Genomic DNA, 57,671 nt, shown 5'->3' on the forward strand with positions numbered 1-57,671 from the left:
CTCTCTTCGAATGCCAGGCCCGGGGCGTGGCAGTCCCCCGCGAATTCGGCATAGCAGGATTCAATGATGAGGATTTCATGGAGGCGGCTTCTCCCTCCCTGTCGAGTGTCCGGACCCATCGTTGGAAGGTCGGACATGACGCCGTTATCGCCTTGCGTCGGCAGTTGGACGGCGAGCCGGACGATGAACGGATTGTCGATGTCGGCTTCGACGTCATGAAGCGTGCGAGCACCGATCGCACGGGAAAGTCCGCGCAACCAAGGGATGCTGCGGCTGAATGAGGAAGTCGGCAAACTGAGGGAGGAAAGAATGGCTGAAGAACCCTGGTACAGGACAACGAAGCGTTGGGGGCAGACCAATCTGGTGGAGATCGACCCGGACCGCTACGATGCCGCCTGGTGGCGCGCGCATTGGCGCAAGACACGTATCCAGGGGGTCATCGTCAATTCCGGTGGGATCGTTGCCTACTATCCTTCCCGCTTTCCGTTGCATCACAGGGCTCATACACTGGGCGAGCGTGATCTCTATGGAGAAATCGTCAAGGAGGCCCGGGAGGAGGGGCTTAAGGTTATCGCCCGGATGGACTCCAATCGGGTTGCCGAGGATTTCTATCGTGCTCATCCGGATTGGATCTGCGTTGACGCGACCGGCAAACCCTATCGGCAGGCGGACAAGTACATTACCTGCGTCAACTCTCCCTATTATTCGGAATATCTGCCGGAGATCATGCGTGAGCTCATCGAGCGCAGTCATCCAGACGGGTTTGCCGACAACAGCTGGGCAGGTATTCCGCGCAAGAAGATCTGTTATTGCCGGCACTGTGCCGATCAATTCCGGGGATATTCCGGAGTCGATCTACCCTCCGGCCATGACTGGTCCGACGAGCGTTACCGACGCTGGATCCGCTGGAGCTACAAGCGCCGGACAGACCTCTGGGAATTCAACAATTCCGTTACCATGCAGGCAGGCGGCGAGCATTGCCGTTGGATGGGCATGATCAGCGGAGACGTGCTCAACAATGGTAACCGGTTCATCGACCTCAAATCCATACTGGAGCGCACCGAAATCGTCATGCTCGATCATCAGCGCCGCAATGCCGTCGACGGCTTTGCCGACAATACGGAAGCAGGCAAGCGGCTGCACGAAGTGGGGGGATGGCAGAAGCTCATTCCGGAAAGCATGCCGCAATACCAGCTTGGCAGCCCCGCCTTCCGGCTTGCGAGCATGCCTGCGGCCGAAGTGCGGTTATGGTCCTCCTCGGGGTTTGCCGGAGGCATCCAGCCGTGGTGGCACCATATCGGCTCGTCGCATGAGGATCGTCGCCAGTACAACAGCGCGGAGCCGATCTTTTCCTGGCATGAAGCCAATGAAGACATTCTGGTCGACCGCAAGCCATTGGCCGATGTCGGTGTCGTCTGGTCGCAGGACAACCACGATTTCCACGGCCAGGACAAGGCCAACGATCGCACGATGACCCCCTATAGGGGGGCGATCCGTGCTCTCGACCGCGCCGGGATCTCTTATCTGCCCGTTCATGCCGACGACATCAGCCGTGTCGTAGGCCGTTTCGGCGTTCTCATTCTGCCCAATCTCGGTGTCATGTCTGATGCGCAGGCCGAGGCGGTGAAAATATTCGCAAAGTCCGGCGGATCGGTCGTAGCGACATCCGAGACCAGTCTTTACGGGCCGTTCGGTGACCCGCGCGAGGATTTCGCGCTAAACGACCTTTTTGGTGTCCACTGCCAGGGCAAATCGCATGGCGGGCAGGAATTTGCCAACCCGGACATCGAGGTGAGCGATCGCCACACCTATATTCGGCTTGTTCCAGAACTGCGCGCCGGCCTCTACGGCCCAAGAGACGCGACCGCTCCCTTGGCCACTGGCCGGCGTCATGCGCTGCTTGCCGGTCTTGAAGGGACGGACACCGTTCCGTTCGGCGGGTTTCTGCCGGTCGTGGAGGTGGATGACGACGTTGCGGTCCTTGCAACATTTATCCACGAATTTCCGATCTACCCGCCGGAAACCGCATGGATGCGGCGGCCGCATTCGGACCTGCCGGTCATCACCGCCCGCGAAACCACATCGGGAGGAAAGCTCATCTGGCTTGTCGGCGATCTCGACCGGTGCTTTGCCCGCGACGAGCATCCGGAGCATGCGCTAATCATCGCCAATGCCGTTCGGTGGGCCCTTGGTGAAAAGCTCCTGGTGTCGCTCGAAGGCACGCATGGCCTCATCACTCCGACGCTCTATGAGCAGGACGGCCGATATATCCTGCATCTCAACAACCGGCTGGTTACCGCCAAAACGCCCGGACGACAGAGCGACCTCGTTCCGATCGGTCCGGTCACAATCCGGCTGCGCGTTCCCTCCAGGGAAGTTCCCTCCAGGGAAGTTTCCTGCCAAGTGCAATTGCGTGTCAGCTCGTGTGACGTTGCGGCCAAACTTGAGGGAACAGAACTCGTTTTCGAGGTCCCGCAAATCCTGGACCATGAAGTCGCCGTCATCGAATTCCGCTCTTGACGGAAGGTCCCCCTGCCAGGTTCAAAACGAGAGGTCGAGTACACGACCTTCGAACAGGCGGTCGCGCGAGCCTTCAAGGTGCTTGCGCATCAGGTCGCGCGCATCCTCGGCACGTCCGTCGGCGATGGCACGGAAGATTTCCTGGTGTTCCTCGTAGACCTGCTGCAGGCCGGGGCGTGGTCCCATCAGCGACAGGCCGTGGAGGTGCATGCCGACGGCGATGTGCGCTTTCAGCGCTTCCATGGAGGCCGTGTAGAAATGGTTGTTGGCCGCCTCGGTGACCGCTCTGTGGAAGTTGAAATCCGCCTCCACTCGATGAAGCTGGTGGCTCGTTGCTTCACGCAGTTCTTCGAGTGCCGCGGCGATCTTGTCGATCGCCGCCTTGTCGCGTCGCTGTGCGGCGAAGAAGGCGGCCGCCGGCTCGATCGTCAGGCGGAATTCGTAGCAGCGCTGGATATCGGCGATCGATTTGACCGGCGAATAGGCGAGATGCGCGGCTCCCGACGCCTGGGCGCTGACGAAGGTTCCGGCACCCTGGCGCGAGTAGATGAGCCCCTGATCGCGAAGGCGGCTCAAGGCATCGCGGACGACCGGCCGGGATACGCCGAGCATGGCTGCCAGTTCGTGCTCGCCGGGCAAACGTGAGTCCGGTGCATAATTGCCGGTGCGGATGCGTTCCAGAAGCTGGTCGAAGACGCGGTCAACGAGTTTCACGGAGCGGCCGCGTTCCGATTTCACGCTCGCCGTTACTCGCGTTTCTCTTTGTGCACTCTCAGTCAGTCGATCTGCCATTCTTGCCCATCATCCGGCCTGCCGCGTTTCGGGCGCCGTTTCAATCGCTTGTATCAGAGATTCCCGCGTACCGAAGCCCCCGGACTTTACCGCAACCCGGATGTGCCGGCCATTTTTCAGCAGGATTTCGCACCAGGGAATACCCGGCTCGATCTCACCCTTCGGAAACAGCACGCCGGCTTCCAGAGCCCGCAGCAGCGCGTAGGCCGTGTCGCCGCCGCCGGTGACCACCGTGTCGGGCATCAAGGCTTCGATCGCGGCTTGGATCGTTTCCGCAAATCGGCTTGCGACGGTCGCGCTGTCCTCGACGATTTCGCCGGAACAGCGAATAAGCACCGGCAATCCGGTTTCAAGTGGAGCTACAAGGGCACCCGCGGGTGCATCGATCACCGTGTGGAGCTGCCGGCATTCCTCCAGAGCCGTCATCTGCGCCGTGGTGATCGGATCGCGGGAGCCGATTGCAAACAAGGTTGCCGCGGAGGTGCGGAAAGGTGTGGAGTTCGTGTCCGGTTTACGAAGCCTCCGCGCGAGCGCCAGGCCAAGGCCCCGCGTTCCGACTGCCACCGTGTCGCTCCAGTCATGGCTTGCGAGAACGCGGTCAAGGTCACCGTCGGTCTCGGCATCGGCGATGACGAGGTCCGCGCCGGGGCCGGCAAAGAGGGGCAATATCGGGATAGGTTTGTCGACGCCGCGACCGACGACCGCTCCACCACGGGTGAAACGTTGCTGGTCGGGAATGGCGGGCGCGACGACAAGCTTGCGATAACCTGAGGCTTTTGCAACTGCTTCGCTTTCGACGGCGACATTTCCTTTCAGGCGTGAATCGATCTTCTTGAAGAGGAAGGCGGGTTCGGCAACTGCGATTGCCGCTGCCGCAAGCCCGATACGCGCTTCCGCTTCCTCCGGAGGCAAGGCACGGGAGGCGGTGTTGACCACCAGCACGTCCGGCTTGCTTCGCAAAGCGGTCGGAATGTCCTCTATGTCGGTTGCCACCGCGACGACGAGTCCCGCCGCCGCGAAGGGCGTGCCCGTATCGAGCGTGCCCGTCAGATCGTCGGCGATGATCGCGACTTGAATAGCCATCAGCTCAAGCCCGAATTGACCGCATGGCAGGCCACGAGATGACCGGGCCGTGCCGCCTTCCATTCCGGCACGACCTTGGAGCAGACCTCCATGGCGATCGGGCAGCGGGTGTGGAAACGGCAGCCGGAGGGCGGATTGAGCGGGCTCGGCACATCGCCCTGCAGGATCTGGCGCTTGCGATTTCGTTCGCGCTCCGGATCGGTTTCGGGCACGGCGGAGAGCAGCGCCCTGGTATAGGGATGTAGTGGCGTCTGAAACAGCGCATCGCGTGGTGCGAGTTCTGCCAATCGGCCAAGATACATGACCCCGACACGGGTCGAAATGTGCTGAACCACCGCAAGATCATGGGCGATGAAGAGATAGGTCAGGCGGTATTTCTCCTGCAGGTCGAGCAGCAGGTTGATGATCTGCGCCTGGATCGATACGTCGAGCGCCGAGATCGCCTCGTCGCAGACGATGAATTTCGGCTGACAGGCAAGCGCCCTCGCAATCACCACGCGCTGGCGCTGACCACCGGAAAGCTCGTGCGGATAACGGGATGCGAAACGGGCGGGCAGGCCGACATCGGAGAGCAATGTGGCGATGCGCTCCTTGAGCTCCGCCTTTGTCGCAAGTTTGTGGAAGAGGATCGGTTCTCCGACCGCTTCGCCGACCGTCATGCGCGGATTGAGCGTCGAATAGGGGTCCTGGAAAACGATCTGCAAATCGCGGCGGAAGGGCCGCATATGCTTCTCGTCGAGCCGTGTCAGGTCCTGGCCCTTGTAGATGACCTTGCCGCCGCTGGCGCGGTGCAGGTTGAGGATGGTGAATCCGGTCGTCGACTTGCCGCAACCGGATTCGCCGACGAGGCTCAGCGTCTCGCCTTCCTCGATGTCGAGGCTGACGTCGTCCAATGCGTAGACGGTCGCCGCCTTCTCGCCGAAGGCGCCGAGCCGCACGTGGAAGTGCTTCACCAGATTTTCGATCCTGAGCAGGGGTTCGGCACTCATCATGCAGCCTTCAATGCTTTGTTGACGGCAAAACAGGCGGCGCGATGGCTGCCGCCGGAGGAGATCGGTTCAAGCTTCGGCACGTCCCGCCGACAGATGTCCATGGCAAGCGGGCAGCGCGGCGCAAACGGGCAGCCGGCAGGGCGGCGGCCGGGTTCAGGCGGCGTGCCGCCGATCGAACTCAGCCGCGCGGCCGGAGCATCGGAAAGCGTCGGGATCGAGGCGAGCAGGCCGCGGGTATAGGGATGGCTCGGATTGGCGTAAAGCTCGTCGACCGGTGCGTCCTCAACCACCGTTCCGGCATAAAGCACCACGACGCGATCGGCCAAACCGGCGATCAGCGCAAGGTCATGGGTGATCCAGACGACCGACATGCCGAGTTTGTTGCGCAAATCTTTCACCAGATCGACGATCTGTGCCTGGATCGTCACGTCGAGCGCGGTGGTCGGCTCGTCGGCAATCAGCAGCTTCGGCTCGCAGGCAAGCCCGATCGCGATCATCACACGCTGGCGCATGCCGCCGGAAAGCTCGTGCGGATAGGCGTCCAGCCGTTCCTCCGGCCCCGGAATGCCGACAAGGCGCAAGAGCTCCACGGCCCGTTTGCGGGCATCCGTCTTCGCCATCTTGCGGTGATAGATCAGCGGCTCGCACAGCTGGTCGCCGATCCGCATCACGGGGTTGAGGGAAGTCATGGGGTCCTGGAAGACGAAACCGATATCGCCGCCGCGCACCTTGCGCAGTTCCCGGGTCGGCATCGTCTGCAGGTCGCGGCCGTCGAAACGCGCCGTTCCCTTGCTGACACGGATCTTGTTCGGCAGGAGCCGCATCAGGCTCAGCATGGTCAGGCTCTTGCCGCAGCCGGATTCGCCGACGATGCCGAGCGTCTCTCCTCTGCCGACATGCAAATCGATCCCGTCGACGACGACGGCGGGGCCACGACGGCCGTCGATTTCGACGGTCAGGCCTTTGACATCGAGAAGAGGGGGTTCTGAATTCCGAGCGGTCACTTCGTACCTCGCGGGTTGAGAGCGTCGTTCAGGCCATCGCCGAGGAAGGAGAAGGCGACGGAGGCGAGGCCGAGCACGGCGGCAGGGGCGGCAAGCAGGTGCGGATAGTGCTGCCAGACGCGCAGGCCGTCGGAGATCATGTTGCCCCAGCTCGGTGTCGGCGGGTTCACGCCGACACCCAGGAAGGAGAAGGCGCTTTCGAGCACCATGGCCGTGCCGAGGCCGGCGCTGACCGAGACGATCAGCGGACCGAGCGCGTTCGGCACCACGTAGCGCGTCATGATGATGCGGTTCGACAGGCCGAGCGCCATGGCGGCGGTAATATAGGGGCGGCTGCGGATCGACAGCACCTGGGCGCGGACAAGACGCGCATAGGGAGGCCACGAGATCAGCGCCATAGACCCGAAGACGAGGAGGAAATCGATCCAGATCGTCTCACGGTAGAAGGGATTGAGGGTCGCCATGTATCGCGCTTCCATCCAGCGGGCGATCGGCGTTTTCAGGGAGGCATTGATGACGACGACCAGAAGCAGGTTCGGCACGGACATGGTCATGTCGGTCAGCCACATGATGAGGCGGTCATAGGGATCGCCGAAGAAGCCGGCGATTGCGCCGAGGGTCGTACCGATGGCGAGAGCGATCACCGTGACCACGACCGCGACGAGGAAGGCAGTGCGGGTGCCGTAGACGACACGGCTGAAGACATCGCGGCCGAGGTCATCCGTACCGAAAAGATGGGCGAGCGACGGCGCCTGGTTGCGGGCCGCGAGGTCCTGGCTCAGGAAATCGTAAGGCGTCAGATACGGGCCGAAGATAGCGGCAAAGGCGAGCAGCAGGACGATGCCGAGGCCGAGGATCGCCAGCTTGTTGCGTTTCAGCCGGTGCCAGGCATCCCGCCACAGGCTGACCGGCGGCTCCTCGTCGGCCATCGCCGGATTGGTCTGAACGAGCGTCATCGTCAGCTCCTCCTCCTGGAAGCGTTGGCGCGTGGGTCGAGCAGCGGATAGAGGATGTCGACCAGAAGGTTGGAGATCATCACCAGGAAGGAGCCGATCAGGGTGATCGCCAGGATCACCGGATAATCCGAATTGATCAGCGCCTGCACGGTGAGGCGGCCGAGACCGGGCAGGCCGAAGACCAGTTCCACGAAGATCGCGCCGTTGACGATGGTGATCATGATCAGGCCGAGCTGGGTGACGACGGGGGTCAGTACCGGCCGCAGGATGTGGCGCAGCGCCACCATTATCTCCGGTACGCCCTTGGCGCGGGCAGTGCGGACGAAATCCTCCGACAGAACCTCGATGACGGCGGCCCGTGTCTGGCGCACGATCAGCGCAATCGGCTGGAAGGAGAGGACGATAAGCGGCAGGAGGATGCGCACGTCGAAGATACCGCCCCAGCCATAAGGCACCCTGACGCCGGGCAGGAGAACGATCAGCGCCACCATCAGGAGCGGACCGGCGACATAGGCCGGGATCGCCCAGAGGAAGAGGGCCGAACCCAGAATGGTGTAGTCGATACGGGTGTTCTGGTTCAGCGCTGCGATCATGCCGAGCGGAATGGCGACCAGCGCCGTGAGGATGACGGAACAGAGAGCGAGCTGGAAGGAGACCGGGGCAGCCGCTTTCACCAGCGCCCAGACCGAGCGGCCGGAACTCAGCGAATTGCCGAATTTGCCCTGGGCGAGATTCCAGACATAGTAGGCGAACTGTTCGATGAACGGCTTGTTGAGGCCGGCGCTTTCGCGGATCGCCTCGATGCGTTGCGGGTTATAGGCCACATCGCCCGGTGCACGCAGAAAAATCAGCTTGATCGGATCGCCCGCGCCGTAAAAAACCAGCGCATAGACCGCCAGCATGACGAGCAGGACCGACGGGATCCAGATCGCAAATCGTGTCGCAACATAACGCAGCATCGCCGAAAATCCTCCCGCATGGGGCCGGAAACCGGTGGCGATGGCGGTTTCCTGACGCTTTCATGCCGTTTCTTCCGCGAGCGCACAGCCGCTGCGAAACATTCGGAGCCTCCCGCACCGGCGGAAGGCAATGCGCGGAAACTGGCGCTCCGCGCATCGCACTCTTGCGGGCCTTGCAGTCGGCCCGCGTTCCGATCGATTGCCGCCTTAACCGATCGAAATCTCCCAAGGCCGCGCCACCTGCCAATCCAGGTTCTTGTCGATGCCCTTGACCTCGCTGGTCGCCCAGCGCGACATGGCCTGAGCATACCAGGGAATGAAGACCCAGTCCTCGCGGAAGGCCTTCTGGGCCTCCTGTGCAAGTTCCACGCGTTTCGGGTCGTCGGCCGCCTTGGTCGAGGCCTCGGCAAGCGCTGCATCGACCTTCTGGTTTTTGTAACCGCCGAGTTTGTTCTGTGCATTGGAAGAGGCCGAGGCGATCGAGCCCTGCAGGTAGGAGACTGCATCCGGCACGCGGGTGCCGACGTCGTCGCGGAAGATCTGCACCGCGTTCTGGTCGGGGCCGGCATAGGCATCCTGCTGCGGCTTCATATCCACCGCCGTAATGCCGAGGTTCTGACGCCACTGTTCGGCGATGAATTGCGCCGCGGCCTCGATCGCCGGGCCGGAAATACCGACAAAGAGGAGCTTCGGAAGCCGTTCCGGACCGCCGTATTTCGATTCGGCCAGCAGCTTCTTTGCTGCTGCCGGATCGTAGGGAAAGGGTTCGAAACCGGAATTTTCTGCGCCCGGCACGGAATTAAGGACCTGATCGGTCTTCTCGTGCGGTCCGTCCGGATAGGAGGCTTTCATCAGGCCGTCGCGGTCGACGGCCATGATCAGTGCCTGCCGAACCTTCGGGTCATCCATCGGCGCACGGGACGTGTTGAACCAGAAATGCTGACTGGTGGGGATGATCGGACCGGAGGAGAATTCGGGACCGAGATCCTGCACGATCGTGGAGGTGATGAGCTCCGTATGGGCATTGAACTCGCCCGACTTGATCAGCGAGGTCGCGGTGATATTGTCTTCGATTGAGGTGATTTCGATGCGAGCGAGCTTCGGCTTCGGTCCAAAGAAATTCTCGTTCGGTTCGAAGGTGAGCTTACCGGCATCAAGGTCGATCTCTGTCAGCTTGAACGGGCCGGAATAGACCGCGTCGTTGTCCGGCATGTACCAGTCCTGGATCTCCTCTCCATCATCGCCGCGCGACTGAGACGCCTTGGTGATCGGTGCAATGTGATTGGCAACGCGCATGAAGAAGATCGGATCAGCTTCCGAAAGCGTGACGACGATCGTGCCTTCATCTGGCGTCGCGATGCCGGCGAGTTCTGTGGCATTGCCGCCGCTCACATCCGCATAGCCGGCAACCTTCGACAGAACCTGGTCGGCGCGCTGGTTCTTGGTGTTCGGCATGGCCGAGACGTTCCAGGAGCCTTTGACGTCCGCCGAGGTGATCTTGCTGCCGTCCGAAAAGGTCGCCTTGGGATCGATCTTGAAGGTCCAGACCTTGCCGCCTTCCGACGGCGACCAGCTGGCGAAGACATAGGGGTGGATCTCGCCCTTCTCATCGAAATACATGGGCGAGGCCCACCAGATCGAGTTCCAGCGATAAGGAACGCCGCCGCCGCGAAGAGGCGACCAATCCTGGTTGAAAGCGGGATTGGCGACTTTGAGTATCTGGCCTTCCTGCGCGAGCACGATGTGCGCGTTGCCGCCGAAAACCGATGCGGCGATCGTCGCGCCAATGCCGAGTTTCAGCGCCTCACGCCGCGAAAACTGCGCGGCTGCTGCAGAATCGTCTTCCCTCTTGGTCATCCCTACCTCCCATGTGGAAAAATGCGTACCGTTCCTCCTGGCCGCAAGATGCGCTAGATTTGCGCGATATTGTAAATATGTCAATATTGTTTCTTGGGTTTTCTGTGCTTCGTGGAAGTCTTCAAAAAATATTTTGTGAATTCAATGTGTTACAATAATCGTCTCTGGCCTCGTGGCGTTTGTTTGTTGACAACTATCGATTTTTAACGTCAAAAAAGCGGCATCCATATGCTCTATGAGCGATGGTTCAATCGGCCAATTCCAGAGCGGGTTGGAATCGGGAGGCTACATGTCAAATAATCATGTCATCAAAGGCGTCTTCTGCGCGGCGGCAACGCCGATGAATGCGGATTATTCGCCCGATCTTGGCTTGTTTGTCGCTCATTGCAAGCGCTTGCTTTCCGATGGTTGTCACGGCATCGCGCTGCTTGGTACGACCGGGGAGGCGAATTCGTTCTCGATTGCCGAGCGGCGGACGATTCTCGAAGCGGCTCTTGCCGCTGGCATTGCGCCGGGGGAGTTGATGCCGGGCACGGGGCTGGTCTCGGTTCCGGATACCGTGGAACTGACCAGGCACGCCTTGTCTCTTGGCGTGACAAAGGTCGTCATGCTTCCGCCTTTTTATTACAAGGGTGTGAGCGATGATGGTCTGTTCGCCGCCTATTCGCAAATCATTGAAAAGATCGGCGATGCCCGTCTTCAGATCGTGCTCTATCATATCCCGCAGGTCTCCGGCGTGCCGCTGTCGCTGCCGCTGATCCAGCGCCTTGTTGCTGCTTTCCCGAAGACGGTTGTGGGTATCAAGGATTCGGCCGGCGAACTTGCCAATATGCAGGCGATCACGGCGGCCTTGCCGGATTTCTCGGTATTGGCGGGCGCCGATCCGCTGATGCTGCCGCTCCTGAAATCCGGCGGCGCAGGCTGCATTACGGCGACTTCCAACATTGTGGCAGATTCTCTGAGGGTCATCTTCGACAATGTCGCCAATCCGGCCATGGCCGCCGAAGTCGAAGCGGCGCAGGCGCGCATCAACGCCTACCGCGCGCTCTCCAATTCTTATGTGCAGATTCCGACGATCAAGGCGATGGTGGAACTGAAGACGGGCGAGGCTGGCTGGCGTCGCGTGCGTCCACCTTTGATGGCGCTTTCGGAGACGGAATTTGCCGATCTTTCCGCAAGCTATCTCAGCTTGCCATAAGCGATTGATCTTATGACGTTTACAGCTCTCAACCCCGCTGATGTGCCGGCCCTGATGACCGGCGAAATTCCCCCGAATGCCGGGAGCGCCGGTCGCTCCGATGCCTACCTTCCATCGCCTTGCATGCAAAATCATGCTGCAAACCTCGCCTTCCTGGCGGATGGAACACTCACGTGCGTCTGGTTCGGGGGCACGATGGAAGGCATGGGTGATATTTCGGTCTACATGTCCCGTCTTGCGCCGGGAGCAAAAACATGGTCGCAAGCGGAGAAGCTCAGCGACGATCCCGCCAAATCCGAGCAGAACCCGCTGATCTTCACTGCGCCTGATGGCAAGGTGTGGCTGCTCTATACCTCGCAAACATCCGGCAATCAGGACGGCGCAGTTGTCAAGAAGTGTGACTCTGCTGATGGTGGTCGTACGTTCGGGACGCCCGAGATTCTCTGCGACATTCCCGGCACGTTCATTCGCCAGCCGATCATCGTGAATAATCACGGCGTATGGCTTCTGCCGATCTTCCGCTGCCTGACGGAAATCGGTCGCCGCTGGACGGGCGATATGGATCGGGCCGCCGTGCTGGTCTCCCAGGATGCCGGCAAAAGCTGGCAGATGGTCGAGGTGCCGGACAGTATCGGCGCCGTGCATATGAACATCGTACCGCTTCAGGGCGGGGAGATGGTGGCCTTTTATCGCAACCGTTTTGCGACAAAGATTCTGCGCAGCCGCTCCGGCGATGGCGGTCTGACCTGGAGTGCGCCGGAGGCAACCGAGCTTCCCAACAACAATTCGTCCATTCAGGCAACGCGCCTGAAAGATGGTGGGATTGCAATGGTTTACAATCACTCCGATGCGATTATGTCGGATGCCCGCAGGCATTCGCTTTACGATGAAATCGAAGGTTCCGAGAGTAGTGGAGCGGCGGCAGGGGTTGAAGCTGTGTCCCGTCCGGGCGGTGCTGTCTGGGGCGTGCCACGTGCGCCGCTCAGCCTTGCGATCTCGCGTGATGGCGGCGCGACATTTCCGACACGCTTCGACCTCGACACGGGCGACGGTTACTGTCTCAGCAATAATTCGACCGACATGCTGAATCGGGAGTTTTCCTACCCGTCAATCGTCGAAGAGACGGATGGGACCCTGCATGTCGCCTACACCTACTTCCGACGGGCCATCAAATATGTGCGGCTGGACAGGTCTTTTTTGGAGACTTGACAATTCAGAGCATTGGCGCCGCAGGTCCTGGAGTGTGGCCTTCTCGCCCGGTTCAGGGCGGGGTGTTCGGTCTTTCAAGTTCATATTGCTTATTAAAAGTCTGCTGAGGACGCCGGCAAAGTGGGAAAAGCCTACTCGTCGCTTGCCAAGTTTGCTCAATGGATATAACAACTTTACATCTATAGGCGCGAGGCGCTCCGCCCGCATGGGAAGAGGTGAAGCGGATGAACACTCTGAGCATGCCGATCTCCATGATCCGGCCGCCGGTGATCGAATTCGGTGTGGGGACGGCGGAACGCCTTGGCGTCTGGGCCGCCCAGCGGAAATATCGCCGTATTCTGGTGATCTCGGATGCGTTCAACGCGTCGCGAACGAAAGTGCTCGGTCTTGCAGGTGAGGTTACGGTGTTCGGCGAGGTGCGTGCCGAGCCGGATATCGAGGACCTGACGCGCGTATTGGCAGCAGCCGATCAGGCAAATGCCGAACTCATCGTTGGCTTCGGCGGGGGAAGCGCCATGGACCTTGCCAAGCTTGCGGCTGTTCTCTCCGGCTCCAGTCAGGCGCTTGCCGATGTGGTTGGCGCCGGCAAGGTCGCCATGCCGCGCCGCGCCGCACTTGCGCAAGTGCCGACGACCTCGGGTACGGGGAGCGAAGCCGGTATCCGCGCACTGGTCACCGATCCGGCTACCCAAAGCAAGCTCGCAGTCGAAAGCATCCATATGCTTGCCGATATCGCGGTCATCGATCCGGCACTCACCTTCACCGTGCCGCCCAAGGTTACCGCCGCCACCGGCATCGATGCCATGGCCCATTGCGTCGAGGCCTTCACCAACCGGAAATCCCATCCGGCGATCGATCTTTATGCAATCGAGGGCGTACGGCTCGTCGGGCGTTATCTGGCTCGGGCCGTCGCCGAGGGTAATGACGCGGAAGCGCGCGCCGGGCTGTCGCTCGCCTCTCTTTATGGGGGCTTCTGCCTCGGCCCGGTCAACACGGCGGCGGGCCATGCACTTGCTTATCCGCTCGGTACGCGCTGGCATATGGCGCATGGTGCGGCGAATGCGCTGATCTTTCCGCATGTACTCGCATTCAATACGCCGGCCGTGCCGGAAAAGACGGCAATGATCCTCGAGGCGCTTGGCCTCAGGCACTCGAACACCATCGGTTCAGTCTTTGAGGCAGCGCATGCCTTCTGCGCCTCGCTTGATATCGAGATGAGGCTCTCCAAAATCGGCGTGCCGGATACGGATCTCGGTATCATGGCCGATGATGCCTTTTCTATCCGCCGTCTTCTCGACAACAATCCGCGCGACATGTCTCGCGCTGATATTCTGGCGATCTACGAAGCTGCATATTAAGACGGGCTTTAGGAGAAGGGCATCCGATCATGAGCAAGGACACGCGTATCGCGATCACGCTGGGCGATCCGGCGGGCGTGGGGCCTGAGGTCATCGTCAAGGCGCTGACGGCTTTGCCGGAGGTTGAACGTGCGAATTTCACGGTGGTTGGCAATATCGAAGCATTGGAGCGCGCCAACAAGTCCTGCGGCACCTCGCTTGCTTTTTCCACTACACCCAGGGCAGGAGCGATCGCGGTCGATGAGGTGGAGATCGATGGTGTGATGCCCGATATTGGCAAGGTAAGCCTTGTCGCAGGTGATGCCTCGGTGCGCTATATCCGTCGGGCAGTGGAGCTTGCGCTTGCGGGGGACGTGGATTGTATCGTCACCGCACCGATCAACAAGGAAGCGATGAACCTCGCCGGCCATCATTACGACGGCCATACAGGCCTGCTGGCACATCTGACCGGCTCGAAAAGCTCGTTCATGCTGCTCGCCTCCGAACGGCTCAACACGATCCATGTCTCCACTCATATCTCGCTGCGCGGCGCGATCGAGCGGGCGAAGACGGAGCGGGTGCTGGCGACGATCGAGGCGGGACATCAGCACTTCCTGCGGATCGGCAGAAAGGCGCGTATTGCGGTGGCCGGTCTCAATCCACACTGCGGCGAGAACGGCCTTTTCGGCACCGAGGATACGGAATTCCTGGCGCCCGCCGTCCAACAGGCCTGCGCAAAGGGCATTGATGTGGTCGGGCCGATTTCGGCGGATACGGTCTTCGCCCGGGCGTATAACGGCGCCTTCGATCTCGTCGTGGCGCAATATCACGACCAGGGTCACATCCCGATCAAGCTTGTGGCGTTCGACAGCGCCGTCAACGTCTCGCTCGGCCTGCCGATCGACCGTGTTTCGGTGGATCACGGCACGGCATTCGATATCGCCGGCACCGGAAAGGCGAACCACGTCAACATGCTGTCTGCCATTTCCTATGCGCGGCTGATCGCAACCAGCAGAACCAACGCTTTGTAACTGCCGTTCCGACGGAGCGAACCTTAGCGCCAGCCAAGAGCCGGGGCAACGTGGGTCAGGATGGCTTCCATGACATGCGCGTTGTAGTCGACGCCGAGCTGGTTGGGGACAGTCAAAAGCAGCGTGTCAGCCTCCGCGATCGCCTCATCCTTCGCCAGTTGCTCGATAAGGACATCCGGCTCGGCGGCGTAACTGCGGCCGAAGATCGCCCGGGTCTTTTCGTCGATGAAGCCGATCTTGTCGTCGTTATCGTTTCCATACCCGAAGTAGGCACGGTCGCGGTCATCGACCAGCGCAAAGATGCTGCGGCTGACCGATACCCGCGGCTCGCGCGCGTGACCAGCGGCCTTCCATGCCTCGCGGAAGGCTCGAATCTGGTCGGCCTGCTGAACGTGGAATGGAAGTCCGCTCTCGTCATCCTTGAGTGTGGAACTCTGCAGGTTCATGCCAAGCTTGGCCGCCCAGGCAGCGGTGGCATTCGAACTCGCTCCCCACCAGATGCGATCCCGCAGACCTTCCGAATGCGGCTCGATGCGCAGGAGGCCGGGAGGATTGGGAAACATCGGCCGCGGATTGGGTTGAGCAAAACCTTCGCCTTGCAGCACTTCGAGCAAAACCTCTGCATGGCGGCGGGCCATGTCGGCTTCGGTCTGGCCCTCGGGCGGGACGTAACCGAAATAGCGCCATCCGTCGATCACCTGCTCAGGCGATCCACGGCTGATGCCAAGCTGCAGGCGCCCACCGGCGATGATGTCGGCCGCGCCTGCGTCCTCGGCCATGTATAGCGGGTTCTCGTAACGCATATCGATGACTGCCGTGCCGATCTCGATGCGGCTGGTCTTCGCACCGATTGCCGCCAGCAACGGGAATGGCGAGCCGAGCTGGCGGGCGAAATGATGTACACGGAAATATGCCCCGTCAGCTCCCAGGTCCTCGGCCGCGACGGCGAGGTCTATGGACTGCAGAAGCGCGTCGGATGCCGACCGCGTCTGCGATTGGGGCGAGGGCGACCAATGCCCGAACGATAGGAAGCCGATCTTTTTCATGATCCCGTCGCGTAAAAGGTTTTGCCAGTGCAGCTTGCGCTTCTTGGCACAATTCCGGCTCGGGATATAGGTGCGACGCAGCTACAGAGCGTTCACACTTTACGGGCCAGCCTCCAATCCAATTCTTGAGCGCTCATTTCGGGCCTTTACTGCCGTCCAACTGCCTTTCGCAGGATAGCCTCCGGTGAAGGAGGTGTGTCGTTGGAAGACCACGTGACAAATTGGTCGGGCCGCACAAGAATGTAGCGAGCATCATATTTCTCTCGCCCATCAGCCCGGTTGTCGGAGATGATTTCGAGCGGCAGATACAGCATTTCCGCGGCTTTCGAGAAGGCCGCCATGCTCTTGGCGTCTCCATCGAAAGCAAGCAGCGTGAACCCCGACCCAAGAACTTCAAAGGCATTGCGCCCGTCCGACAGTATTTGTGGCGAAAGATGGTGGCCGGGACGGGCGGTGAATTCATGCCCGCCGATGGCGCCAGTCTTTCCACCAGGGGGACCGAAGATAACCGGCGAGCCGCAGTAGTTCGGCTCGAAGGCATTTACCTCCGCTCTCGCTCCTGACCCTCGTGCCGCCCATTCCGCTTCGAAGGCAGCCTTGTCGCGCGCCGGATCATATTTCTCCAGGAAGTCCCGGTCGCTGTGGATCGCCTTCTCGATAAAGTCGCCGGCAGTAGAGGCAAAGACCGGCCGACGCTCTTCGTCATAGCTTTCGAGGAGGTCCGGGCCGCCCCAGCCCTGAAGAACCGCTGCAAGCTTCCAGCCGAGATTGCGGGCATCTTCGAAGCCGGTGTTGATGCCGTAACCGCCATAGGGAGGATGGCTGTGAGCGGCATCGCCGGCGATATAAACCCGCCCGCGACCATAGCTGTCGGCATTGGCGAAACGCAGATCCCAGAAGCCTATGTAATCAAAGGCGATGTCGAATTCTGCGCCGGCCGCCCTGTGCAGATAGGAGGCGAAATCGAAATTGTCCTTCGTCGTGCCCGCCGGGACCGGCGCGTGGAAGAACCAGCTATTGCCGAGATCGACGCGGCCAAAGAACTGCCAATAGCCCTTCAATTCCGGATGAAGCACATTGTAGAAGGATTTGCCGGGGAATCGTTTTAACAGCTCATGAAGGCCGGTGGAGCGAAAGACCAGGAGAACCATCAGCCGATCATGGTCCGAGAGTGTCTGGGTAATGCCGGCTTTTTCCCGCACCATCGAGCGGCTGCCGTCGCAGCCGACGACGTAATCGGCATGGAGCACGCAGCGCTCGGCCCCATCGCGCCGAGCCATAGCAACCGAAGCACCTTCCGGATCTTCCGCTATATCCTCAGCGTTCCATCCGTAGAAACACTCAACGTCACGTAATGCTTTCACGCGCTCGCGCAGCACCTCCTCGGTCCGGTATTGCGGCAGCCGCTCATTGTCGGTGAAGTAATAGGGCCGCACGAGTTCGCGCTGCAGCCAGTCATAGTGATAGTCGCCGAGGAGCGTGCCATATGCAGTCAGCCCACCGATACCGTATTCCTTCGGCACCGTCCGGGCCGCTCTCAGCGGTTGTTCTGCGCCCCAGAAGTAGAAATGCTCCATTGTCCGCTGGGTGAGGTTTTGTCCCTTGGGCACTTGCTGCGGTGAGGGATAACGCTCGACGATGATTGTGTGAACTCCTCGCTGGCCCAATTCGATCGCAAGTCCCGTTCCAACCGGACCACCGCCGACAATAATTACCTGCGCTTGTCTTTCCTGCATCTCGCTTTGTCCTCCCGCTTCCGAAGATGCGAGGCTGAAGCAATCAAGTCAATGCAAAGTCTCTCTATATGAGATTATGATTTTCATTGCTGTGGCGATGCGATGCCAGCATCTGGCTTATGTCCTTTCCCACGGATCTGACGTTTCGGCCGATCTCATCGATGGTCGAGCCATCGACAAGGCTGCCGGAAATGGTGACGCAAACGCTGGCAATGGGGCTGCGACCGACATCGAAGACCGGTGCGGCGATGCCAACCACACCTGGCGTGACCTCGCCATAGGCGACAGCAAAGCCCGCCTTCTTCACGCGTTTCAGGCTCTCGTATACTTCTTCGATGGTGCTGCCGAGACCAATGGACTTCATATCGTCGAAATTGCGCTCGACGATCTGCAGAAGGCGCCGGCGAGGCAGGAACGAAATAATCGAGCGGGCAATCGCGCCCTTGGTCAGCGGCATCGGGCGGCCACGCGGGTAGCTGCTGATAGGGTTCTTGACGGAGCTGCGGGAGTCGACGCAGAGGATCTTATCGCCATACCAGCGCAAGAGAAGGGCGGTGCAGTTGTATCGTTGAGTGAGATTCTGGAGGTGTTGAGCGCCAGAGAGGATGAGGGTGTCCGACTTTCTCAGAAGATAGTCCAGCTCGACGATTTTCGGTCCCAGCGTAAAGCCAGTATTCGGCATGGAGGTCAAAAGCCCCGCCGCCTTCAGGATCTTCAGATAACGGTAGAGCGTGGGGCGGGCGTAACCCAGGACCTCCATCATTTCTTCCGGCGTCCATTCCAGTCTGTCTTCGGAGAAAAGCCCCAGCACAGCCTGCAGGCGTTCGAGACTGTTGACCGATTTTTCCGTCAAGATGCTGCCTGTTCCATGAGTTTTTTGCCACCGACGTAGGCATATGCCATGGCGGCGATCCCAGCGACAAGTCCCGCCGCATCGGTATAGACGGCGCCTGTAAAGGCGTCGGTGGGAATGAGTGCCAGAACTCCGGCAATAGCAAAGACGATGCGCATGATGATCGAGAGGCGGGCCGTGAAATAACCGGCGAGCGCGGAGGAAACCAGCCAGACGCCGAAGGCCGCAGTGACCAGGGCCCAGATAACCGAGGTTGTATCGCCGATCATGAGCAGGCTCGGCGAATACGCGAACATGAAAGGAATGACGAAAGCGATCCAGCCGAACTTGCAGGACGCGATGCCGGTCTTGATCGGATCGGCCTTTGCAATGCTTGCGGCCGCGAAGGCAGCAAGCGCGATCGGCGGCGTGATCATCGACATCATGCCGAAATAGAGCACGAAGAGATGAGCCGCCATTGGAGGCAGCCCGACTTCGACGAGGGCCGGCGCTACCAGGGAGGCGAGGAGCACATAAACGGCGAGCGTCGGCAGACCCATGCCAAGGATGATGCAGACAATCGCCGACATGACGAGCAGCACGATCGCGCTGCCGCCACCGAGTTGAACCAGAGCATAAGTGAGATTGAAGCTGAGGCCTGTCATATTCATCACGCCGATGACGATACCAGCCGCGGCTGAGATGACGATAATCTCGACGACCGCCTCGCCGGCCTCGATGATCGTCGCAGACAACGCTCGGACCGATGCTCGTACACGGTCGTAACCGAAGATCGCTCCCGTCACCACCACCGAGCCGCAGGCAAGAAAGGCAGCCTTTTCCGGTTGCCAGTTCATCCAAAAGAGAGCGTAGATCAGCAACGCGAAGGCAATCAGGAAATGCAGTCCGCCGAGGATCGCCCAGCCGTTTGGGATATCCTCCTCCGGTGCGCTCTTGATGCCGAGCTTGGCAGCGTCGAGGTCGGCCTGAATGAACAAGGCGCCATAGTAAAGCAAGGCGGGTATGAGTGCCGCCAGTGCTACGTCGGCATAAGATACCTGCAGGAACTCTGCCATCAGGAAGGCCGCGGCGCCCATTACGGGGGGCATTAACTGTCCGCCGGTCGAGGCGACGGCCTCGATCGCGCCGGCCTTGTGGGCGGGATATTTATCCCGCTTGATCATCGGGATGGTAACGACGCCGGTCGCGACCACGTTGGCGACCGCAGAGCCGGAAATCGATCCGAACAGGGCGGAGGCGGCAACCGCGATCTTCATCGAGCCGCCGCGATATCGACCCATGGAAAAAAGTGCGGCATCGGTGAAGAACCTTGCGCCCCCGGTTGCGCCGAGCAAAGCTCCAAAGAAAATGAATGCCACGACGATCGTGGCGCCGACCGATATCGACAGGCCGAAGATGCCGTTGACGTCATAGGCCATGTAGCCGGCGAGCTTTTGCCAGTCCTGTGGCCGGCCGGCGAGACGGCCGGGAACGAAATTGCCAAACATGGCGTAGAGCAGGAACGCGACGATGATGATCACAAGCATCCAGCCGGTCGAGCGGCGAAGGCCTTCCAGCAGAAGTAAGAGCAGGATGATCCCCGGCAGCCATGCCTCGATCGGACGCATGAATATCTGGTTTACAACGGCTGGATAATTCCAGGCGATATAGGCGGAAGCCGCGGCGCTGAGGACGGCACCGATCGCGTCATACCACGGCATCGCGCCGGAGCGCTTGTCGCGGCCAGGCGTATAGATCATGAAGGTAAGTGGCAGAGTGAGGGCAAGCACGACGGCCAGGAACTGCTGGGGATAATAGGATACCCCCAGCATTCGCGGCACGTCCAATGACCAGAGCATGGCACTCAACGTGATGGCCGCGGCAAGCACCGCAGCGACCGGCTTCCAGAGACCTGCGGGAACGCCAAAAGCGGGCTCCCTCATGCGTTCGACGGCCATCACGCATCAACCCTTCCAGAGATCAGCTTCCTTGTAGAACTTGATAGCGCCGGGGTGGTACTCACCCGGAGCCGTCTCACCGACCATCGCTTTCGGGTCAAATTCGGCAAATGGCGGGAAGGCCGCTTGCATGGAAGCTTTGCTATCGTAGAGGACTTTTGTCATCTTGTAGACAATGTCCTCGCTGACGGCTGCATTGGTGAACACGAGCTGCGGATAGGCAATGAAAGTGCCGGGTTCCAGGACGCCGGGGTTGGCAGGACCGGGTTCCATCTTGACGACATATCCGGACTTCCAGTGTTGTCGGATCGCGGCCTTTGCTTCCTCCGTATCCGGAATGGTCAGTGCCCGGATGCCGCCAACGGCCGCGTCCGCTTCGCGCACCTTTCCGGCACCATGCGCGAAGATAAAACCGACACTCTGGCCGGCGATGAAGGCATCTGCGCCCGCGACGACGCTGGGCACTTGCACCGGTTGCATATCCTTTCGCGACAGGCCGACAGTGGCATAGATGGCATCGAGCTGCGGCAGGATGGTTTGTTGCGCCGTATAGCCGTCCACCATCGGCTTACCCTTGAGATCGGCGGTCGTTTTTATGTCGCTGCTTGCCTTGACGAAGATCGCTTCCCTGATCGGCATGATCAGGCCGACGACCCGCAGGTTCTCGTTGACGCTGCCCTGGAACCAAGCTTCGCCCTTCAGGGCGTTGTTGAATTCCTCAAGGTTACCGACGCCGAATTCGACCTCGTTCTGATTGACGAGAGGCATATATTGGTTGGGGCTCGTTGCCGGTTGGATCGTCGTGTTGAGGCCGGCATCGTTGGCGGCTTTTGCGACAGCCGTGCCGATATTGTGGAAGATCGAACCGGGGTTCGACGTGGCAATGCCGACGGTTTGCGCCGAGGCATGGCCAGAAAGGATCAGCCCGGCCGTAAAGACGGCCGAGAGCATCAGCTTCTTCATTGATTGTTCCTCCTCCGCTTGTTCTCCTCCATCGGCCAAGCATACCGATGTAAAATCTCAATAAGAGAGATTACGGATCAATCTTGTCTCGCGACTGGTGTTTTTACAAGCCCTTTTCTCGGATGGCATAATATTCGACACTCGCCTTTGTCCGTCGATGGAGCGCCGGCCTGGATCTTCTCTCACCGCGCATAGAGGCGATCCAGGCGCACCACTCTGCCCACCAGCGTCAGGGCAATGACCGTGAAGAGGATCAGCACGGCGGAAATCGCGTGCGCGGTCGGTTCCAGGCTGAAGGTCGATTCCGCATAGATGCGGACCGGCAGCGTCGTCAGGCGGGCTGTGGTCAGGAAGCTCGTCACCGTGACTTCGCCGAAACTGAGGAGGAAGCCGACGATTCCGGCCGCGAACAAGCCCGGCGCAAGACCCGGCATGATGACCAGCACGAAACGCCGGATCGGGTTTGCTCCGAGGCTTGAGGCTGCTTCTTCCTGAGCGCGGTCGAGGCCCATGACTGAGGTGGTCAGCAGCGTGATGGCGAAGGGCAGGATGACAATGACATGAATGGCGACCAAGCCGAGGAAGGGCGGTATCATCAGATAAAGCTGGAGAAGCCGCAGCATGCCGACGCCGATCGCCACATGCGGTAGTGAGAGCGGCAGGAGCCAGAAGGCGAGCAGGACGGACCGGCCCTTGAAGGGAAACCGTGCCAGGGCGAATGAGGCCGGCAAGGCAAGGGCGATCGCCACCAGCATGGAGGTGACCGCAAGCTTCACCGAGACCCAGAACGCATCCGCATAGGTGCCGGCGAAAAAGACCTGTTCATACCATTTGAGCGTGAAGCCCCGGAAGCCTGCGGCCGTCGCCTGCGGCACGTCGTTGAAGCTCTGGATGCAGACGAGCACGAGCGGCAGCAGGAGAAGCAGAAGTGCCGCGACCAGCAGAAGCTTCGAGACGATCGGCCCGAGGATATCGACCACCGGCACGAGCCAGCGCGGGATGCTCAGAGGCCGGCTGGGCCTGGCCTTCAGCCAGGGCATCAGGCGGTTGAGCGCAACGGTGCACAGAGCCGCGAAAGCCAGGCTCGTGATGGTCATGATGACGGCCAGCGCCGAAGCAAGCGGGGCGTTGAGATTCTTTATCGCCTCCTGGAGCACGAGCATGCCCGTCGTCCAGACTTTCTTGCCGCCGAGCAGGGTGGCGGACACATAGGCCGTCGATGCCATCAGGAAGACGATGATCGCCCCTGAGCGCAGCCCCGGCAACGAAAGCGGCAGGTCGACAGTGAGGAACCGCACCGCGGGAGACGCGCCGAGGCTTTCGGCCGCCTCATGGACGCGGGGCGACGTGTTCTGCAGGTTGTCGTAAAGTGCCAGAACCATGAACGGCAGGAAGACCTGCGCCAGCGCGACGGCGACGGCGCCATGGGTGAACAGCATGTTCCTTGCCGGCGGAATGTCCAAGAGCCCGGTCACGGTGTTGATCAGGCCTTCGGGCGCAAGCAGCAGGATGATGCCGAGCGATCGCACGACGACGTTGGTTAACAACGGGATGAGGATGACCGAGAATGCGAGTGCGCGATATTTGACCGGCATGCGCGCCAGCCAGTGGGCGAGCGGATAACCGAGCAGCGCGGTCAACACGGTCACGCCGATGCCGAGAAGCACGGTTTCGGAGACGACGCCGTAATAGAAGCCGTCGGAAACGATATCGCTGTATTGCGCAAGCGACGGCGCCATGAAAATGGGGCCGAACGGGTCCGGATACTCGTGCAGGGACAGCACGAGTACCACGAACATCGGTGCTGCGAAGGAAAGCAGCAGCCACAGGGTGACCGGCGCAGCAAGCGCCGGTCCTATCCATCGGTTCATCCGGCGATCTCCCGGTCGTAGCGCGCCTGCCATTTCGCGCGGCTGGCGTTGATGACGTCCCAGTCGAAGTCGACAAGCTTGCTCACCTGCTCATCGCCGAGAATGAGCTTCGGTTTAAGATCGTCCGGCACGGTGACGTTGTTGACGGTCGGCGAATAGTAGATCTCGCGTGCATAGGCCAGCATGCAGGGCTCCGAAAGGTGGAGGTTGATCCACTCCTCGGCGAGTTTCTGGTTCTTGGTGCCCTCGGTAATGCAGGCGACGTTCATCGCGAGAGCCTGTCCCTCAATCGGAGATGCAATTTCAATATTCGGGTTGCGGCTTTCCACATAGGAGCGGGTGAAGCTGCCGAATTCCACCGACAGATCGCAAAGTCCCTGGTCGAACATTTCAAAGAGTTGCGCCTGGCTGGCCTGGATGGCGGCGAAGGGCTTGAGTTCCTTGACCTTGTCGACGACGAGATCAAAGTCCTTCTCGGTGCCGCCCCAAGCGCGGGCGGTCATCATCAGGGCCGAAATGCCTTCGGCACCGAGCCCGTCCGGCCAGGCGATGCGGCCCTTCCATTCAGGGTTCCACATGTCCTTCCAGGACGTGATCGGCTTCGAGGCCTTGCGCTTGTCGTAAACGATGGTGCAGGGATTGAAGGCGACGCCGTAGCCGCCCTTGCGCGCGCTCGGGTAAAGCGCCTCGAAGTTCTTGACGGCAGGAGTCGGGGCCTGGGTTACGCCGTCCTTCACGGCCTGGCGGCTTTCGTAGATATTGAGGTAGATGACATCGAAGCTCGGGCGGCCGCGCTCGGCATAGGCGCGGGCGCGGCGATCGCCGGTGCCTCCGAGAACGTAGCTCACCTTGCAGCCGTATTTCTCGACCAGCGGCTTTTCGACATGTTCCTTGACGATTTTCTCCTGGGCGCCGCCCCAGATGCCGACGACCAGTTCGTCGCCTTTCTTGGGTTCCTGCGCTGCTGCGGGTCGGATGATGTGGAACGGTGCGGCAAGACCGGCACCGAGAGCGAGCTTGTTGAATGCACGACGCGAGAGAGTCATCTGAAGTTCCCCTTGTTCGTTTAGATGAATGTGGCGCCACCTGGCTGGGTTTGGATGTTGCACGACGTGCCGATGGGCGGAGGCGGCATATCCGACGACACGATCAGCCGGATCGTGCCGCATGCGGATTGAATGTCGGCTTCGTAGGTGTCGCCTAAGAAAGCCGAATTGACGAGCGTGCCGGAGACATTGAGCGGTCCGGGCTCGCTGGAAATCCTGAGACGCGAGGCGCGCAGCACGAGCCTGGTGGCACCCTCCGGTGCACCGTCGCAGGCGAGCCCCGGCGCGTGGAACCGGCCGTTTTCCGTTCGTCCTTCGATCACCGTGCGGGCGCCGAGGAAAGAAGCGGTGAAAGCGGATTTCGGCCGGTCGCAGAGGCCGACCGGCGATCCGATTTCCATCAGCAGCCCCTTGCTCATCACCGCCACGCGGTCGGACATGGCGAGCGCCTCCTGCTGGTCGTGGGTGACGAAGACCGTGGTGATGCCGAGGCGCTGCTGAAGGGAGCGGATTTCGCTGCGCATATCGGCGCGCAGGTGGGCGTCGAGGTTGGAAAGCGGCTCGTCGAGAAGCAGAACGTCCGGCTCGATCACCAGGGCGCGGGCAAGCGCCACGCGCTGCTGCTGGCCGCCCGAAAGCTGGCCGGGATAGCGATCCTGATAGGCGCCGAGGCCGACCGTTTCGAGAGCGGCGGCGGCCTTCTCGCGGCATTCCGCCTTGCCGACATGGCGCATGCGCAATCCGAAGCCGACATTGTCGAGCGCCGTGAGGTGCGGAAAGAGCGCATAGGACTGGAAGACCACGCCGATATTGCGGGTATGCACGGGGCGGCGGCTGATATCCTCGCCGCCGAGGATGATGCGTCCGCCCGACGGCTGGATGAAGCCGGCGATCATCCTGAGCGTCGTCGTCTTGCCGCAGCCCGAGGGGCCGAGCAGCGAGAGCAGCTCTCCCCTGGCGACCTCGATCGTCAGGCCGTTGACCGCGACGGATTCGCCGTAGGTCGCAGTGACATTGTCGAGTGTGAGATAGTGCTTATGCGACGTCATCGGACACCCTGGGCATGATGAGGCGGGAGCCTGCAGCCCCGCCGTGGTGAATGGAAATCGGAATGGGCCTGCATGCGATGGCTGGCGCCGGGGCAAAGGCGCCGTTGCCGGGGTGGATTTCGAAGGCTGGCGCCGCCGCGCCCTGCAAGGACAGCCGCAGCCTGAACCCGACCGGAACCGACAGGCATATGGATCGCAGGGAAATGCGCGCGAGAGCACGATGGGCATCGTCGATCCGGGCATAGCCGGTGGAGATGACTTTCGCTGCGCCATCAGGGCCGACCAGCGACAGCGTCGCGCAGACATCGCAGCCCAGGGATCGGGAGGCTATCTCGATCTCGGCCGCAGCCTTGCCGATGAAGGTCGTCGCGGCGTCGAACGGAAGGGTCGTGTAGACCGCCACATCGGCGCGGTTGTCGAAGGCGCTGCGGTCGGCAAAGCCGGCCGGTGTGCCGAGATGGCCTCCGACAAGCGGCGTCGGGCGGAAGGGATCGTGGACGAAGGTGTCGCCGGCCGGCGACGACGGCCCGGTATCGAGGCGACCGTCGCTGATCATCGCGGCGGCAAGCCCTGACGACGCCAGGAAAAAGGCCGTATCCGCCGTGGGCGGAAGCGAGGGAAGCGTCCGCCAGCGTCGAAGCCCCATATCGAACAGCCGAGCCGTCGCCGGCCGATCTCCTTTACCCTTCAGGTAGAAGTCGAAGAATGCAATCTGGGCGCGGTCGACCGGGAACTCCGCCTCCGGCCCCATGTCGGTGCCGCCGCTCATCCTGTTCCAGGGCGCATGCGTCCATGGCCCGATGACGAGATGAGAGGTTTGAGGGTTCTTCCGGCGGAAAGCGGCATCCGCCGCCCAGGTGCCTTCCAGAAAGAAATCGGCCCAGCCGCCCGTATGGAAAGCGGGGATGTCGAGCGGGTTATCCCTGAGGAGGACGCCCGGAGAAATCTTGCTCCAGTATGTTTCGTCGTCCTCGATCCATTTCCCGAGATGCGAAAGGTCAGGCCGGGCGATCAGCAGATCGCGGAGCGCAAGGTCGTCTGCCGCGCCGTCGATCGTGGAATAGGTCTCGCCATCGTCGTTGCGGGCTGCCTTGAGCTTGGCCATCTGCGCCGCCCAACTCACATTCAATCCGAGCCGGAACGCACTACCCTCGTAGGCCCAGTCGTCGCGCGGCATCCAGGATGCCATTGCCGGGGCGATCGCATCGGGCCGGCGGCCCTTGCCGGCAAGCGCAAGATATTGCGTCATGGCCTGGTAGCTGAAGCCGTAAAGGCCGAGCTTGCCGCTGCAGCCCGGAAGAGATGCCGCCCAATCGAGGGACTGCGCGCCATCTTCCATTTCGTTGACGAAGGCTTCGAAATCCCCGCCGGAATCGCCGCAACCGCGGACATCCTGAATGACGACGATATAACCATGCGACGCATACCAGCACGGATGCGCCAGCACGACCGTCGAGGCGATGGCGCGCCCATAGGGCTGGCGCATCAGGAGCACGGGATAGAGGCCTTCATTCGCGGGCCGGTAGATATCTGCAACAAGCACGATACCGTCGCGCAGCACGAGTTCGGCCCTTTCAGGCCCGATCACGTCATGAGGCGTCCGGTGGTGCATCACGTCGTCAGCCCCTGTACGTCGTCTTGTCGGTGATGCGGTCGAGTGGGAATTCGAGAACTTCCCTGACCAGCTTCAGGAGATTGCGGGCGCTGCGCTCCACATGCTCGCGGCCGCGTTCGGCATCGGCGGCTGCTGCGTTGCCGCAGGCGCCGGACGGCTGGATGTCCTGGGTCTGCCATCCATAACCGATCCGCCCCTCCGGCATCAGCAGACCGCCCGCCTTTTCCAGTTCGACGGATACGGGCACAAAATCATCGGCGAACTGCATGTCGATCAGTTCGGGATGGAGATGCAGCATGACGCTGGTTTCCGCCTCGCCGCCGTGAATACCGTGTTTCAGCTCGTGTTCGCTGTAGAGGTCGGAGAAATCGGCACCGGCGCTTGCCCAGGCGCTGACGGCGAACATGCGGAGCTTCACCCGCAATTCTCGGCAGACGATCTCCATGACCTGTGGCTGGCCGCCATGCGAATTGACGAAGATGATCTTGCGGCAGCCGGCCCGGTTGACGCTCTCGCCGAGCTCGAACCACATTTTGGCGAGCGTATCGTAGTTGAAGGTCAGCGTGCCCGGATAGGCCGTATGCTCGACCGACTTGCCGACCGGCATCATCGGCAGCACCAGCGCCGGCAGGTCGTCTTCCATCAGTTCCACGGTCCTTGCGATCGTGCCGGCATTGATCGCCGCATCCACGCGCACCGGCAGGTGCGGACCATGCTGCTCGACGGCGGCGACGGGCAGGATGGCGACGAATTTCTCCATGTCGAATTCGAAAAAATCCCTGGTCGTATGATCCCACCACCAATGCGACTTCAGCTTCATGGATATGTCCTCGATTTCGTTTCAAACCGCCGCGGCGCGCGCGGCGAGTTCGGCCTTGGCGATCTTGCCGGTGGGGGTCATGGGAAGCTCGGCAAGCGAGACCACGGTCATGACGGAGAGGTCGTAGGGCAGAGCGTCGGCGATCTTCGCTTTGATCTCCTCGCCATCCAGCGGCAGGGTGGCCTGCACGAAGGCGACCGGACGGGTTGCGATCGCCGCATCGGGCACGCCGACGACGGCGGCCTGTTCGACACCGGGCACCGTCGAAAGCGCCTCCTCCACGTCGCGCGGATACCAGGTCTTGCCGTCGACATGCAGGAGTTCGGAGCGGCGCCCCAGCATGGTCACGAAACCCTGGCGGTCCATCGAGCCGATATCACCGGTCCAGAGCCAGCCGTCTCTCAGCGTCTCCGCCGTCTTTTCCGGCTTGCCCCAGTAGCCCCACATGAAGCCGCCGCGCAGTGCGATCTCGCCCACCGCCCCGTTCGGCACTTCGGTGCCGTCGGCATTGAGAATGCGGACTTCCTTGTCGGGAAGGGGCATGCCGGCGCGGCGCGTCTCGATGTCTTTCCTGTCGAGCTTCGGAAAACCGAGGGCGACGAAGCCGCCGAGTTCGGACTGTCCGTAACTTTCAACCAGCGGCAGCTTGAGCTTTTCGTGCCAGCCGGCCTTGAGGAGGGGTGGAACAGGCCCGCCGCCCGACATGCTCATGCGCAGCTTCGACGGTGCATGGCCGCGGGCGGCGGCCTCGTTGAAGACATCGGTGAGGATCGGCGGATTGGCGATCAGCATGGTCGCGCCGCGCGCTTCCAGTGCATCGAAGCCCGTCGACGGCGTCCACTTGCCCATGACGTTGATGGCGGCGCCGTGGGAGAGCTGCGGCAACAGGTTGCCGACGAGCTGATAGGAGCTCGACAGCGCGCTCGGACCGAAGGAGACGTCGTCGGCGGTGATCTGCAGGCGTTCTGCGATGCAGCGCGTCGCCCTGACCGTCGGTTCGTGCTTGAGGCAGGCGCCCTTCGGTCTGCCGGTCGTGCCGGAGGTATAGGAGAGATGGGCAATCGCATCCTCATTGCCGGGGTCGGCGGGCACGGGAAGCGCTGCGGCCATCAGGGCGGGCAGGGAATGGGCGCCTTCCTGCGGGCCGTCCATGCAAACCAGCGCCCGGATGCTCGCAATGCCGGCGGCGGCGGTCCGGACCGGCTCCTGCATGTCATGGGTGTAGACGACAACGGTCGGCTCATGATCGGCGAAATAATAGGCAAGTTCACCAGCGAACTTGACGTTTACGAGGGCGCAGATCGCTCCAAGACGCCAGCAGCCGAGCATGGTGACGAGATAGTCCATGCCGTTATGGGCAAAGATCGTCACCCGGTCTCCCGGCCGGACGCCGAGGTCGTGGAGGGCGCCCGCGGCGCGCTCCATGGCGCCGACGGCCTCCGCATAGGTCAGGCTCCTATTCCTGTCCACCCAATGGAAACAGGCGTGGTCCGGATCACGGTTCGCACCGTCCAAAAGCAGAGTGTGCATCAACATTCGCATTTCCCGGTCGTTATGCTCAATTATTCAGCATGCATTATGCGTGCCTCAAGCATGGGCAAAATTGCTCGCGGGGTGAATGTCTCGCTCGTCAATACTAGGTATAGACGGAGGCTTATATATCTGGGGTTCAAGAGGCTGCTAGGAGTTCGGATGTCGTTGGTACGGCATGGAGGGTCTGGTCGAAGCGGCGGGCCACGGAGCGCACCACGCTGCGGAGCCATTGATTGGCGCCGCTGGCATGGGCCCGTTCATGCCAGAGCAGATAAAGGTTCATCTGATCGAATTCGCGGGGTGCCTCGACGAGCTGAAGCTGATTGGCCGGAGCATGCTCGACAATATACTCCGCATAGGGCCGGGCGGTGGTGAAAACGAGGTCGGTTTCGGCGAGAATGGCCGGGATGAGGGCGTATTCCGGAACGGACATGGCGATCCTGCGCTTCAGGCCAAGCTGGGACAGCCGCCCGTCGATCGGACTGTAGAAGGCGCTCGATCCCGGCGTCGGCGACACGTGATCGGCATCGAGATAGGTTTCGAGGGAAAGCCTGCCGCGCCGGGCGAGCGGATTGGATTTCTGTACCACGCAGGCGATGTCGCAATGCAGAAGCGTGGTCGACTTCAAGCTTTGTTGGGGCGCCGGCCAGTTGCCGATCACGAGATCCACTCGCCCCGATCCGAGCTCATCGATCAGATCCACCTTTTCGGAGGGAGCGAAGAAATCGACGGATATGCCGGGCGCCTTCTGCCGGATGCTGCTCGCGAGCGGCGGAATGAGGAAGGCGCCGAAACAATTCACGGCAGCAACGCGCATGCGGCTCTGGACTGCGCCCGGATCGAATTGGTTGGTCCGGTTGATGGTGTTCTTGAGGCTTTCCAGCATCGCGCCGAGCGAAGCGACGATTTCCTCGCCGCGCTCGGTGAGAACAAGTTTCTGGCCGCTGCGCACCAGCAGCGGATCGGAGAAGATCTCGCGTGCCTTCTTCAGTGATGCGCTCACGCTCGGCTGGCTGAGGCCGAGCAGGACTGCCACTTTCGAGACGTTCCTCTCGGTGAGCAGGAGATAGGTGGTGTGCAGCAATCGGATGTCGATCGAAGGGTTGATATTCGCATACACGGCCGTATCCTCTCGCAAGCTGGCATCTAACCGATGCAAGCGACGTGCCACGCGCGTTCAGAGGCTGCCGGTGTTCGACGCCGATGATGGCTCTTTCTTCCAGACCGTCATATATTGTTGCGGCGGATCAGCCTGGGCACGTACCAGACCAAGAGTGCGGCCACGACAATCAGCAGGAGAGAGACGATCATCTGATAGATGGGGTAGCCGATGTCATTTTCCGAGACGAAGAAGGCAACGATGACACCCGCTGCCGACAGTATTGCCTGAGCGACGATCCTGACCATCCGCGCATCCTTTCCGGTTCCGTATTGGAATTCGTACAACCGTGGCGGTGAGCCGTTTGAAGGTCTCCGCTCTGAAATTCCCTTAAGACCTCCAGAGTTGATCAAGAGGTGGATGCCAATATGCCTGTTGGAATCGCGGGCGAGTTGACATGAGTCAAAATCCATCGCCCTCTCGTTGGACCTTATGATTTCGAGGCGTCAGTTCAGCTCAATAGAAGGTTGAGTGGAATGGCGTGATCGCGGCCCCCATGGCCGAGGCGTCGGTTCCTATCTCCGAAATAATGAGTTTTGGGCTAGGGCGATGTACACCGTAACGCGGTCGATCATAAATGCGCGTTCGCTCAATCAACATCTGCGCAAGATCGGGCGGGACCTGGCCGCCGAACACGATTGCCTGTGGATCGACAACGGCCCGGATGGCGTTGATGAGACGATTGTATGCGGGTGTGATCTCTTCCACCCATTCGGCAACGCCGGGCCAGTCCGGGTCGAAATGTTTGCGCATATAGCTGATCGAGGGCACGTCGACGCCGTTGCGGTTCAGCCGTTCGATCAGATATTGCAGGGCCGGCCGGCGTTTCGATTCCTCTATGTCGAATATCCCGGAGAATTCCCCGGCGTTGCCGTTGCCGCCGAGCAGCAGTTCGCCATCGCTGATCAGCCCGCCGCCGAATCCGTAGTTGAAGCTCAGATAGGCAAAGTGCTTGATGTAGCGCCCGACGCCAAACATCGATTCGGCGATTGCTCCGGTATTGGCGCCGTTGTGGACCCAGACCGGCCTGCTGAAAAAGTCGGAAAGGAGAGGTCCGAGCTCGATCAGCGACCATTCATGCAGGGGCAGCGGCGCGTTGTAGCGCGTACCGCCGACATGGTAGCCGGAAATGGCAAAGCCGATGCCGAAAAAGCTTTCCGATGTCAGACTGTTCTGCCGCTGCAATTCAACCATCTGTTCGCGAACGAGATCGAGCGACCGGGCCATGGTGTGTTCGCGCAGCGTCACGCTGCTTTCGCCGAGGATGTTGCCTGCCAGGTCCATCAGGCAGATGCCGATGATGTCGGTGTTGACCGAGATACCGCAGGAATAGGCATGGCGGCCGTCAAGCCTCAGTGTCGGGCTCGGCTGGCCGCGGCCAAGGCCGGGCTTCGGCGAACCAAGGGCAACGACGCCGCGCTCCGCCAGCTGGTCGATGATCCGGTAGACCGATTGCTGCGTGAGGTCGGTATGGCTGGTGATTTCGGATCGGGAAAGGCCCGGGTGGCGCCAGATCAGCTTCAAGAGGTTGCGCTCGTTCGGCGATACGACGCCGCCTTCGCTGGCGCGCAGAAATTGGGGGGCGATCGACGCTTCCGGAGAATAGCTCATTGTCATACCCCCTAGACCGACAAGCATTACCATAAAGGTGTAATAATTGCCGCTTCGCGTATTGCTTGCTCACTTCCCGATTCCTGCATAGCTGCGCCCTTCTTCGAGGGCAAGGGTTTCCGGCCGTCATCCTATTGTTACACTTTAAGTGTAGTAAGGCTACGTTCAGGGCCGGCAAGGCCAATCCCAAAACAGGCGAGGGCAATTATGAAGATTTCCGTTCTGGTGGCAGCGACCGCCCTGGCGACGTGCGCGGGTGCAGCACATGCCGCCGATATCGAATTCTGGTATGGCAATACGGGCAATGTCGAGACCGCGATCAAGGCCCAGTGCGATGCCTTCAACGCCGCGCAATCCGAACATCGCGTCACCTGCGTCGGCCAGGGCAGTTACGAAGTCGGCATGCAAAAGGCGATCGCCGCCTATCGCGCCAAGAACCACCCGGTGCTGATCCAGTTCTTCGATGCCGGCACGCTCGATCTGCTGCTGTCCGGCGCCGTGGTGCCGGTGCAGGACGTGCTTCCCGATGTCAACTGGAACAACTACATCGCCGGCGCCCGCTCCTATTACGAAACGTCGAACGGCAAGCTTTATTCACAGCCCTACAATTCCTCGACGCTGCTCTTCTACACCAACAAGACCGAATTGGAAAAAGCCGGCATCAGCAAGACCCCGGTGACCTGGGAAGAGATCATTGAAGCGGCCCGCAAGCTGAAGGCCGCCGGCCATGCCTGCCCGTTCGTTACGGACGGCGATACCTGGCGCGTGCTGGAGCAGTTTTCGGCGCGCCACGGCCTGCCGATCGCCTCGAAACATAATGGATACGACGGCCTTGATGCCGAATATGTTTTCAACACCACCTTCGCAGCCAAGCATCTCGCCAATCTTGTCGAATGGCGCAAGGAAGGGTTGGTGAAGCTCAATGCCGACACCAAGGCCGGCAACTACACCGCCGCTTTCAACGCCGGCGAATGTGCCATGATGGAGGGCTCCTCCGGCTCCTATGCTGCTTCCGCGAAGGCTTTCGAAGGCAAATACGAGATCACCGTCGGCATGGCGCCGATGTACCAGGGTTATGAGCGCCACAACACGTTCGTCGGCGGCGCGTCGATCTATATCATGAAGGGTCATGACAAGGCGGAAATCGAAGGCGCCAAGGCTTTCCTCGATTTCCTGCGCCGCCCCCAACAGCAGATGTTCTTCACCGCCGCGACGGGCTACGTCCCCGTCACCAACGACGTGCTGGACGTCATCGCCGAAAGCGGTGAAGCGGACTCTCCCAAATATGCGACGGCTGCGATCGGCATCGAATCGATGAACCAGCCGCGCACGCCGGACACCCGCGGCATCCGCCTCGGCTTCTACGTGCAGTTCCGCGAAGTCTTCATGGAGGAAACCCAGAAGGCGTTCGCCGGACAGCAGACCATGCAAGTGGCGCTCGACAGCGCCAAGAAGCGTGGCGACGAACTGCTGCGCCGTTTCGAGCAGACCTACAAGGGTGCGAAGCTCCCCTGATCCTGGCGCGGCCGGTACGGGTAACAGCCCCGTGCCGGCCTCATTTGTAGGTTTCATGCATGTCTTCGGATTCCACTCTCTTCAGCAATCGCTGGCTGCCGGTCCTGCTGGTGGCGCCGATGATGCTGCTGATCGTCCTCTTCTTCTACGTGCCGATCTTCCAGGCCTTCTACTGGTCCTTCTTTCTGGAACGACCTTTCGGCGGCGGCTCGGAATTCGTCGGGCTCGACAATTTCGCCCGGGTGCTTGCCGATCCAGAATTCTGGAAGGCGGGCTGGCGCACCATCATCTTCATGGTGACCGCGTCCTCGCTCGCGGTTCTGGTGCCGCTGATCCTTGCAGTGGCCGCCGATCGGAAGATCCGCCTGTCGCTGCCGGCCCGCAACGTGCTGGTCTGGCCGAAAGGCGTGGCGGGGGCTTCGATCGGCGTCGTCTTCGCCTTCATCTTCAATCCGTTCGTCGGCATCCTGGCGCCGCTCAACAGCATCTTTCCGGGCATATGGGCGCCTGGCATCAATGGTACCGACGCTTTCATCACGCTGATCGCTGCACATGTCTGGGGTGGCATCCCGTTCAATTTCGTGATCCTGCTTGCAGGCCTGCAGTCGATCCCGCGAACCATGCACCAAGCGGCCGCGATGGACGGGGCAGGACCATGGCGGCGCATCTTCGACGTGCAACTGCCGCTGATCATGCCGCAGCTTTTCCTGACGCTGGTGCTGGAATTCACCGAGAGCGTCACCTCGGCCTTCGCCTTGATCGACACCATTACCAACGGCGGTCCGGGCGGCGCGACGACGTTACTCGTCTACAAGATCTATATGGACGGGTTCAGCGGGTATGACCTCTCCGGCGCCTCGACCCAGACCGCAATCCTGATGGTCTTCGTCATCATCCTTACCGCCGCCCAGTTCATCTTCCTTGGCCGGCGCGTCGACTACGAGCGGTGAGCCATGGTCGAAAACGCACGTTCCCTCAACATTATCGCGAGCCTCATCCTGGTCGTCGGGATGATCTACATCCTTGGGCCGCTCTACCTGACGCTCTCAACGGCTTCGCAATCCTACGAATTCATGCTGCGCAACGGGCTCGCCTGGTATCCGGGCGACCAGCTTCTCGCCAACATGGCGAGCATCTTCACGGAGACGCGCATCCCGATCCAGATGCTGAACAGCATGGTGGTCGCGTTCAGCAATGCGGCTGCGACCTGCGTCCTGTCGTTCCTGTCGGCCTATGCGATCGTCTATTTCCGCATCCGCTGGGCGGGCGTCGTCTTCGCCCTCATTCTCGCGACGATCATGCTGCCGCTCGATATCCGCGTCATCACCACGTATCAGGTCGCTTCGAACATTTTTTCTCCGCTCAACGCCGTGCTCGACGCAACCGGTCTCAACGGCCTGATCGCACGGATATTCGGCACTCCCGTCCAACTGGAACTAAGCGTGCTCAACACACATTTCGGCCTGGTCGCGCCGCTTGTGGCGCATGGCACCGGCACGTTCCTGTTCCGGCAGTTCTTCCTGACACTGCCAAAGGACCTGTTCAAGGCCGCCCGCATGGACGGAGCCGGCCCCACCCGGTTTCTGTTCGATATCCTTCTGCCACTGTCGCGCACCAGCTTTGCCGCTCTTTTCGTGCTGACCTTCCTCAGCGGCTGGACGCAATATCTCTGGCCGCTGGTCGGCGCCTCGACGCCCGATATGCAGACCGCCGTCGTGGGGCTGGCACGGCTGGTTCCGGATTCGGAGGGGCAGGTGCCCGATTTTCCGATGATCATGGCCGGGGCCGTGATCGTTTCCATCATCCCCCTTGCGATGATCGCACTCCTGCAGCGCTACCTCGTGCAGGGCCTCGTTCTTTCGGAGAAATGACGTGAACGCTATCGACACGGCCATTCGCGCGGCTGCGGCCGATATCAAGCTTATCGGCGTCACAAAGGCCTACGATGCCCAGACGGTCGTCATCCCGCCGATGGATGTCGAGCTCAGGGCCGGAGAGTTCACGGTCGTGCTCGGTCCTTCCGGCTGCGGCAAGTCCACGCTTCTGCAGATGATCGCCGGGCTCGAACGGGTGAGCGACGGCAAAATCATGGTCGGGGGCCGGGAAGTGCAGGACCTCGAACCGAAGCGCCGCGGCTGCGCCATGGTGTTCCAGAACTATGCGCTCTATCCGCATATGACCGTGTTCGAGAACATGGCCTACAGCCTCAAGGTCGCCGGTGTGCGGAAGGCCGAGCGTGCCGCGCGGGTCGCGGCGGTTGCGAGAATGCTGGCCCTTTCCGACTATCTCACCCGCAAGCCGGGGCAGCTTTCCGGCGGCCAGCGCCAGCGCGTCGCGATCGGCCGTGCCATCGTGCGTGAACCGAACGTTCTTCTGTTCGACGAGCCGCTTTCCAATCTCGATGCGCAGCTTCGGCACGACATGCGTGTGGAGCTTTCGGAACTCCACCGGCGCATCGGCGCGACCTCCATCTTCGTCACTCACGACCAGGTGGAGGCGATGACGCTTGCCGACCGTATTCTCATCCTCAACAAGGGTCGGATCGAGCAGTTCGATACGCCCAAGGCGATCTATCACCATCCGGCTTCTGTCTTCGTCGCCAAATTCATCGGCGCGCCGCCGATGAACATCCTGCCGGTGACTGGCGATGGTTCCGTGCTGCGGCTTGCCGATGGGCAAATCGTCGCCGAAGCTCGGTTGACCGGAAGCTATCAGCTCGGCATCCGCCCCGAGGACATCGTTGTGGGGATCAAGGCAGACGGCCATGCCGTTCGCGCAGTCCTCCGATTCCGCGAGGACCTTGGTTCCCACTCGGTCCTGGCGGCCGATCTGGCCGGATCGGTGATCCGAATCGCCACGCCTTTCGGCGCCGATCTGATTAACCAGTCCGAACTTTTCCTGAACCTGCCTGCTGCCCGGCTGCATCTCTTCGATGCCGAAACAGGCCGAGCAATATGCGGCGCATTTGCTGCTCAATGAAAGAAAGCCTCATGACCTATAAAGACTTTATCGCCTCGCCGGCGCGCGCCTGTGCTGTTGTCGCTCATCGTGGTGCCTGGCACGGCGCTCCCGAAAACAGCCTGGCCGCCATCGAAAACGCCATCGCTCTTGGCTGCGAAATCGTTGAGCTCGATATCCGCAAGAGTGCCGATGGCGAGCTTTTTTTGATGCACGATGACACGCTTCAGCGCATGGCAGGCATCGGCCGCGAAGCGGAGAGCCTTACGATGGCGGAACTCAAGGCGCTGACCCTGCGGGAAGACGACGGCGGGGAAGGCCGCGTGATGACCGATCAACGCATTCCGACGTTGAGGCAGGCGTTGGAAGTGATTCGAGGACGTATCTTTGCCGATCTCGATCTCAAGGATCGCGGACTTTTTCCGGAAGTTGCCGCTTGCGCGCGGGCGATGGATGCCCATGCGAGCGTCGACCTCAAGACCAAGGTTCACAGCCGCGCGGAGGTCGCCTGGGTGCGCGCCCAGAAGATCGACGGCGTGCCCTTCATGGGCATGGCACGTTTCACGGCGGAAGGGTTCAGAGAAGAACTCGGCATTCTCGCCGAGCTCTCGCCCTTCATGTGCGAAATCCGTTTCGACAGTCTCGAAACGATCAGTCTTAACCGCGAAGCCTTTATGAGGGCTGGCATGGCGCTCTGGGTGAACACACTCGATCAGCCCGGCAGCGGCGAATGGACCGACAGCGCGGCCCTTGCCGATCCGGACGCGATCTGGGGCAGGCTGATCGACGCCGGCATCAGCGTTATCCAGACCGATCAGCCAGAGGCGCTGAAATCCTACCTCGGCTCACGTCATCTGCGACAAAATGCCTGATTCGCGTCTGCGCGATTCGGATCCGGTACAGGTCATTGTTGGTGTTGCACCATTCCAGGCATTGGAAGAGCGGGGATCCCGATGCCTGCTTCTTTTCAAAATTTGATCAGGATCATGTCTATGTTGATGGGGGCGCGATAAAACAAATCGTGGAAGCACATTTTTTTGCATTGCCATAGGGAACCTAGAGGTGTCCTATGAAGTCTAGAGACATATAGATTCAAAATGAATTGCCGCATCGCATGTAATCTTTGCGGCAGTTGAGCTGTGGCAACACCTTGAATGGAAGGGCCCCATGCTGAGTGAATCCTTGTTCGATACTTTCACGCGGAACTATGAAGCGCGGCGCGAGACCGACATGTCCGTCGCTGACTATCTGGAGCTGTGCAAGAAAGACCCGATGGCCTACGCCAACGCGGCGGAGCGCCTGCTTGAGGCGATCGGCGAGCCGAAGATAGTCGATACGTCGAAAGATGGGCGGCTTGGTCGGATTTTCATGAATCGGACCATCCGGACCTATCCGGCATTTGCCGGCTTTTACGGCATGGAAGAAACGATCGAGCGTATCGTTTCCTTCTTCCGTCATGCCGCACAAGGTCTCGAAGAGCGGAAACAGATTCTCTATCTGCTCGGTCCTGTCGGGGGCGGCAAATCATCTCTCGCGGAGCGGCTGAAGCAGTTGATGGAGGTCAACCCGATCTACGTCCTGAAGGCCGGCGACGAAATCAGCCCTGTCTTCGAAAGCCCGCTCGACCTCTTTGATCCGATCACCATGGGACCGTTGCTCCTCGATGAGTACGGCATCCCGACGCGTCGCCTCAGCGGACTGATGAGTCCGTGGTGCCTCAAGCGGCTTGATGAATTCGGCGGCGACATATCCCGTTTTCGGGTGGTGAGGATGCAGCCCTCGCGGTTGCGGCAGATAGCAATTGCCAAGACGGAACCTGGTGATGAGAATAACCAGGACGTCTCCTCGCTGGTCGGCAAAGTCGATATCCGCAAGCTCGAGAACTATTCGCAGAACGATCCGGACGCCTACAGCTATTCAGGCGGGCTCAATCGCGCCAATCAGGGCGTGCTGGAATTCGTCGAGATGTTCAAGGCACCGATCAAGATGCTGCATCCGCTGCTGACGGCGACGCAGGAAGGAAACTACATGGGAACCGAGAATATCGGTGCCATTCCGTTTTCCGGCATCGTCCTTGCGCATTCGAACGAAGCCGAATGGCAAACTTTCAAGGCCAACAAGAACAACGAAGCCTTCATTGACCGCATCTGCGTGATCAAGGTGCCCTATTGCCTGAGGGTGACGGAAGAGCAGAAGATTTACGAGAAGCTGATCGAAGGGTCTGAGCTGGCTGATGCCTCCTGCGCCCCGGCAACGCTCGAGATGCTTGCGCGCTTTTCGGTGCTCTCACGCCTTCGCAAACATGAGAACTCGACATTCTTTTCGAAGATGAGGGCCTATGACGGAGAGAGTCTGAAAGAAACCGACCCGAGGGCCCGAAGCGTTCAGGAATATCGGGATGCAGCGGGTGTCGATGAAGGCATGGACGGAATATCGACACGTTTTGCCTTCAAGGTGCTTGCATCGACGTTCAACTACGACACCACCGATATCGGTGCGGATCCGGTGCACCTGATGTATGTTCTTGAACAGGCAATCCGGCGCGAGCAGTTTCCGGAGGAAACCGAGAAGCGCTACCTGGAGTTCATCAAAGCCGATCTTGCTACACGCTATGCGGAGTTCATCGGCAATGAAATCCAGAAAGCCTATCTGGAGTCCTATGCGGATTACGGGCAGAACCTGTTCGACCGGTATGTTGCCTATGCCGATGCCTGGATCGAAGACGTCGATTTCAAGGATCCGGACACCGGACAGCTTCTCGACCGGGACTTGCTCAATCAGGAATTGACGAAGATCGAAAAGCCGGCCGGGATCGCCAATCCCAAGGATTTTAGAAACGAGATCGTCAAGTTCAGCCTGCGTGCGCGGGCCAACAATAGTGGCAAGAACCCATCGTGGACGAGCTATGAGAAAATCAGGGAAGTGATCGAAAAAAGGATGTTCTCTCAGGTTGAGGACCTTTTGCCGGTGATCTCCTTTGGTTCGAAGAAGGATAGTGAAACCGAAAAGAAGCACAGCGAGTTTGTCTCGCGTATGGTCGCGCGCGGCTACACCGAAAGACAGGTTCGACGTCTTGTGGAATGGTACATGCGCGTAAAGCAGGCGAGTTAAATGCTCACTTAGGAGCCCACATGCACATCATTGACCGGCGGCTTAATCCGCGCGGTAAAAGTTTGGAAAATCGGCAACGGTTTCTTCGGCGCGCGAAGGACGCCGTGCAGCAAGCGGTCAGACGATCTTTGCAAAGCGGTAACATTCGCGATGTGCTCAACGGCGGTGAAGTCAGCATTCCGATAGGAGGAGTGGCCGAACCAAGCTTTCGCAGAGGTGAAGGCGGGGTGAGAGACCGGGTTTTGCCAGGTAACAAAGATTTCGCCGAAGGGGATATCGTTCCACGCCCCGAGGGAGGGAGCGGGGGCAGACCAACGGAGGCAGGCGAAGGCGATGCCGAGGACGATTTCCGCTTTGTCCTGACCCGGGAAGAGTTCTTGGATATTTTCCTCGATGATCTTGAACTGCCCGATCTTGCGAAGCGGCGATTGAGCGAAACCGAGGAAGTAACCCCGACCCGCGCGGGTTATACCGTTTCAGGTTCTCCTTCCAACATTGCGGTTGGCCGGACCACGCGTCTGGCCATGATGCGGCGTATCGCGCTTCGCCGTCCGAAGCCGGAGGAGATCGAAGCGCTGCGGCGCGAGATCGAGGAATGCGAGAGCGAGGAGAAGCGTCTGGCGCTCGAGGCGGAGTTGAAGTCGCTGACGGACAAGAGCCGTCGCATTCCCTATATCGATCCCCTGGACGTGCGTTATCGCCGCTTCGAAAACACGCCGAAGCCGGTTGCTAAGGCCGTGATGTTCTGTCTGATGGATGTCTCGGGCTCCATGACGGAACACATGAAGGATCTGGCAAAGCGCTTTTACATACTGCTGTATCTCTTCCTGTCGCGGCGTTACGAGAAAGTGGAGATCGTCTTCATCCGGCATACGGAAAAGGCGGAGGAGGTAGACGAGGAGACCTTCTTCTATGGCCCTGCGACCGGAGGCACCCTGGTTTCGAGCGCGCTTTTGGCTATGCGTACCATTATTGCCGCTCGTTTCGATCCGACCGACTGGAACATCTATGCGGCGCAGGCTTCGGATGGGGACAACTCCTATTCGGACGGAAGCCTGGTCGGCCAGTTGCTGCAGTACGAAATTCTGCCGCTCTGCCAATATTTCGCTTATATCGAGGTCGGAGAGGAAGGAGAGGATTCCTCGACATCCGACTCTCCGATCTGGAACCTTTATGAAGGTATACGCTCCGATATTCTGCCTCTTGCGATGCGCAAGGTCTGCCGGCGAAACCAGATATTTCCCGTCTTCCATGACCTTTTCCAGAAGCAGCAGGCACATTCGAAGACAGAGCCATGATCAAGACCGTAAAACAGCGAGGGGGTCTGCTTTTTGAAGGCTCAGATTGGGATTTCCCAACGCTTCAGCGCATTCATGATGCCTGCGAGGAAATTGCGCTTGGCGAACTTGGGCTCGACGTCTACCCGAACCAGATCGAAGTGATCACGTCGGAACAGATGCTGGACGCCTATTCCTCCATCGGCATGCCACTCTTCTATCGCCACTGGTCCTTCGGCAAGCACTTCGCTCACCACGAAGCCTTCTATCGTCGTGGAATGCGCGATCTGGCCTATGAGATTGTCATCAACAGTTCCCCCTGCATTTCCTATCTCATGGAGGAGAACAACGCCACGATGCAGGCGCTGGTCATCGCGCATGCTGCATTTGGCCACAACCATTTTTTCAAGAACAATTACCTCTTCAAGCTCTGGACGGATGCCGAAGGCATTCTTGGCTATCTTGAATTTGCAAAGGGCTACATCGCCCGCTGCGAAGAGCGTTATGGCGAGACTGCGGTAGAGCGAACGCTGGATGCCGCCCATGCGCTGATGTCGCATGGCGTGCATCGTTATGCCGGGAAGACGAAGCTCGACTTGCGGCAGGAGGAAAAGCGGGAACAGGAGCGGCGGGCACACGAGGAGCAGGTATTCAACGATCTCTGGCGCACGGTCCCTGCCGGCCACAAGCGCAGCAGGGCTGATATCAGCCTTGACAAGCGGCGCGCGGCACTTGGCTTGCCACAGGACAACATCCTTTACTTCCTTGAAAAGTCGGCTCCGCGGCTGCAGCCGTGGCAGCGGGAGATCCTGCGCATCGTCCGGCATGTCGCCCAATACTTCCATCCGCAGCGCCAAACCAAAGTGATGAACGAGGGCACCGCCACCTATGTTCATTACAAGATCATGACGAGACTGCACGAACGCGGACAGATCGGTGACGGGCACTATCTCGAATTCTTGAAGTCGCACACCAATGTGGTGTTCCAGCCGTCCTATGATGACCGACGCTTTTCCGACTTCAATCCCTATGCGCTCGGCTTTGCGATGATGCAGGATATCGAGCGCATCGTGACGAACCCGACCGACGAAGATCGCGAATGGTTTCCGGACATCGCCGGGCGCAACGATCCGGTCTCTGTGCTGCGAGATATCTGGGCCAGCTATCGGGACGAGAGTTTCGTCGGGCAGTTCCTCAGTCCGCACCTGATCCGCCAATGGCGCCTTTTCCAGCTCCACGACGATCCGGATATGCTGGACGGCATTCTTGTGTCGGCCATCCATGACGAGCGTGGCTATAGGCGCATTCGTCGGCAGCTTGCTCGCGAATACGACATCGGCTGGACGGATCCGGGAATAGAAGTTGTCGATGTGGATCTTGCTGGCGACCGCCGCCTGCTGTTGCAGCATAAGGTGCTCAACGATTGGCCTCTTGACGAGAGCGAGACCAAACTTGTCCTGCAGCACCTTGCCGATCTCTGGAGTTATGATGTCCTGCTGCAGGAAATCGACAGCTCAGAGAAGGTGGTGAAGGAACATGTAGCACATCCGCGTTCCTTGTTTGCGGATTCTCGATTTTCCTGAGAAGTTTCGCGGCATATGCTGCAGCATCCTCGGACCCTGTCTTGGGCAATCAATTATAGTTGAAGGATGAACGTAAATAGTGCCTGAATGTCCAATCGTGATTGGACATTCAGGCGGGTTGGTATCACGGTAGAAGTTGGGACGGGCGCGCTATTTTTGTTAAAATAGGAGGCCATAATGGAACAGCATGCCGTCGATCAGCTCAAGGCTATTGCCAAGATCAACCGCACCTATCCTCGTCCTGAAATGTCGCGTAGCGAACGGCTCGAACGGTGGGCCGATCTCCTCGATCGTGATCCGGATTTATTGCTTCTGACCCTTCGCGAAACCGAGTACCGGCCGGAAGAGGAACGTCTCGCCATGCGCGCGGACGGGACGGCCATCTCGGTTGCTTTCGCCGATCCGGTCTTTCGGGCTGCAGGCCTGGAGAACGATACCTACGGTGAAGCCAAGCGATTTTTCGAACTGAGCGATCGGCAATTGCATCGACTGGTCTGCTTTTGCCATTTCGGCGCACGCGTGAGCGCCCGGACGGTAGCCCATAGTGTGCGGTCGCTGGCTGCTCGCAATTCCAATGGCATCATTGCTCGCCTGGTTGCTTTCTTCGAAAGATAGGGCAACTTGTATATTCCGGAGACGACGTTTGCCGGGGCGCCCCGGAGGCGACGCCTTATTTCGACCATTGGATGATTGGCTGACACGCATGCGAGCGTAGGGACGGCAACGTCCCGCGACGCAAATGTCTGTGCCAAAACCGTCATGGAGATCACGACCTTGTTCGGGGTCTGTCGAAGCCGGCGAGGAGGATCTTCCCTGGAGATGTCCGGCAGTTCGTCTGAAGTCGCCGTTACGGCATCCGGGACTTCAGTTGAATTATCTCGCCGTCCACTGTGAATGAGCCGTACCCGCGATGATGAATGGTTCTCGGCGCCTCCCGCGCCGGATCGTGCCATGCCGCGACGACCTCCAGAACGAAGAGGTTGTATTGCTCGACGAGACGGGTCTCTACGACCCGGCATTCCAGATTGGCGAAACATTCTTCGATCAACGGTGCTGCGATCCGGCTCGCTGGCCGCGGCGTCAGTCCGAACCGCGCGAACTTATCCGTGTCGCGGCCGGAGCAATTGCCGATTGCCACGACCTTTTCGGCAATCTCCACGGCAGGGATGCCGATCACGCATTCGCCCGTAGCCGCAAGCGCCGAAAAGCTGTAGTCGCCGCTCGATACCACGCAGGCCAGGAGCGGCGGCGTGAATTCGACCATCATGTGCCATGACATGGTCATGACATTGGGAACCCCCTCCCTGCTGGTTGTCAGCAGCACAACGGGGCCGGGTTCAATCAATTGATAAACCTTGTCGAGTGCCAGAGCCTTCATATCATTCGTCGCCATCGTTCTTGCCTCAATCCAGGGGCGCAACTGGCTGCGCGAGCGGTCTGATCCGGTGTCTTCACCATGGCCTGAATCTCGGGCGACGGCGGGCATTCGCCAACGGCTCGTCCTCGCCTCCCGCGATATGAGGCGTTCTCCGGCGATCAATCCGGTGCCCTGACGGCGGCAGTTGTGAAGACGGTGCCTTTCTCGCCCGCCACGATTGCCGAAGCGTCTTCAAGGCGGCCGATTGCGGCGCGACGTCCGATTTTTTTCGAAAAACGGGCCGCCGCCATGACTTTTGGTCGCATCGATCCTGCGGGAAATTGATCTTCCCTCACACCTGTCGGGTCCAATCTTGCAAGCGGACGCGCGTTCGGCGTGCCGAAATCGGCGTAGACGGCATCGACGTCAGTCAGGAGAAGCAGCATATCGGCGTCAAGCTGTTCGGCGAGAAGGGCGCTTGCCGCATCCTTGTCGATGACGGCCTCAATGCCTTGAAGGCTGCCATCATCTCGTTCGACAACGGGAATGCCGCCGCCGCCGGTGCAGATGACGGTGACCCCTTGCTTCACCAGGAGCGAGATCACCTCGGCTTCCATGATCGCCTGCGGTGCCGGCGAGGCGACGACGCGCCGCCATTTGTCACCATCCGGCGCAACCTGCCACCCGCGTTTCGCCGCCAGGGTGCGGGCTGTTTCCTCGGTATAGACGGGGCCGATGAATTTCGTGGGTTTCCGGAAGGCCGGATCGTCGGCGTTCACCTTGACGAGCGTCAGCAGCGTACCAAAGCGGCTGCCTTGCAGGATGCCGGCAAGCTCCTGCTCGATCATGTAGCCGATCATGCCCTCGGTCTCGGCTCCAAGAACATTAAGCGGCAGGTCGGCACCATCCACGCCGGCGGTTTCAAGCGCCAGAAGGCCGACCTGCGGACCATTCCCATGGGTAATGACCAGGGAATGGCCGGCCGTGATCAGGCCTGCGAGAGGCGCTGCCGCCCGTTTGACGTTGGCGCGCTGGTTTTCCGCGGTTAGCGGTTCACCCCGGCGCAGGAGAGCATTGCCTCCGAGAGCGGCGACGATCAGCATCCCTAGCCCCCGATCGTCGCGACGAGCAGTGCCTTGATCGAATGCATGCGGTTCTCGGCCTGATCGAAGACGACGGAGGCCTCGGATTCGAAGACCGCGTTGGTGACCTCCATGCAGTCTATGCCGTATTTTTCGGCGATCTGCCTGCCGACTTCGGTGCGGGTGTCGTGGAATGCGGGCAGGCAGTGCATGAACTTGCTGTAGGGGTTGCCGGTCGCCGCCATCACCTGTTCCGTGACGCGATAGGGCGCCAGCAGTTTGATGCGCTCGCTCCAGGCGGATTCATCCTCCCCCATGGAGAGCCAGACATCCGTATAGATGAAATCCGCGCCCTTGACGCCCGTGGCGACATCGGACGTGAGTTCGAACCGGCCGCCGGCCTTCGCCGCCTCGGCATTGACATGGTCGATGAATGTCTGTTCCGGCCAAAGCTGCCGTGGGGAGACAAGCCGGAAATCGATCCCCACCTTGGCCGCGCCGAGCGCCAGCGAGATGGCCACGTTATCCCGGCCGTCCCCGACAAAAGCAAGGGCGGTATCCGACAGGTGCTTGTGGGTGAACTCCCGCATGGTCATGAAGTCAGCGAGTACCTGGGTCGGATGCCAAATATCGGTCAAGCCGTTGTAGACGGGAACGCCGGAATACCGTGCAAGCTCCTCGACGGCCGCCTGCTCGAAGCCGCGGAACTCGATCGCATCATACATGCGGCCGAGCACACGGGCCGTGTCCTTCACGGATTCCTTGTGGCCGATATGGCTGCCCGAAGGGCCGATATAGGTCACGTGAGCGCCCTGATCATAGGCGGCGACCTCGAACCCGCTTCTGGTGCGGGTCGAATCCTTTTCGAAGATCAGGGCGATGTTTTTTCGCGTCAGGCGCGGCTTCTCGTAGCCGCCCAGCTTGGCAGCCTTGAGCTCCGCGGCCATGCGCAGCAGGAAGCGGATCTCGTCTGAGGAGAGATCGTCGAGAGACAGGACGCTCCTGCCATGAAGATTGATCGGCATGTCGGTGGCCCTTCTAAATGGCGTCGCGAACGAGGGGGCAAGTCATGCAATGCCCGCCGCCGCGACCGCGGCTGAGTTCGGCGCCTTCGATGGTGATGACTTCGACGCCCTGGCGGCGCAGAAGCGTGTTGGTATAGACGTTGCGGTCATAGGCGACGACCACGCCGGGCTCGACGGCGACGACGTTGTTGCCGTCGTCCCACTGCTCGCGCTCAGCCTCGTAACGGTCGCCTCCAGTCTGGACGATGCGCAGGCTCCTGAGGCCCATCGCTTCGGCCACGACCTCGGTGAACGATCTATTCTCCTCGTGGATGTCGATCGTCCCTTCGACGTCTCCGGGGCGCAGGGAAAAGCTGCGCAGCCGCTCGACGACCGGGGGATACAGGGTCACAAGATCGCGATCGCAAAAGGTGAAGACGGTGTCGAGGTGCATGAAGCTGCGGTCGCGCGGCATAAGGGCGGCAATGACCCTCGTCGCAAGCCCCGCGATGAACAGCCGCTTGGCAAGGGCGCTCACCGCCTGGGGCGTTGTCCTTTCGCCCATGCCGATCAGCACGACGCCGTTACCGACCGGCATCACGTCGCCACCCTCCAGGCTCGGCGCGTCTTCGCCATCCGCCGAGAAGATCGGGAAGTCGCTCTGCTGGAAGCGCGGGTGAAAGCGATAGATGGCTTCCACATTGGCCGCTTCCGGCCGCCGTGCCTGCCAATACATCGAATTGACCGACACGCTGCCATAGATCCAGCAGGAACTGTCGCGTGTGAAGAGCTGGTTGGGCAGCGGCGGCAGGACGAAATCTTCCGGTGCGAGCGTCTTTCCGCTCAAGCCTATAGGCTCGAACGGGAGTTCGGCGCGGGCGACGCCGCCGACGAGATAGGCAGAAAGCTGCTCGGATGGCATCTCGTTGAGCCAGGCCTGCATTTCGACGACCATGTCCTCGCCGACGATCGGGGGCCTGATCCTCCGGCCGAGCAGCCATTGCCTGGCGTCGGCAGTGTCGAGCGTTTCGGCAAGAAGATCGCCGAGCGAATGAACCACCACGCCCCGCTCTCTCAGCGTGTCGACGAACACGTCGTGTTCCTGCCTCGCCCGCTTGACCCAGAGCACATCGTCGAAGAGCAGGGCCTTGCAATTGTCCGGCGTAAGCCGCCGGAGGCTGAGATCCGGCCGGTGCACCATCACTTCGCGAAGCCGCCCGACCTCGGAATGAACGCCTAAAGTCATCATTGTTCCATCTCCTCAGAACGGGCTGACCGCACCGGTCCACATCTGGTAGGCCGCAAGCAGTCCGACCGCGACAAGAGCGACGGCGAGAAGAGCTTCGACCGGTTTGAATATCTGCTGGCCGGTCTGGCGGCGGGCTGCGGCATAGAAGATGATGCCGGGTGCATAGAGGACGGCGCACATGAAGAGGTAGGCGGGGCCGGCGGCATAGACGAGCCACAGCCCGTAGATGGTGGCGATTAGCCCGCCGATCATCGGACCGGTGCGGCTTTCACCCGCCTGGTAGGCTTCGCCTGTCATCGCCAGCTTTGCCGCATAGGCGCCGGAAAAGATGTAGGGGACGAGGATGGCGGCCGACGCGATCGAAAACAGGGCCTGATAGGTGCTCTGCGCAAACAGGGTGACCAGAAGGAAGGCCTGTACCAGGAGGTTGGTGATCAGCAGCGATGTCGAAGGAACGCCGCGGGTGCTCTCCCTGGCGAAAAAGGCCGGCATCGTGCCGTCCTTGGCCGCGGCAAGCGGGATTTCCGCAGCCAGAAGCGTCCAGCTCAGGAACGCGCCGGCGACCGAGACGACCAGCGCGATGTTGATCAGGATCGCACCCCAGGGGCCGACGACCGCTTCGAGAACGCCTGCCATCGACGGGTTCTTGAGCGCGGCGAGTTCCGGCTGGTTGAGGATGCCGAGCGAGAGCAGCGATACGAGAGCATAGAGGGCCAGGCAGACCAGGAAGCCGCTGATCGTCGCGGTCGCGATATCCTTGCGGCGCTCAGCCCGGGCCGAATAGACGCTTGCGCCCTCGATGCCGATGAAAACCCACAGGGTGACCAGCATGGTGCTCTTCACTTGATCGGTGATCGAGCCGAGGCTTGCATTGCCGAGACCGGAAAAATCGGCGGAGAAGACATCGACCTTGAAGGCGACGACCACAACGCCGATGAACAGGATGATGGGCGCGATCTTGGCCACCGTCACGATCAGATTGACGACCGCGGCCTCGCGGATGCCCGCCATGATCAGGGCATGGACGAGCCATAGAAGCACCGAGGCGCCGATGATTGCCTGCCAGGTGTTCCCGTCGCCGAAGGAGGGGAAGAAATAGGAGAGGGCGCTGAAGACCACGACCGCATAGGAAACGTTGCCGATCCAGGCACTCAGCCAGTAACCCCAGGCACTGTTGAAGCCGACGAAGGGGCCGAATCCGGCTTTGGCATAGGCATAAGGGCCGGCATTCAGGTCGGGCTTGCGGGTCGCCAGCGATTGGTAGACGAAAACGAGAGCCAGCATGCCGATCGCGGTGATCGCCCAGCCGATGATAATCGCCAGCGGACCGGCGCCGGCGGCCATGTTCTGCGGAAGGCTGAAGACGCCCGACCCGATCATCGAGCCGACGACCAGGGCCGTCAGCGATCCGAGGTGAAGCTTTTGATGGGGTGCTTCCGCCTTTCCATTGATATCGGGGACAGCCGTCCCCCCAACCTTCATGTCAGTCGAAGCCATGGCGTTATCTCCCGGTGTTGGAAACTGCGGGGATCAGACCATGCTGCCGGGGCGGGAACATTGATCGCAGTCAAACCGGGTGCAGGGAGGAGATTTTCGATATCCGATTGGAAACAATGGGAAATTTCTCTAAAATAGTGTTCGCTCGGCCGTCGACCCAAGCTGCCCCGACATCGGGAAGGCCGCGATATTCTTCGCGGCCTTGAAAAGCAATGCCGTCACGCGGACGGCTGCGCGACCCTCATGCCTTTCTGTCCCGCTCGGCTTCGGCCACCTTCCGCTTCACCGCCATGAAGCTGTCGGGGCTGACGGAAATGCTGTCGATGCCGCATTCGACCAGGAAGCCGGCGAAGTCCGGGTAATCGCTCGGTGCCTGTCCGCAGATGCCGATCTTGGCGCCAGCCTTGCCCGCTTCCGAAATGACACTGCGGATCATCCATTTGACCGCCGGATCCTGCTCATCGAAGAGGTCGGCGAGATCGCCCGCGTCACGGTCGACGCCAAGCGTAAGCTGCGTCAGGTCGTTGGAGCCGATCGAGAAGCCGTCGAAATGGCGCGCGAACTCCTTGGCGAGGATGACGTTCGACGGGATCTCGCACATCACATAGATCTGCAGATCGTCAACCCCGCGCGACAGGCCGTTTTCCGCCATGACACTCAAAACCTTTTCCGCCTCGCCGACGGAGCGGCAGAAGGGGATCATCACGATGACATTCCTGAAGCCGAGTTCGTTGCGCAGTTTGCGGATGGCACGGCATTCGAGCGCAAAACCCTCGCGGTAGCGCGGTGAATAATAGCGGGAGGCGCCGCGGAAGCCGAGCATGGGGTTCTCCTCCTTCGGCTCGAACTCCGCGCCGCCCAGCAGGCCGGCATATTCGTTCGTCTTGAAGTCGCTCATCCGGACGATCACCGGCTTGGGATGAACCGCGGCGGCAATCCGGGCGAGGCCGCGGGCAAGGTTGTCGACGAAATATTCGGGCTTGTCGTCATACCCCTTCGTCAGTGCGGCGATCTCGTTCTTCGCCGCTTCGTCCTTCAGGTGGTCATAATGGACAAGCGCCATCGGATGGATGCGGATCGCATTGCTGATGACGAATTCCATGCGGGCCAACCCCACGCCGTCGGCGGGCAGCCGCCACCAGCGGAAAGCGGCCCCCGGATTTGCCAGGTTCAGCATGACCTTGGTTTTCGTGGCTGGCAGGCCGGCGACATCAAGCGTCTTCTCTTCATATTCCGCGATGCCTTCGTAGATGAAGCCGTCCTCGCCTTCGGCGCAGGAAACCGTCACTTCCTGGCCGGTATGGAAGATGCTGGTGGCATTGCCTGTGCCGACGACCGCCGGCAGGCCGAGCTCACGACTGACGATCGCCGCATGCGACGTGCGCCCACCATGGTCGGTGACGATCGCCGCCGCCCGTTTCATGATCGGCACCCAGTCGGGATCGGTGGTCGCAGTGACCAGAACCGATCCGTCCACGAACTGGTCGATGTCCTTGGCCGTCTCGATCAGGCAGACACGCCCGGAGACGACCGCGTCGCCGATCGACAGCCCCGCGGCCAGCTTTCGCCCCTTCTTGCGGATCGTGTAGCTCTTGAAGACGCCCGTCTGGCGGTTCGACTGTACGGTCTCGGGCCTTGCCTGGACGATAAACAGTTCGCCGGTCTCGCCGTCGCGGGCCCATTCCATGTCCATCGGGCAGCCGTAATGCTCTTCGATGATCGCCGCCCACCGCGAGAGCTTCAGGATAGCCTGGTCGTCAAGGACGAATGCCGCCCGTTCCACCTTGGACGTGGGTACGTTTCGCGTCGGCTCACTTCCGGAGCCGTAGATCATCTTCTTTTCCTTTGCGCCGCATGTCTTCGCAATGATAGGGCTCAGCGAACTGTCCTGCAGGAGGGGCTTGAAGACCTGGTATTCATCCGGATCGACAGTGCCCTGCACGACGTTCTCGCCAAGCCCCCAGGCCGCATTGATCAGGACCACCTTGTCGAAGCCGGTCTCGGTGTCGATCGAGAACATGACGCCGGAGCCGCCGAGGTCGGAACGCACCATCTGCTGAACGCCGATCGACAACGCGACCTTCATGTGGTCGAAACCCTTCGTCTGGCGATACGAGATCGCCCTGTCGGTGAAGAGCGAGGCGTAGCAGCGGCGGCAGGCATCCAGTAGCGCTTTCTCGCCGCTGATATTGAGGAAGGTTTCCTGCTGCCCCGCAAAGCTTGCATCCGGCAGGTCTTCGGCGGTGGCGCTCGAACGGACCGCGACGGCGACGTCACTGCGTCCCGCGCGCAGGGAAAGGGTGCGATAGTCCGCGATGATGGCTTCGGCGGTTGCTTTCGGCCAATCGCCGCGCAGGAAGAGCTTTCGGATGGCTGCTCCGGTTTCGGCGAGGCCCACCTTGCCGTCCTGCCAATCTGCGACAAGTGCAGCGATGGCCTGCCTCAGACCGTTGGTATCCACATAGTTCCAATAGGCGTCGGCGGTCGTCGCGAATCCTGCGGGAACGCTGATCCCCTTCGCCGACAGGGTCTGGATCATCTCGCCGAGAGAGGAGTTCTTGCCTCCGACCTTGGCGACGTCGCTGCGACGCAGCTCCTCGAACCAGATGGCAGGCTGCGCCATTCTGCTCATCGTGAACTCCTTTCAGGCCCCTGCGGACATTTTGTGATGTCAGTCAGCTTATTGGGGTCGACGCCGCTCACCTTGATCCTCATCAAGGTGAGCCTGTTTGCCATCCGGCAGTTTATCGTTGGGTTTTCACACCATAGCGAGGCACGAACATGTTGATGTCGTCGGACCGGCACGCGATCGTCGGAGAGATTGGGTCCCACCATCTGCGCTTTGCCATTGCGGATATCGATGAACTGACGATCGACCATCTGGTGAATTTCAAGGCGGGGGATTTCTCCTCGGTCCAGCAGGCGCTTTTCGCCTATCTGAAGTCACTGGCGAAATATCCGAAGATCGCAAGCCTCGCCATTGCGGGCTCTATCGAAAAAGATCGCGCTCATATTGCCAATCTCTCGCGAACCTTTACGGGCAAAGAGCTCGAAGGCGCCCTCGATCTCGACAGCGTCACGTTGATCGCCGATATCGATGCGATCGCGAGGGCCACGGAGCTCCTGGGCCGCCACGACGTTCGCAAGATCGCGGGGACTTCCACGCTTGCAGATAAGCCGAGAGCGGTTATCTCCCTGGGGGAAAAGCTTGAAGCCGCAATCGCTGTTCCAGGTGGAGGGAAGTGGTCGGTATTGCCCAGTAAGGCAGGCGGCATGTTTTTGGGTGCCGCCGACGAGGAGGATCTCTGGCTGCTGGAGCAGGTGCGGCAGGAGGTTGGCGGTACCAGCGCCGGGAGCATCCTGACCTCTGCAGGAATGGTTGCGCTCAGCGGTGCGATCTCGCGACAGGCCGGAGCAACAGGACGATATTCGACCGTCGCGGCGATCGTTGCTGCCGCCTGCAAAGATAAGGAGCCTTCGGCAGTCGATACGCTGAAGCGCTTCGGTCTTTGGCTTGGCCGCTTCTCAAATGATTTTGTCCTGGCGACTGGCGCTGAAGGCGGTCTCTATCTTGCCGGAGAGATGCCGACACGGATGCTCGAAGTTTTGAGCAAGGATACCTTTGAGGCCGCGAGCGGCAGGGCTGCATATTCCTCGACGGCGCCTGTCTATATCATCACGGCGCTGAATGCCGCCCTGCGGGGCGCCGCGATGGCGATTGCCTGAAGCAGGGTGGAGCGGGGCGGAAAGCAGCCCCGCTCCACTTCGTTCCCGTCTACATTCCGATGGGCGCGGGAGCCGGCGGTATGGTCGGTTCCGGAATTTCCGTCATGGTTGCCTCCGTCAGAAGAAGCACGCTGGCAACCGATACCGCATTCTCCAATGCGACGCGCACGACCTTCGTCGGGTCGATAATGCCTTCCTGAAGCAGGTCCACATAGCGGTTGCGCGAGGCGTCGAAGCCGATGTTTCCTTTGCTTTCGAGCATCCTCGCAATGACGACGCCGCCGTCGACCGCGGAATTTTCGGCGATCTGGCGGGCAGGAGCTTCAAGGGCCCGCTTCAGGATCTGCACGCCCGTCCGCTCGTCGCCTTCACACAATTCTTCTTCCTCTTCGACCGCCTTTATGCAGCGCAGCAGCGCAAGTCCACCGCCCGGCACCACGCCTTCTTCGACGGCCGCTTTGGTGGCATTGATTGCGTCGTCCAAAGCCTCCTTCTTGGCCTTGACCTCCGCCTCGGAAGGGGCGCCGACCCGAATCACGGCGACCCCGCCGGAAAGTTTTGCCAACCGCTCCTGAAGCTTTTCTCTATCGTAATCGCTGGTCGTCTTTTCGATTTCCTTGCGAATCTGGTCCGTGCGCCCTTTGATCGCTGCCTGATTGCCGCCGCCACCGATGATGGTCGTCGTATCCTTGTCGACGATTACGCGTGCGGCAGTCCCGAGCTGGTCCTGCGTTACGTTTTCAAGCTTGAAACCGAGGTCTTCGGAGATAACCTGGGCGCCCGTCAGAACCGCCATGTCGCGAAGCATTTCCTTTCGGCGGTCACCGAACCCGGGAGCCTTGACCGCACAATTGTGCAACGTTCCGCGAATGTGGTTGACGATCAGTGTGGCGAGCGCCTCACCGTCAACGTCCTCGGCGATGACAAGAATCGGTCTGCCGGATTTCGCGATCTCTTCAAGCAGGCCCACCATGTCGCCGAGCGCCGAAATCTTCCGGTCGGATATCAGGATCCGGACGTCTTCAAGGATGGTCTCCATCTTTTCCGGATCGGTCGCGAAATAGGGCGAAATATACCCGCGGTCAAACTGCATGCCTTCGACCACGTCGAGGCGCGTCTCCACCGTCTTGGATTCCTCCACGGTGATAACGCCCTCCTTGCCGACCTTCGCCATGGCGTCGGCAACAAGCTTGCCGATGGCCTCGTCATTATGGGCCGAGATCGCCGCCACCTGCTGCCTTTCTTTATCGGTGGTGATCGGATGCGAAATGCCCCGCAGGGCTTTTATCGCCCGTGCTACACCCCGGTCGAGGCCGCGTTTTAGGTCGATTGCATTTGCTCCCGCGACGACATTGCGGTGGCCGTCGGCAAGCATCGCATGCGCCAGCACGGTCGAGGTGCTTGTTCCGTCGCCCACAATCTCGCCCGTCTTCTCGGCAGCCGCGCGCAGCATTCTCGCTCCGAGATTTTCCTCCGGGTCCTTGAGGTCGAACTCCTTTGCGATTGTCACGCCGTCATTACAGATGATCGGCGTGCCCCACTTCTTTTCGATGAGAACGGATTTCGACTTCGGGCCCAGGGTGAGGCGAACCGCGTCGGCCAGTTGTGTGGCGCCCTGGAGTACCTTGCCCCGGGCTTCGGTTCTGAAAAGCACTTGCTTATGCGGCATGATCGGCTCCTATGGCTGCCTGGGCTGCCGAGACATCCTCTGCTGACGCGTCCGCGCGTCACTCCCAGCCTGACGCCGAACAATGAACCAGCTCGGGGTGCGAGCGTTTGACCGGCGTCAAAAATGCTGCACGGCTTTTTCACCCGCTGTAGTCGGCATTGAAGATTGACGCCGATCAAACTGCGCTCCATCTGAACCACTATGTTGATCCCATTCATGAGAAGGATGAAGCGATGAACACGAAAATCATTCCCTATAACGCGCGGGTCCTCGTTTCGGATGCAAAGAAGGCGCTTCTGCTGCGCAATACCGGCACAGCTTTCAACCTGACGCTGGAAGTCGAGCAGGTGATCGAGGCTCCCAAGAACGCCCCGACCCACGAACAGGGCACGGACAGGCCCGGCCGCACGGCGACCGGCAGCCATCGCAGCAGCGTCGGCCAGACCGATTTTCACGAGTTGGAAGAGGATCGCTTCTCCGCCATGATCGCCGAAAAGCTGGAGGCGATCTGCGAGGAGAACGACATCGACAAGCTCTTCATTGTCGCTCCGCCGAAGGCGCTCGCCGACTTGCGGCAGGCGATGCCCGAGGCAGTCAAGCGCCGGATCGTCGCGGAATACGCCAAGGACCTCGTCAATCTGCCGGTGCAGGAGATCGAGAAACACTTGTCTTTCTGACTGCATTCGCCCGCTTGGGAGGATTTTGGTGGAGGCGGCGGCGGGTAGCAGATCGCCCTTCATTCAAAACCCGAGACATGCAACGCTTCCATCAGCCGCAGATTCAACTCGCCGTTTCACAAGCTCACCTTGGGAAACGGCGTTTTCGCTTGCCGGGCAGCTGGGGATATCCGGCAAAATATACAACCGGCAAAATATACAAAAAGGCGCGCACCATGCTGGAGCGCGCCTTCCCTTTGAGGCGATGGATCAAGCTGTCTTGATTTCCACCTTGCGTTCGTTCTTCTTCGCATCGGCGCTCTTGGGAAGCTTGACTTTCAGGATACCCTTTTCGAAGGCCGCTTCCACCTTGTCGGCATCGACACCTTCGGGAAGCTGGAATGTCCGCTGGAAGGAGCCGTACCGCCGCTCGGAATGGCGATACTCCTTCCGCTTCTCTTCCTTTTCTTCATTCTTTTCGCCGCGGATCGTCAGGTAGCCGTTCGAAAGCTTGACCTCGAGGTTCTTCTCATCGATGCCGGGGACTTCAGCGGTGATTTCGAATGCGTCGTCCTTTTCGACCACATCGACGGCTGGCGCAATGGACCATCCGCTCGGAGATGGCGCCCGAGTGAACAGGGAGCGTTCCAGCGGGCGCCAGGACGCCGGGACGAAGTCATCGAACAGCCGGTCGATTTCAGTGCGAAGGGTTTCAAATGGAGACCAGAAGCTACCTGTCGGCTGTATCGGCTTTTCATCTTTCTGGACTGGAAGTCTGGTTGCTGGCTCAGGCATGATTTTTCTCCTATTTTCCGAAGAAGGGATGCTGCATGGAAGCATCGCGAAGGTGCCTGTGCAGTCCCGTTATCAGCTCTTGATCGAGCGCCGTCATGAAAAACCTCATGGACCGAGGCCACATTGACGCGCGTCAAACAGTTGAGGTGTTCACTGCCGCCTTGAGGCGCTCAGGATGTCGGCCTGCGCTGTTTTTGTTAAACAGGTGAAAATGTGAGGTGTGCCTGTTTTCATGTTCCAACAGGAAGGCAAATCGTGAGCTGTTTTCAGTGGACGCGCGTCGGCGAAGTCCGCCATTTGCGGATATCACCGACGGTGACACAGACATGGCCGGTTGAATCGAACAGGCCACCATCGAACTTTTCACTTGCGATACGGCTGAAGGTCTCGATGTATTCCTGCAGCCTGAATTCATCGACACGCGGCGGGTCGGCAATCGCTGCAAGTGCATCATGGGTGACCACAACAACCTGATCGCCGGCCCCAGAACTCATTATAAGGCGTCCTTCGTATCCGGACGACGTGAGAAATCCCGATTTCAGCGTCAATGGCATGGTATCCTCCTTATCTGAAGCAAGAAGAATAGCCGCGGTTTGGCTGCTGTCCGTGACCAAGATCAAAGCTGGCGCGCAATCTGAAGAGCGCATGATTGCAATATGATCACTGCCGGTTGGTGCTTTTTGCAGACCTTCAAGCTACTTGTCATGCCGCCGTAAGGAAGCCAGCGTTTGGCCAGTTTCGAAATCGATTGATCCGTGTTGACCCCGATCAATGTCGGTGACCGCAGCAGAGATAGGCTTTGAACCTTTGGATGCTGGCACTCGTGAGAGACTACTCGCGGGTCTTCTGGCGGGGTTGCGAAATGGACGCGGGTTACGAAACAGGAGTCCTGAAAGCGGCAGATGTCCACCGTGCCTTTGCGGTGATACAATTGATCATGCCTGGAATGGGGCTCGAAACATGGCGAATCATAACGGCGACGGAGGTGTCGCGCCACGATTGGCTGACTGTCACCGACACCAAAGGTTATCTTCGGGGACTATGTTACGTCTTCGTTCGTGATCATCCGCCTTCCGCGCGTCAATTGGAGGTACCGGTCTGTGCATCGATCAGCCTTTTCAATGAGCAGGACATTGCAAAGCGGCTCTTCGAAGTCATCAAACAACGGGCGGCGGAAACAGGTTGCGAGAAGATCCATTTCTGGAGGGTGGTGGCGAGGGACTGGAAGAGCCTTGAAGATCTCAAGGAGACGGAGCCCCGGAATAACGGCCTGGTCTATGACCTGAACACTGACCTCAACGATGCACTTCAGTCGATCTTGCCGGTGAAGATGTAGCCGACGCCGCGGATGGCCTTGATCAATTGCGGATTGCTGGCATCCGCCTCGATTTTTCTGCGCAGGCGCACGATCTGAGCGTCGATCGTCCGGTCGAAGGCCTCAAGCTGGCGTCCCCTCGTCGAATCCATCAGGAAGTCACGCGTCAGGACGCGTCCGGCATTCTCGAGAAAGGCCGTGAGCATGTCGAACTCGCCGGTCGTGAGTTCTACCTCGGAGCCGTCCGGAGCCAGCAACTGCCGCCTCGAAAGATTGAGTGTCCATCCTTCGAAATGGATGATCTTGTCCTCGTTGGCCTCCGTCCTGGCGATGCTCGGCTGGCGCCGCCTGAGGATCGATTTCAGCCGTGCGTGCACCTCGCGGAGATGGAAAGGTTTGGCGATATAGTCGTCTGCCCCAATCTCGATGCCGATGATCCGGTCGACGACATCGTCACGCCCTGTCAGCATCATGATCGGTACGTCCGACTGGCTTCGAATTTCGCGCGCAAGGTCGAGGCCATCCTGTCCGCCGGGCAGGGAAAGATCGAGCAGGATGATGTCTATCTCCTTATGCCTGAACTGGCTTTTCATTTCCGTGCCGTCGGCGGCGGTGCTCACCGAGTATCCCTCGTCCTCGAAATAACGCGTCAGCATCTGCCGAATGCGAGGATCATCATCGACGACGAGAATACGGACGG

The 57,671-nt window shown here is 60.4% G+C and carries 49 protein-coding genes (1 of these 49 running past the window's edge); 18 read left to right on the plus strand and 31 right to left on the minus strand.

What is annotated here, in order from left to right; translation table 11 throughout:
- Both ABK249_RS23765 and ABK249_RS23770 read left to right on the plus strand, forming a co-directional pair.
- Positions 1 to 281, plus strand: a 281-nt coding sequence (locus tag ABK249_RS23765; protein ID WP_348864224.1) for a substrate-binding domain-containing protein, incomplete at its 5' end; no start/stop codon positions are given.
- Between the two features lie 28 nt (positions 282 to 309).
- Positions 310 to 2,520, plus strand: a complete 2,211-nt coding sequence (locus tag ABK249_RS23770; RefSeq protein WP_227704028.1) for an alpha-amylase family protein — start codon at positions 310 to 312, stop codon at positions 2,518 to 2,520.
- Between the two features lie 21 nt (positions 2,521 to 2,541).
- On the opposite strand, the gene ABK249_RS23775 is transcribed toward ABK249_RS23770, so the two are convergent.
- The 7 genes from ABK249_RS23775 to ABK249_RS23805 form a co-directional block, all read right to left on the minus strand.
- The gene (locus tag ABK249_RS23775) at positions 2,542 to 3,312 is read right to left on the minus strand and encodes a FadR/GntR family transcriptional regulator (protein WP_037152964.1); all 771 of its coding nucleotides are present in this window, start codon (positions 3,310 to 3,312) and stop codon (positions 2,542 to 2,544) included.
- Positions 3,313 to 3,321: 9 nt separating this feature from the next.
- Positions 3,322 to 4,395, minus strand: coding sequence for a four-carbon acid sugar kinase family protein (locus tag ABK249_RS23780; protein ID WP_227704027.1), 1,074 nt, complete (start codon positions 4,393 to 4,395; stop codon positions 3,322 to 3,324).
- Positions 4,395 to 5,384, minus strand: a complete 990-nt coding sequence (locus ABK249_RS23785) for an ABC transporter ATP-binding protein (protein WP_227704026.1) — start codon at positions 5,382 to 5,384, stop codon at positions 4,395 to 4,397. Before ABK249_RS23785 ends, ABK249_RS23780 begins: the two co-directional genes overlap by 1 nt.
- Positions 5,384 to 6,391 carry an ABC transporter ATP-binding protein gene (locus tag ABK249_RS23790; protein WP_227704025.1) on the minus strand — a complete coding sequence of 336 codons (1,008 nt, stop codon included), beginning with the start codon at positions 6,389 to 6,391 and terminating at the stop codon, positions 5,384 to 5,386. Before ABK249_RS23790 ends, ABK249_RS23785 begins: the two co-directional genes overlap by 1 nt.
- A complete protein-coding gene (locus ABK249_RS23795) occupies positions 6,388 to 7,347 on the minus strand; it encodes an ABC transporter permease (protein ID WP_037152957.1) in 960 nt (319 codons plus the stop codon). The genes ABK249_RS23790 and ABK249_RS23795 overlap by 4 nt, the downstream gene beginning before the upstream one ends.
- A gap of 2 nt (positions 7,348 to 7,349) precedes the next feature.
- Positions 7,350 to 8,306: an ABC transporter permease gene (locus ABK249_RS23800; protein ID WP_227704024.1), complete on the minus strand. Its 957-nt coding sequence runs from the start codon at positions 8,304 to 8,306 to the stop codon at positions 7,350 to 7,352.
- Between the two features lie 207 nt (positions 8,307 to 8,513).
- Positions 8,514 to 10,163 (minus strand): ABC transporter substrate-binding protein, encoded by a 1,650-nt coding sequence (locus tag ABK249_RS23805; RefSeq protein WP_227704023.1) that lies wholly within the window; start codon positions 10,161 to 10,163, stop codon positions 8,514 to 8,516.
- Positions 10,164 to 10,452: 289 nt separating this feature from the next.
- On the opposite strand from ABK249_RS23805, the gene ABK249_RS23810 reads away from it, so the two are divergent.
- The 4 genes from ABK249_RS23810 to pdxA all read left to right on the plus strand — a co-directional run bounded on the left by ABK249_RS23810 (position 10,453) and on the right by pdxA (position 14,938).
- Entirely contained in the window at positions 10,453 to 11,361 is a 909-nt protein-coding gene (locus ABK249_RS23810; protein ID WP_227704022.1) for a dihydrodipicolinate synthase family protein, read from the plus strand.
- Between the two features lie 12 nt (positions 11,362 to 11,373).
- The gene (locus ABK249_RS23815) at positions 11,374 to 12,570 is read left to right on the plus strand and encodes a sialidase family protein (RefSeq protein ID WP_227704021.1); all 1,197 of its coding nucleotides are present in this window, start codon (positions 11,374 to 11,376) and stop codon (positions 12,568 to 12,570) included.
- A 224-nt stretch (positions 12,571 to 12,794) separates the two neighbouring features.
- The gene (locus ABK249_RS23820) at positions 12,795 to 13,928 is read left to right on the plus strand and encodes an iron-containing alcohol dehydrogenase (RefSeq protein WP_227704020.1); all 1,134 of its coding nucleotides are present in this window, start codon (positions 12,795 to 12,797) and stop codon (positions 13,926 to 13,928) included.
- A gap of 29 nt (positions 13,929 to 13,957) precedes the next feature.
- The gene (gene pdxA, locus ABK249_RS23825) at positions 13,958 to 14,938 is read left to right on the plus strand and encodes a 4-hydroxythreonine-4-phosphate dehydrogenase PdxA (RefSeq protein WP_227704019.1); all 981 of its coding nucleotides are present in this window, start codon (positions 13,958 to 13,960) and stop codon (positions 14,936 to 14,938) included.
- A gap of 23 nt (positions 14,939 to 14,961) precedes the next feature.
- Here pdxA and ABK249_RS23830 read toward each other — a convergent pair whose 3' ends face one another.
- From ABK249_RS23830 to ABK249_RS23895, 14 genes are all read right to left on the minus strand, one after another.
- Positions 14,962 to 15,984 (minus strand): LLM class flavin-dependent oxidoreductase, encoded by a 1,023-nt coding sequence (locus ABK249_RS23830; protein WP_227704018.1) that lies wholly within the window; start codon positions 15,982 to 15,984, stop codon positions 14,962 to 14,964.
- 146 nt (positions 15,985 to 16,130) lie between these two features.
- On the minus strand, positions 16,131 to 17,720 hold the full coding sequence (locus ABK249_RS23835) for an FAD-dependent monooxygenase (protein WP_227704017.1): 1,590 nt from the start codon (positions 17,718 to 17,720) through the stop codon (positions 16,131 to 16,133).
- Positions 17,721 to 17,784: 64 nt separating this feature from the next.
- Positions 17,785 to 18,573, minus strand: coding sequence for an IclR family transcriptional regulator (locus ABK249_RS23840; RefSeq protein ID WP_037152931.1), 789 nt, complete (start codon positions 18,571 to 18,573; stop codon positions 17,785 to 17,787).
- Positions 18,570 to 20,510: a TRAP transporter permease gene (locus ABK249_RS23845; protein WP_227704016.1), complete on the minus strand. Its 1,941-nt coding sequence runs from the start codon at positions 20,508 to 20,510 to the stop codon at positions 18,570 to 18,572. Before ABK249_RS23845 ends, ABK249_RS23840 begins: the two co-directional genes overlap by 4 nt.
- 6 nt (positions 20,511 to 20,516) lie before the next feature.
- Complete coding sequence (locus tag ABK249_RS23850; RefSeq protein WP_227704015.1) at positions 20,517 to 21,473, minus strand: TAXI family TRAP transporter solute-binding subunit; 957 nt, start codon at positions 21,471 to 21,473, stop codon at positions 20,517 to 20,519.
- Between the two features lie 182 nt (positions 21,474 to 21,655).
- A complete protein-coding gene (locus tag ABK249_RS23855; RefSeq protein WP_227704014.1) occupies positions 21,656 to 23,344 on the minus strand; it encodes an ABC transporter permease subunit in 1,689 nt (562 codons plus the stop codon).
- Positions 23,341 to 24,390: an ABC transporter substrate-binding protein gene (locus ABK249_RS23860; RefSeq protein ID WP_037152922.1), complete on the minus strand. Its 1,050-nt coding sequence runs from the start codon at positions 24,388 to 24,390 to the stop codon at positions 23,341 to 23,343. The genes ABK249_RS23855 and ABK249_RS23860 overlap by 4 nt, the downstream gene beginning before the upstream one ends.
- Before the next feature lie 20 nt (positions 24,391 to 24,410).
- Positions 24,411 to 25,439, minus strand: coding sequence for an ABC transporter ATP-binding protein (locus tag ABK249_RS23865; protein WP_037152919.1), 1,029 nt, complete (start codon positions 25,437 to 25,439; stop codon positions 24,411 to 24,413).
- Entirely contained in the window at positions 25,426 to 27,051 is a 1,626-nt protein-coding gene (locus ABK249_RS23870; RefSeq protein WP_348864229.1) for a CocE/NonD family hydrolase, read from the minus strand. Before ABK249_RS23870 ends, ABK249_RS23865 begins: the two co-directional genes overlap by 14 nt.
- 7 nt (positions 27,052 to 27,058) lie before the next feature.
- Entirely contained in the window at positions 27,059 to 27,874 is an 816-nt protein-coding gene (locus ABK249_RS23875; RefSeq protein ID WP_227704013.1) for a creatininase family protein, read from the minus strand.
- 21 nt (positions 27,875 to 27,895) lie between these two features.
- Positions 27,896 to 29,410 (minus strand): class I adenylate-forming enzyme family protein, encoded by a 1,515-nt coding sequence (locus tag ABK249_RS23880; protein WP_227704012.1) that lies wholly within the window; start codon positions 29,408 to 29,410, stop codon positions 27,896 to 27,898.
- A 133-nt stretch (positions 29,411 to 29,543) separates the two neighbouring features.
- Complete coding sequence (locus tag ABK249_RS23885) at positions 29,544 to 30,527, minus strand: LysR family transcriptional regulator (RefSeq protein ID WP_210050053.1); 984 nt, start codon at positions 30,525 to 30,527, stop codon at positions 29,544 to 29,546.
- Between the two features lie 107 nt (positions 30,528 to 30,634).
- Entirely contained in the window at positions 30,635 to 30,814 is a 180-nt protein-coding gene (locus tag ABK249_RS23890; protein WP_227704011.1) for a hypothetical protein, read from the minus strand.
- 208 nt (positions 30,815 to 31,022) lie between these two features.
- On the minus strand, positions 31,023 to 32,177 hold the full coding sequence (locus tag ABK249_RS23895; RefSeq protein ID WP_210050050.1) for an ROK family transcriptional regulator: 1,155 nt from the start codon (positions 32,175 to 32,177) through the stop codon (positions 31,023 to 31,025).
- 207 nt (positions 32,178 to 32,384) lie between these two features.
- On the opposite strand from ABK249_RS23895, the gene ABK249_RS23900 reads away from it, so the two are divergent.
- From ABK249_RS23900 to ABK249_RS23940, 9 genes are all read left to right on the plus strand, one after another.
- Positions 32,385 to 33,692 (plus strand): extracellular solute-binding protein, encoded by a 1,308-nt coding sequence (locus tag ABK249_RS23900; protein ID WP_227704010.1) that lies wholly within the window; start codon positions 32,385 to 32,387, stop codon positions 33,690 to 33,692.
- 59 nt (positions 33,693 to 33,751) lie between these two features.
- Positions 33,752 to 34,642: a carbohydrate ABC transporter permease gene (locus ABK249_RS23905; RefSeq protein WP_227704009.1), complete on the plus strand. Its 891-nt coding sequence runs from the start codon at positions 33,752 to 33,754 to the stop codon at positions 34,640 to 34,642.
- A 3-nt stretch (positions 34,643 to 34,645) separates the two neighbouring features.
- The gene (locus tag ABK249_RS23910) at positions 34,646 to 35,563 is read left to right on the plus strand and encodes an ABC transporter permease subunit (protein WP_227704008.1); all 918 of its coding nucleotides are present in this window, start codon (positions 34,646 to 34,648) and stop codon (positions 35,561 to 35,563) included.
- 1 nt (position 35,564) lies between these two features.
- Positions 35,565 to 36,671, plus strand: coding sequence for an ABC transporter ATP-binding protein (locus ABK249_RS23915; RefSeq protein WP_227704007.1), 1,107 nt, complete (start codon positions 35,565 to 35,567; stop codon positions 36,669 to 36,671).
- A gap of 11 nt (positions 36,672 to 36,682) precedes the next feature.
- On the plus strand, positions 36,683 to 37,522 hold the full coding sequence (locus ABK249_RS23920) for a glycerophosphodiester phosphodiesterase family protein (RefSeq protein ID WP_227704006.1): 840 nt from the start codon (positions 36,683 to 36,685) through the stop codon (positions 37,520 to 37,522).
- A 295-nt stretch (positions 37,523 to 37,817) separates the two neighbouring features.
- Positions 37,818 to 39,761, plus strand: a complete 1,944-nt coding sequence (locus ABK249_RS23925) for a PrkA family serine protein kinase (RefSeq protein ID WP_037152899.1) — start codon at positions 37,818 to 37,820, stop codon at positions 39,759 to 39,761.
- Between the two features lie 20 nt (positions 39,762 to 39,781).
- Entirely contained in the window at positions 39,782 to 41,059 is a 1,278-nt protein-coding gene (locus ABK249_RS23930; protein WP_227704005.1) for a YeaH/YhbH family protein, read from the plus strand.
- A complete protein-coding gene (locus ABK249_RS23935; RefSeq protein WP_227704004.1) occupies positions 41,056 to 42,621 on the plus strand; it encodes a SpoVR family protein in 1,566 nt (521 codons plus the stop codon). Before ABK249_RS23930 ends, ABK249_RS23935 begins: the two co-directional genes overlap by 4 nt.
- Before the next feature lie 177 nt (positions 42,622 to 42,798).
- Positions 42,799 to 43,236: a hypothetical protein gene (locus tag ABK249_RS23940; protein WP_227704003.1), complete on the plus strand. Its 438-nt coding sequence runs from the start codon at positions 42,799 to 42,801 to the stop codon at positions 43,234 to 43,236.
- 232 nt (positions 43,237 to 43,468) lie between these two features.
- Here ABK249_RS23940 and ABK249_RS23945 read toward each other — a convergent pair whose 3' ends face one another.
- From ABK249_RS23945 to ppsA, 6 genes are all read right to left on the minus strand, one after another.
- Complete coding sequence (locus ABK249_RS23945; protein WP_227705214.1) at positions 43,469 to 43,999, minus strand: flavin reductase family protein; 531 nt, start codon at positions 43,997 to 43,999, stop codon at positions 43,469 to 43,471.
- A 158-nt stretch (positions 44,000 to 44,157) separates the two neighbouring features.
- Positions 44,158 to 45,081 carry a carbamate kinase gene (gene arcC, locus ABK249_RS23950; RefSeq protein ID WP_348864226.1) on the minus strand — a complete coding sequence of 308 codons (924 nt, stop codon included), beginning with the start codon at positions 45,079 to 45,081 and terminating at the stop codon, positions 44,158 to 44,160.
- Between the two features lie 2 nt (positions 45,082 to 45,083).
- Positions 45,084 to 46,085, minus strand: coding sequence for an ornithine carbamoyltransferase (gene argF, locus ABK249_RS23955; protein ID WP_037152885.1), 1,002 nt, complete (start codon positions 46,083 to 46,085; stop codon positions 45,084 to 45,086).
- A 13-nt stretch (positions 46,086 to 46,098) separates the two neighbouring features.
- Positions 46,099 to 47,313, minus strand: a complete 1,215-nt coding sequence (locus ABK249_RS23960) for an arginine deiminase (RefSeq protein ID WP_037152882.1) — start codon at positions 47,311 to 47,313, stop codon at positions 46,099 to 46,101.
- A gap of 12 nt (positions 47,314 to 47,325) precedes the next feature.
- Complete coding sequence (arcD, locus tag ABK249_RS23965; RefSeq protein WP_320443032.1) at positions 47,326 to 48,810, minus strand: arginine-ornithine antiporter; 1,485 nt, start codon at positions 48,808 to 48,810, stop codon at positions 47,326 to 47,328.
- A 241-nt stretch (positions 48,811 to 49,051) separates the two neighbouring features.
- Positions 49,052 to 51,433 (minus strand): phosphoenolpyruvate synthase, encoded by a 2,382-nt coding sequence (ppsA, locus tag ABK249_RS23970; protein ID WP_407722126.1) that lies wholly within the window; start codon positions 51,431 to 51,433, stop codon positions 49,052 to 49,054.
- Positions 51,434 to 51,591: 158 nt separating this feature from the next.
- Here ppsA and ABK249_RS23975 point away from each other — a divergent pair, with 158 nt between their 5' ends.
- Complete coding sequence (locus tag ABK249_RS23975) at positions 51,592 to 52,536, plus strand: glucokinase (RefSeq protein ID WP_227704000.1); 945 nt, start codon at positions 51,592 to 51,594, stop codon at positions 52,534 to 52,536.
- A gap of 49 nt (positions 52,537 to 52,585) precedes the next feature.
- On the opposite strand, the gene groL is transcribed toward ABK249_RS23975, so the two are convergent.
- Positions 52,586 to 54,205, minus strand: a complete 1,620-nt coding sequence (gene groL / locus ABK249_RS23980) for a chaperonin GroEL (protein WP_227703999.1) — start codon at positions 54,203 to 54,205, stop codon at positions 52,586 to 52,588.
- Between the two features lie 233 nt (positions 54,206 to 54,438).
- On the opposite strand from groL, the gene ABK249_RS23985 reads away from it, so the two are divergent.
- Positions 54,439 to 54,882 (plus strand): baeRF12 domain-containing protein, encoded by a 444-nt coding sequence (locus tag ABK249_RS23985; RefSeq protein ID WP_037153703.1) that lies wholly within the window; start codon positions 54,439 to 54,441, stop codon positions 54,880 to 54,882.
- Positions 54,883 to 55,131: 249 nt separating this feature from the next.
- Here the strand turns inward: ABK249_RS23985 and ABK249_RS23990 are convergent, their stop codons facing one another.
- Together ABK249_RS23990 and ABK249_RS23995 are read right to left on the minus strand one after the other, a co-directional pair.
- Complete coding sequence (locus ABK249_RS23990) at positions 55,132 to 55,656, minus strand: Hsp20/alpha crystallin family protein (RefSeq protein WP_227703998.1); 525 nt, start codon at positions 55,654 to 55,656, stop codon at positions 55,132 to 55,134.
- Positions 55,657 to 55,922: 266 nt separating this feature from the next.
- Positions 55,923 to 56,150, minus strand: coding sequence for a hypothetical protein (locus ABK249_RS23995; RefSeq protein ID WP_227703997.1), 228 nt, complete (start codon positions 56,148 to 56,150; stop codon positions 55,923 to 55,925).
- A 329-nt stretch (positions 56,151 to 56,479) separates the two neighbouring features.
- On the opposite strand from ABK249_RS23995, the gene ABK249_RS24000 reads away from it, so the two are divergent.
- Positions 56,480 to 56,992: a hypothetical protein gene (locus tag ABK249_RS24000; protein ID WP_227703996.1), complete on the plus strand. Its 513-nt coding sequence runs from the start codon at positions 56,480 to 56,482 to the stop codon at positions 56,990 to 56,992.
- Here the strand turns inward: ABK249_RS24000 and ABK249_RS24005 are convergent.
- On the minus strand, positions 56,965 to 57,671 hold the 3' portion of the coding sequence (locus tag ABK249_RS24005; RefSeq protein WP_037152864.1) for a response regulator. Its footprint extends 22 nt past the window's final position; only the last 707 of its 729 coding nucleotides appear in the window; the start codon falls outside the window, past its right edge; it ends in the stop codon at positions 56,965 to 56,967. The two genes, ABK249_RS24000 and ABK249_RS24005, sit on opposite strands and share 28 nt — an antisense overlap.

It is taken from the genome of Neorhizobium phenanthreniclasticum, from assembly GCF_040066075.1.
In the GTDB taxonomy this organism is placed as follows: Bacteria; Pseudomonadota; Alphaproteobacteria; order Rhizobiales; family Rhizobiaceae; genus Neorhizobium; species Neorhizobium petrolearium.

Bases quoted from the DNA above. Each gene is read 5' to 3' on its own strand.
- ABK249_RS23770 (WP_227704028.1), top strand. From the start codon at position 310: ATGGCTGAAGAACCCTGGTACAGGACAACGAAGCGTTGGGGGCAGACC.
- ABK249_RS23775 (WP_037152964.1), bottom strand. From the start codon at position 3,312: ATGGCAGATCGACTGACTGAGAGTGCACAAAGAGAAACGCGAGTAACG.
- ABK249_RS23780 (WP_227704027.1), bottom strand. From the start codon at position 4,395: ATGGCTATTCAAGTCGCGATCATCGCCGACGATCTGACGGGCACGCTC.
- ABK249_RS23785 (WP_227704026.1), bottom strand. From the start codon at position 5,384: ATGAGTGCCGAACCCCTGCTCAGGATCGAAAATCTGGTGAAGCACTTC.
- ABK249_RS23795 (WP_037152957.1), bottom strand. From the start codon at position 7,347: ATGACGCTCGTTCAGACCAATCCGGCGATGGCCGACGAGGAGCCGCCG.
- ABK249_RS23800 (WP_227704024.1), bottom strand. From the start codon at position 8,306: ATGCTGCGTTATGTTGCGACACGATTTGCGATCTGGATCCCGTCGGTC.
- ABK249_RS23805 (WP_227704023.1), bottom strand. From the start codon at position 10,163: ATGACCAAGAGGGAAGACGATTCTGCAGCAGCCGCGCAGTTTTCGCGG.
- ABK249_RS23810 (WP_227704022.1), top strand. From the start codon at position 10,453: ATGTCAAATAATCATGTCATCAAAGGCGTCTTCTGCGCGGCGGCAACG.
- ABK249_RS23815 (WP_227704021.1), top strand. From the start codon at position 11,374: ATGACGTTTACAGCTCTCAACCCCGCTGATGTGCCGGCCCTGATGACC.
- ABK249_RS23820 (WP_227704020.1), top strand. From the start codon at position 12,795: ATGAACACTCTGAGCATGCCGATCTCCATGATCCGGCCGCCGGTGATC.
- pdxA (WP_227704019.1), top strand. From the start codon at position 13,958: ATGAGCAAGGACACGCGTATCGCGATCACGCTGGGCGATCCGGCGGGC.
- ABK249_RS23830 (WP_227704018.1), bottom strand. From the start codon at position 15,984: ATGAAAAAGATCGGCTTCCTATCGTTCGGGCATTGGTCGCCCTCGCCC.
- ABK249_RS23835 (WP_227704017.1), bottom strand. From the start codon at position 17,720: ATGCAGGAAAGACAAGCGCAGGTAATTATTGTCGGCGGTGGTCCGGTT.
- ABK249_RS23845 (WP_227704016.1), bottom strand. From the start codon at position 20,510: ATGGCCGTCGAACGCATGAGGGAGCCCGCTTTTGGCGTTCCCGCAGGT.
- ABK249_RS23850 (WP_227704015.1), bottom strand. From the start codon at position 21,473: ATGAAGAAGCTGATGCTCTCGGCCGTCTTTACGGCCGGGCTGATCCTT.
- ABK249_RS23855 (WP_227704014.1), bottom strand. From the start codon at position 23,344: ATGAACCGATGGATAGGACCGGCGCTTGCTGCGCCGGTCACCCTGTGG.
- ABK249_RS23860 (WP_037152922.1), bottom strand. From the start codon at position 24,390: ATGACTCTCTCGCGTCGTGCATTCAACAAGCTCGCTCTCGGTGCCGGT.
- ABK249_RS23865 (WP_037152919.1), bottom strand. From the start codon at position 25,439: ATGACGTCGCATAAGCACTATCTCACACTCGACAATGTCACTGCGACC.
- ABK249_RS23870 (WP_348864229.1), bottom strand. From the start codon at position 27,051: ATGCACCACCGGACGCCTCATGACGTGATCGGGCCTGAAAGGGCCGAA.
- ABK249_RS23875 (WP_227704013.1), bottom strand. From the start codon at position 27,874: ATGAAGCTGAAGTCGCATTGGTGGTGGGATCATACGACCAGGGATTTT.
- ABK249_RS23880 (WP_227704012.1), bottom strand. From the start codon at position 29,410: ATGTTGATGCACACTCTGCTTTTGGACGGTGCGAACCGTGATCCGGAC.
- ABK249_RS23890 (WP_227704011.1), bottom strand. From the start codon at position 30,814: ATGGTCAGGATCGTCGCTCAGGCAATACTGTCGGCAGCGGGTGTCATC.
- ABK249_RS23895 (WP_210050050.1), bottom strand. From the start codon at position 32,177: ATGAGCTATTCTCCGGAAGCGTCGATCGCCCCCCAATTTCTGCGCGCC.
- ABK249_RS23900 (WP_227704010.1), top strand. From the start codon at position 32,385: ATGAAGATTTCCGTTCTGGTGGCAGCGACCGCCCTGGCGACGTGCGCG.
- ABK249_RS23905 (WP_227704009.1), top strand. From the start codon at position 33,752: ATGTCTTCGGATTCCACTCTCTTCAGCAATCGCTGGCTGCCGGTCCTG.
- ABK249_RS23910 (WP_227704008.1), top strand. From the start codon at position 34,646: ATGGTCGAAAACGCACGTTCCCTCAACATTATCGCGAGCCTCATCCTG.
- ABK249_RS23920 (WP_227704006.1), top strand. From the start codon at position 36,683: ATGACCTATAAAGACTTTATCGCCTCGCCGGCGCGCGCCTGTGCTGTT.
- ABK249_RS23925 (WP_037152899.1), top strand. From the start codon at position 37,818: ATGCTGAGTGAATCCTTGTTCGATACTTTCACGCGGAACTATGAAGCG.
- ABK249_RS23930 (WP_227704005.1), top strand. From the start codon at position 39,782: ATGCACATCATTGACCGGCGGCTTAATCCGCGCGGTAAAAGTTTGGAA.
- ABK249_RS23935 (WP_227704004.1), top strand. From the start codon at position 41,056: ATGATCAAGACCGTAAAACAGCGAGGGGGTCTGCTTTTTGAAGGCTCA.
- ABK249_RS23940 (WP_227704003.1), top strand. From the start codon at position 42,799: ATGGAACAGCATGCCGTCGATCAGCTCAAGGCTATTGCCAAGATCAAC.
- ABK249_RS23945 (WP_227705214.1), bottom strand. From the start codon at position 43,999: ATGAAGGCTCTGGCACTCGACAAGGTTTATCAATTGATTGAACCCGGC.
- arcC (WP_348864226.1), bottom strand. From the start codon at position 45,081: ATGCTGATCGTCGCCGCTCTCGGAGGCAATGCTCTCCTGCGCCGGGGT.
- argF (WP_037152885.1), bottom strand. From the start codon at position 46,085: ATGCCGATCAATCTTCATGGCAGGAGCGTCCTGTCTCTCGACGATCTC.
- ABK249_RS23960 (WP_037152882.1), bottom strand. From the start codon at position 47,313: ATGATGACTTTAGGCGTTCATTCCGAGGTCGGGCGGCTTCGCGAAGTG.
- arcD (WP_320443032.1), bottom strand. From the start codon at position 48,810: ATGGCTTCGACTGACATGAAGGTTGGGGGGACGGCTGTCCCCGATATC.
- ppsA (WP_407722126.1), bottom strand. From the start codon at position 51,433: ATGGCGCAGCCTGCCATCTGGTTCGAGGAGCTGCGTCGCAGCGACGTC.
- ABK249_RS23975 (WP_227704000.1), top strand. From the start codon at position 51,592: ATGTTGATGTCGTCGGACCGGCACGCGATCGTCGGAGAGATTGGGTCC.
- groL (WP_227703999.1), bottom strand. From the start codon at position 54,205: ATGCCGCATAAGCAAGTGCTTTTCAGAACCGAAGCCCGGGGCAAGGTA.
- ABK249_RS23985 (WP_037153703.1), top strand. From the start codon at position 54,439: ATGAACACGAAAATCATTCCCTATAACGCGCGGGTCCTCGTTTCGGAT.
- ABK249_RS23990 (WP_227703998.1), bottom strand. From the start codon at position 55,656: ATGCCTGAGCCAGCAACCAGACTTCCAGTCCAGAAAGATGAAAAGCCG.
- ABK249_RS23995 (WP_227703997.1), bottom strand. From the start codon at position 56,150: ATGAGTTCTGGGGCCGGCGATCAGGTTGTTGTGGTCACCCATGATGCA.